The 56,849-nt window shown below is 70.8% G+C and carries 51 protein-coding genes (2 of these 51 cut by a window edge); 19 read left to right on the forward strand and 32 right to left on the reverse strand.

Annotation, left to right across the window (positions count from 1 at the left end; translation table 11 throughout):
• A protein-coding gene (locus IH68_RS0129440; protein ID WP_234341665.1) for a hypothetical protein crosses the window boundary here: on the forward strand, positions 1 to 193 show its 3' portion. It extends 80 nt beyond the left edge of the window; 193 of the gene's 273 nt are visible here — the last part of the coding sequence; the start codon falls outside the window, past its left edge; the stop codon is at positions 191 to 193.
• 69 nt (positions 194 to 262) lie between these two features.
• Here IH68_RS0129440 and IH68_RS0129445 read toward each other — a convergent pair whose 3' ends face one another.
• A complete protein-coding gene (locus IH68_RS0129445) occupies positions 263 to 421 on the reverse strand; it encodes a hypothetical protein (RefSeq protein ID WP_234341666.1) in 159 nt (52 codons plus the stop codon).
• A gap of 307 nt (positions 422 to 728) precedes the next feature.
• On the opposite strand from IH68_RS0129445, the gene IH68_RS0129450 reads away from it, so the two are divergent.
• Positions 729 to 1,394, forward strand: a complete 666-nt coding sequence (locus IH68_RS0129450; RefSeq protein ID WP_030940942.1) for a pyridoxine/pyridoxamine 5'-phosphate oxidase — start codon at positions 729 to 731, stop codon at positions 1,392 to 1,394.
• A 15-nt stretch (positions 1,395 to 1,409) separates the two neighbouring features.
• On the opposite strand, the gene IH68_RS0129455 is transcribed toward IH68_RS0129450, so the two are convergent.
• From IH68_RS0129455 to IH68_RS0129470, 4 genes are read right to left on the reverse strand one after another with little or no spacing between them, the layout of a single operon-like run.
• A complete protein-coding gene (locus IH68_RS0129455) occupies positions 1,410 to 2,270 on the reverse strand; it encodes a GNAT family N-acetyltransferase (protein WP_030940944.1) in 861 nt (286 codons plus the stop codon).
• A 40-nt stretch (positions 2,271 to 2,310) separates the two neighbouring features.
• Complete coding sequence (locus IH68_RS0129460) at positions 2,311 to 2,940, reverse strand: GNAT family N-acetyltransferase (protein WP_037885427.1); 630 nt, start codon at positions 2,938 to 2,940, stop codon at positions 2,311 to 2,313.
• Positions 2,941 to 2,963: 23 nt separating this feature from the next.
• Positions 2,964 to 3,404: a Zn-ribbon domain-containing OB-fold protein gene (locus tag IH68_RS0129465; protein WP_037885430.1), complete on the reverse strand. Its 441-nt coding sequence runs from the start codon at positions 3,402 to 3,404 to the stop codon at positions 2,964 to 2,966.
• Positions 3,404 to 3,853 (reverse strand): hypothetical protein, encoded by a 450-nt coding sequence (locus tag IH68_RS0129470; protein ID WP_030940950.1) that lies wholly within the window; start codon positions 3,851 to 3,853, stop codon positions 3,404 to 3,406. The genes IH68_RS0129465 and IH68_RS0129470 overlap by 1 nt, the downstream gene beginning before the upstream one ends.
• A gap of 220 nt (positions 3,854 to 4,073) precedes the next feature.
• Between IH68_RS0129470 and IH68_RS0129475 the strand changes: the two genes are divergently transcribed.
• The 6 genes from IH68_RS0129475 (at position 4,074) to IH68_RS0129500 (ending at position 12,503) form a co-directional block, all read left to right on the forward strand.
• Positions 4,074 to 5,681, forward strand: coding sequence for a subtype B tannase (locus IH68_RS0129475; RefSeq protein WP_030940952.1), 1,608 nt, complete (start codon positions 4,074 to 4,076; stop codon positions 5,679 to 5,681).
• Positions 5,682 to 5,847: 166 nt separating this feature from the next.
• Entirely contained in the window at positions 5,848 to 7,035 is a 1,188-nt protein-coding gene (locus IH68_RS0129480) for a flavin-containing monooxygenase (protein ID WP_030940954.1), read from the forward strand.
• Positions 7,036 to 7,200: 165 nt separating this feature from the next.
• Complete coding sequence (locus tag IH68_RS0129485; protein WP_030940957.1) at positions 7,201 to 8,706, forward strand: flavin monoamine oxidase family protein; 1,506 nt, start codon at positions 7,201 to 7,203, stop codon at positions 8,704 to 8,706.
• A 146-nt stretch (positions 8,707 to 8,852) separates the two neighbouring features.
• Positions 8,853 to 11,078, forward strand: a complete 2,226-nt coding sequence (locus IH68_RS0129490; RefSeq protein WP_030940959.1) for an acetate--CoA ligase family protein — start codon at positions 8,853 to 8,855, stop codon at positions 11,076 to 11,078.
• Positions 11,069 to 11,860, forward strand: coding sequence for an enoyl-CoA hydratase/isomerase family protein (locus tag IH68_RS0129495; RefSeq protein ID WP_030940960.1), 792 nt, complete (start codon positions 11,069 to 11,071; stop codon positions 11,858 to 11,860). The genes IH68_RS0129490 and IH68_RS0129495 overlap by 10 nt, the downstream gene beginning before the upstream one ends.
• Before the next feature lie 40 nt (positions 11,861 to 11,900).
• The gene (locus IH68_RS0129500) at positions 11,901 to 12,503 is read left to right on the forward strand and encodes a flavin reductase family protein (protein WP_030940962.1); all 603 of its coding nucleotides are present in this window, start codon (positions 11,901 to 11,903) and stop codon (positions 12,501 to 12,503) included.
• A 16-nt stretch (positions 12,504 to 12,519) separates the two neighbouring features.
• Here the strand turns inward: IH68_RS0129500 and IH68_RS0129505 are convergent, their stop codons facing one another.
• Positions 12,520 to 13,836: an MFS transporter gene (locus IH68_RS0129505; RefSeq protein WP_037885491.1), complete on the reverse strand. Its 1,317-nt coding sequence runs from the start codon at positions 13,834 to 13,836 to the stop codon at positions 12,520 to 12,522.
• 71 nt (positions 13,837 to 13,907) lie between these two features.
• Between IH68_RS0129505 and IH68_RS0129510 the strand changes: the two genes are divergently transcribed.
• Complete coding sequence (locus IH68_RS0129510) at positions 13,908 to 14,912, forward strand: GlxA family transcriptional regulator (protein WP_030940966.1); 1,005 nt, start codon at positions 13,908 to 13,910, stop codon at positions 14,910 to 14,912.
• Here IH68_RS0129510 and IH68_RS0129515 read toward each other — a convergent pair.
• The 3 genes from IH68_RS0129515 to IH68_RS0129525 all read right to left on the reverse strand — a co-directional run bounded on the left by IH68_RS0129515 (position 14,902) and on the right by IH68_RS0129525 (position 18,144).
• Entirely contained in the window at positions 14,902 to 15,951 is a 1,050-nt protein-coding gene (locus IH68_RS0129515) for a Zn-dependent alcohol dehydrogenase (protein ID WP_030940968.1), read from the reverse strand. The two genes, IH68_RS0129510 and IH68_RS0129515, sit on opposite strands and share 11 nt — an antisense overlap.
• Positions 15,951 to 17,099: an acyl-CoA dehydrogenase family protein gene (locus tag IH68_RS0129520; protein ID WP_030940971.1), complete on the reverse strand. Its 1,149-nt coding sequence runs from the start codon at positions 17,097 to 17,099 to the stop codon at positions 15,951 to 15,953. Before IH68_RS0129520 ends, IH68_RS0129515 begins: the two co-directional genes overlap by 1 nt.
• Positions 17,100 to 17,232: 133 nt before the next feature.
• Positions 17,233 to 18,144 (reverse strand): SDR family NAD(P)-dependent oxidoreductase, encoded by a 912-nt coding sequence (locus IH68_RS0129525; protein WP_030940972.1) that lies wholly within the window; start codon positions 18,142 to 18,144, stop codon positions 17,233 to 17,235.
• A gap of 84 nt (positions 18,145 to 18,228) precedes the next feature.
• Between IH68_RS0129525 and IH68_RS0129530 the strand changes: the two genes are divergently transcribed.
• Positions 18,229 to 19,155 carry a cyclase family protein gene (locus IH68_RS0129530; protein WP_030940975.1) on the forward strand — a complete coding sequence of 309 codons (927 nt, stop codon included), beginning with the start codon at positions 18,229 to 18,231 and terminating at the stop codon, positions 19,153 to 19,155.
• Positions 19,156 to 19,521: 366 nt separating this feature from the next.
• On the opposite strand, the gene IH68_RS0129535 is transcribed toward IH68_RS0129530, so the two are convergent.
• The 4 genes from IH68_RS0129535 to IH68_RS0129555 form a co-directional block, all read right to left on the reverse strand.
• The gene (locus IH68_RS0129535) at positions 19,522 to 19,983 is read right to left on the reverse strand and encodes an ATP-binding protein (RefSeq protein WP_030940978.1); all 462 of its coding nucleotides are present in this window, start codon (positions 19,981 to 19,983) and stop codon (positions 19,522 to 19,524) included.
• Between the two features lie 487 nt (positions 19,984 to 20,470).
• Entirely contained in the window at positions 20,471 to 21,421 is a 951-nt protein-coding gene (locus IH68_RS0129545) for an acyl-CoA dehydrogenase (RefSeq protein WP_078912655.1), read from the reverse strand.
• Positions 21,422 to 21,424: 3 nt separating this feature from the next.
• Positions 21,425 to 22,558 carry an acyl-CoA dehydrogenase family protein gene (locus IH68_RS0129550; protein WP_030940983.1) on the reverse strand — a complete coding sequence of 378 codons (1,134 nt, stop codon included), beginning with the start codon at positions 22,556 to 22,558 and terminating at the stop codon, positions 21,425 to 21,427.
• Positions 22,558 to 23,751, reverse strand: coding sequence for an amidohydrolase family protein (locus IH68_RS0129555; protein WP_030940986.1), 1,194 nt, complete (start codon positions 23,749 to 23,751; stop codon positions 22,558 to 22,560). Before IH68_RS0129555 ends, IH68_RS0129550 begins: the two co-directional genes overlap by 1 nt.
• 172 nt (positions 23,752 to 23,923) lie before the next feature.
• On the opposite strand from IH68_RS0129555, the gene IH68_RS0129560 reads away from it, so the two are divergent.
• Entirely contained in the window at positions 23,924 to 25,465 is a 1,542-nt protein-coding gene (locus IH68_RS0129560) for a class I adenylate-forming enzyme family protein (RefSeq protein ID WP_030940989.1), read from the forward strand.
• Here the strand turns inward: IH68_RS0129560 and IH68_RS0129565 are convergent.
• Together IH68_RS0129565 and IH68_RS0129570 are read right to left on the reverse strand one after the other, a co-directional pair.
• The gene (locus IH68_RS0129565) at positions 25,444 to 25,956 is read right to left on the reverse strand and encodes an EF-hand domain-containing protein (protein ID WP_030940992.1); all 513 of its coding nucleotides are present in this window, start codon (positions 25,954 to 25,956) and stop codon (positions 25,444 to 25,446) included. The two genes, IH68_RS0129560 and IH68_RS0129565, sit on opposite strands and share 22 nt — an antisense overlap.
• Before the next feature lie 215 nt (positions 25,957 to 26,171).
• The gene (locus IH68_RS0129570) at positions 26,172 to 26,552 is read right to left on the reverse strand and encodes an STAS domain-containing protein (protein ID WP_030940995.1); all 381 of its coding nucleotides are present in this window, start codon (positions 26,550 to 26,552) and stop codon (positions 26,172 to 26,174) included.
• Positions 26,553 to 26,857: 305 nt separating this feature from the next.
• Between IH68_RS0129570 and IH68_RS0129575 the strand changes: the two genes are divergently transcribed.
• Positions 26,858 to 27,439, forward strand: a complete 582-nt coding sequence (locus IH68_RS0129575) for a sigma-70 family RNA polymerase sigma factor (RefSeq protein ID WP_030940998.1) — start codon at positions 26,858 to 26,860, stop codon at positions 27,437 to 27,439.
• Positions 27,436 to 28,866 carry a maleylpyruvate isomerase N-terminal domain-containing protein gene (locus IH68_RS0129580; protein WP_030941000.1) on the forward strand — a complete coding sequence of 477 codons (1,431 nt, stop codon included), beginning with the start codon at positions 27,436 to 27,438 and terminating at the stop codon, positions 28,864 to 28,866. The genes IH68_RS0129575 and IH68_RS0129580 overlap by 4 nt, the downstream gene beginning before the upstream one ends.
• A 144-nt stretch (positions 28,867 to 29,010) precedes the next feature.
• Here IH68_RS0129580 and purU read toward each other — a convergent pair whose 3' ends face one another.
• On the reverse strand, positions 29,011 to 29,892 hold the full coding sequence (gene purU / locus IH68_RS0129585) for a formyltetrahydrofolate deformylase (protein ID WP_030941002.1): 882 nt from the start codon (positions 29,890 to 29,892) through the stop codon (positions 29,011 to 29,013).
• A 46-nt stretch (positions 29,893 to 29,938) separates the two neighbouring features.
• Positions 29,939 to 30,439: an SCO4402 family protein gene (locus IH68_RS0129590; protein WP_063763555.1), complete on the reverse strand. Its 501-nt coding sequence runs from the start codon at positions 30,437 to 30,439 to the stop codon at positions 29,939 to 29,941.
• Between the two features lie 117 nt (positions 30,440 to 30,556).
• On the opposite strand from IH68_RS0129590, the gene IH68_RS0129595 reads away from it, so the two are divergent.
• Positions 30,557 to 31,864 (forward strand): ABC transporter substrate-binding protein, encoded by a 1,308-nt coding sequence (locus IH68_RS0129595; RefSeq protein ID WP_030941008.1) that lies wholly within the window; start codon positions 30,557 to 30,559, stop codon positions 31,862 to 31,864.
• Positions 31,865 to 31,886: 22 nt separating this feature from the next.
• Here IH68_RS0129595 and IH68_RS0129600 read toward each other — a convergent pair whose 3' ends face one another.
• Both IH68_RS0129600 and IH68_RS0129605 read right to left on the reverse strand, forming a co-directional pair.
• Positions 31,887 to 33,758, reverse strand: coding sequence for a hypothetical protein (locus IH68_RS0129600; protein ID WP_030941010.1), 1,872 nt, complete (start codon positions 33,756 to 33,758; stop codon positions 31,887 to 31,889).
• Positions 33,759 to 33,947: 189 nt separating this feature from the next.
• A complete protein-coding gene (locus IH68_RS0129605; protein ID WP_030941012.1) occupies positions 33,948 to 35,333 on the reverse strand; it encodes a hypothetical protein in 1,386 nt (461 codons plus the stop codon).
• A 266-nt stretch (positions 35,334 to 35,599) separates the two neighbouring features.
• On the opposite strand from IH68_RS0129605, the gene IH68_RS0129610 reads away from it, so the two are divergent.
• The 3 genes from IH68_RS0129610 (at position 35,600) to IH68_RS0129620 (ending at position 38,745) form a co-directional block, all read left to right on the forward strand.
• Positions 35,600 to 36,253, forward strand: coding sequence for a bifunctional DNA primase/polymerase (locus tag IH68_RS0129610; RefSeq protein ID WP_030941015.1), 654 nt, complete (start codon positions 35,600 to 35,602; stop codon positions 36,251 to 36,253).
• 108 nt (positions 36,254 to 36,361) lie between these two features.
• Positions 36,362 to 37,153: an ABC transporter ATP-binding protein gene (locus IH68_RS0129615; protein ID WP_030941018.1), complete on the forward strand. Its 792-nt coding sequence runs from the start codon at positions 36,362 to 36,364 to the stop codon at positions 37,151 to 37,153.
• On the forward strand, positions 37,150 to 38,745 hold the full coding sequence (locus tag IH68_RS0129620) for a hypothetical protein (protein WP_030941020.1): 1,596 nt from the start codon (positions 37,150 to 37,152) through the stop codon (positions 38,743 to 38,745). Before IH68_RS0129615 ends, IH68_RS0129620 begins: the two co-directional genes overlap by 4 nt.
• A 156-nt stretch (positions 38,746 to 38,901) precedes the next feature.
• Here IH68_RS0129620 and IH68_RS0129625 read toward each other — a convergent pair whose 3' ends face one another.
• Both IH68_RS0129625 and IH68_RS0129630 read right to left on the reverse strand, forming a co-directional pair.
• Positions 38,902 to 39,774 (reverse strand): alpha/beta fold hydrolase, encoded by an 873-nt coding sequence (locus IH68_RS0129625; RefSeq protein WP_030941022.1) that lies wholly within the window; start codon positions 39,772 to 39,774, stop codon positions 38,902 to 38,904.
• 555 nt (positions 39,775 to 40,329) lie between these two features.
• Complete coding sequence (locus IH68_RS0129630; protein WP_030941023.1) at positions 40,330 to 41,022, reverse strand: metal-dependent transcriptional regulator; 693 nt, start codon at positions 41,020 to 41,022, stop codon at positions 40,330 to 40,332.
• A gap of 225 nt (positions 41,023 to 41,247) precedes the next feature.
• Here IH68_RS0129630 and IH68_RS0129635 point away from each other — a divergent pair, with 225 nt between their 5' ends.
• A complete protein-coding gene (locus IH68_RS0129635) occupies positions 41,248 to 42,003 on the forward strand; it encodes an SIS domain-containing protein (protein ID WP_030941025.1) in 756 nt (251 codons plus the stop codon).
• Positions 42,004 to 42,043: 40 nt separating this feature from the next.
• Here the strand turns inward: IH68_RS0129635 and IH68_RS0129640 are convergent, their stop codons facing one another.
• The 3 genes from IH68_RS0129640 to IH68_RS0129650 all read right to left on the reverse strand — a co-directional run bounded on the left by IH68_RS0129640 (position 42,044) and on the right by IH68_RS0129650 (position 45,824).
• A complete protein-coding gene (locus tag IH68_RS0129640; protein ID WP_030941027.1) occupies positions 42,044 to 43,447 on the reverse strand; it encodes a PAS domain-containing protein in 1,404 nt (467 codons plus the stop codon).
• A gap of 147 nt (positions 43,448 to 43,594) precedes the next feature.
• The gene (locus tag IH68_RS0129645; protein ID WP_030941030.1) at positions 43,595 to 44,410 is read right to left on the reverse strand and encodes a GNAT family N-acetyltransferase; all 816 of its coding nucleotides are present in this window, start codon (positions 44,408 to 44,410) and stop codon (positions 43,595 to 43,597) included.
• 313 nt (positions 44,411 to 44,723) lie between these two features.
• The gene (locus IH68_RS0129650; protein ID WP_030941032.1) at positions 44,724 to 45,824 is read right to left on the reverse strand and encodes a citrate synthase 2; all 1,101 of its coding nucleotides are present in this window, start codon (positions 45,822 to 45,824) and stop codon (positions 44,724 to 44,726) included.
• 294 nt (positions 45,825 to 46,118) lie between these two features.
• On the opposite strand from IH68_RS0129650, the gene pdxH reads away from it, so the two are divergent.
• Positions 46,119 to 46,787, forward strand: coding sequence for a pyridoxamine 5'-phosphate oxidase (gene pdxH, locus IH68_RS0129655; protein WP_030941034.1), 669 nt, complete (start codon positions 46,119 to 46,121; stop codon positions 46,785 to 46,787).
• Between the two features lie 38 nt (positions 46,788 to 46,825).
• Here pdxH and IH68_RS0129660 read toward each other — a convergent pair whose 3' ends face one another.
• The 8 genes from IH68_RS0129660 to IH68_RS0129695 all read right to left on the reverse strand — a co-directional run.
• Positions 46,826 to 47,449 carry a TetR/AcrR family transcriptional regulator gene (locus IH68_RS0129660; protein WP_030941037.1) on the reverse strand — a complete coding sequence of 208 codons (624 nt, stop codon included), beginning with the start codon at positions 47,447 to 47,449 and terminating at the stop codon, positions 46,826 to 46,828.
• Positions 47,437 to 48,171: an enoyl-CoA hydratase family protein gene (locus tag IH68_RS0129665; protein ID WP_030941038.1), complete on the reverse strand. Its 735-nt coding sequence runs from the start codon at positions 48,169 to 48,171 to the stop codon at positions 47,437 to 47,439. Before IH68_RS0129665 ends, IH68_RS0129660 begins: the two co-directional genes overlap by 13 nt.
• Positions 48,168 to 49,745, reverse strand: a complete 1,578-nt coding sequence (locus IH68_RS0129670; RefSeq protein WP_030941039.1) for a 4-coumarate--CoA ligase family protein — start codon at positions 49,743 to 49,745, stop codon at positions 48,168 to 48,170. Before IH68_RS0129670 ends, IH68_RS0129665 begins: the two co-directional genes overlap by 4 nt.
• A gap of 26 nt (positions 49,746 to 49,771) precedes the next feature.
• Positions 49,772 to 50,908 carry an acyl-CoA dehydrogenase family protein gene (locus IH68_RS0129675; protein ID WP_030941040.1) on the reverse strand — a complete coding sequence of 379 codons (1,137 nt, stop codon included), beginning with the start codon at positions 50,906 to 50,908 and terminating at the stop codon, positions 49,772 to 49,774.
• Positions 50,909 to 50,991: 83 nt separating this feature from the next.
• Positions 50,992 to 52,845 (reverse strand): acetyl/propionyl/methylcrotonyl-CoA carboxylase subunit alpha, encoded by a 1,854-nt coding sequence (locus IH68_RS0129680; protein ID WP_030941042.1) that lies wholly within the window; start codon positions 52,843 to 52,845, stop codon positions 50,992 to 50,994.
• 5 nt (positions 52,846 to 52,850) lie between these two features.
• The gene (locus IH68_RS0129685) at positions 52,851 to 54,449 is read right to left on the reverse strand and encodes an acyl-CoA carboxylase subunit beta (protein ID WP_030941044.1); all 1,599 of its coding nucleotides are present in this window, start codon (positions 54,447 to 54,449) and stop codon (positions 52,851 to 52,853) included.
• Positions 54,446 to 56,134 (reverse strand): acyclic terpene utilization AtuA family protein, encoded by a 1,689-nt coding sequence (locus IH68_RS0129690; protein WP_030941046.1) that lies wholly within the window; start codon positions 56,132 to 56,134, stop codon positions 54,446 to 54,448. The genes IH68_RS0129685 and IH68_RS0129690 overlap by 4 nt, the downstream gene beginning before the upstream one ends.
• Positions 56,131 to 56,849, reverse strand: partial view of a TIGR03084 family metal-binding protein gene (locus IH68_RS0129695; protein WP_030941047.1) — the 3' portion only. Its footprint extends 76 nt past the window's final position; only the last 719 of its 795 coding nucleotides appear in the window; the start codon falls outside the window, past its right edge — the gene reads right to left on this strand; its stop codon occupies positions 56,131 to 56,133. The genes IH68_RS0129690 and IH68_RS0129695 overlap by 4 nt, the downstream gene beginning before the upstream one ends.

The raw sequence follows: 56,849 nt of genomic DNA on the forward strand, positions 1-56,849 counted from the left end.
CTCCTTCTTCGCAGCGCTCGTCGTGCTCGCGGGGTGCGTGATCGTCCTCGCGGGAGTGCTCGCGGCCATCACCACGTGGCGCAGCGCCGAGGAGCCACGTCACCGAGGCCAGTGGCGTGTGCTCCTCGGCACGACGGGGTGCTTCACGATTGCGGGCCTTGCGATCACCGGCTTCGGCGTGTGGCTGTACTGAGGCGCACACGCCGCGCCTGGAACGGCTTCTTCTGGGCGCTTCTCGGGATTGTCCCTGCGAGCCGCCAGGTCAGTTACCGGCCTTCTTGTCGAACCATCCGAACGACCGGCCAAAGGACGCGCCGCCAAAGAGGATGCCGAGAGGAACGATCGTGAACCAGACGGCACCGGCTTTCATGGCCGCGAGCAGGGCGATGGCGCCGATGGCCAGCGCCAGGAGCACGAGCATGCCCAGAAGGACACGAATCTTGGAAACCAACGGATGACTCTCCAATGTTCAGCTTGGCTCTATTGACCAGACAGCGTTCGCTACCCGTCGGACCACTGGCGACGGTTGCCCGGTAGAGAGGCAGCAAGCTCCCCGGCCTGACACCACGGCCCCGTCAGGAAGCTCATGAGGCGAGTCTCCCAACGCTGCCTTCCGGAGGCGCCGGTGGAACTACGCAATCGAATACGTAGGTTCACCGGCCTGGGCGGGGCAAAGCAGCGGCCGGCCAGGGCGGGCGGTCCGGCGACCGGCGGCCGATACTCGACGCATGGGAACAGATCTTCACGAGCTGCTGAGGTCACTGCGGGTGTGGGATCCGGAGGTCACGGAACTACGCCCCTTCGACCCGACGGCCGCCCCAGCCGAACCGCTGCCCCTCTTCACGACGTGGTTTGCGGAGGCGGTGGCGGCGGGCCAGCGGGAACCGCACACGATGTCCCTGGCCACCTCGGATGCCGATGGGCACCCAGACGTACGGATCGTGATGCTGCACGGCGCGGACGCCGACGGCTGGGCCTTCGCGACGCACGCCACGAGCCGCAAGGGCGGGCAGCTGGCGGCACGGCCTTACGCGGCCCTCGCCTTCTACTGGCCGGTGCTGGGCCGCCAGGTCCGGGTACGCGGGCCGGTCACCGCCGCGCCGGCCCAGGAGTCGCAGGGCGACCTGCACGCCCGCTCGACCGGCGCCCTCGCCGCTGCCCTCACCGGACGTCAGAGTGAAATGCTGGGCTCTGTGGAGGAGTTGGCCCGGGAGTCCAAGGCCGCCTGGGAACGGGCCCAGAAGGAGCCCGACGCTCCGGTGCCGTCCTGGACCCTGTACCGCCTCCGACCGGACGAGGTGGAGTTCTTCCAGGGGGACGAGCGCAGACGGCATGTACGGCTGAACTACCGCCGGGAGGAGGGGGGTTGGGCCAAGGAGCTGCTGTGGCCATGAGGCTCGCGGCCACCCTCATGCCGTGAAGTCGTACACCCCGAAGTCCGCCACCGCCCGATACCCGATCCGCTGGTACAGGGCGTTGCTGGTCGGGTTGGCGAGGTCCGTGAACAGCAGCACCTCGGCCGCGCCCGCCGCGAGTGCCGCCCGGCTGACCTCGGCCGTGACCGCCCCGGCGTATCCGCGGCCGCGCAGGTGGGCCGGGGTGTAGACGGGGGCGACCCGGATCTGCCCGGCAACCATCGGTGTCACCCCCGCCATGGCCACGGGGGTCCCGTCGGCGTCCTCCCAGAACGTCGTCCCGCCGTAGGAGATACGCGAGTCGGCCCACCCCTCCGCACGCTCCGCGCCGCTCTCGCCGATGGCCTCCATGAACTCGCCGTACCACCGCACCAGTTGCTCCCGGTCCGCCTCTCCGGCGACCCTCGGCTGCCCCTGCGGCACCGGCTGCGGGACCGTCAGCGTGCCGAGCCGGTACAGCCGTTGCCGCTGGCTCAGCGTCGCCGTCGCGCCGGTGTGCTCCTCCCAGGAGCGGGCCACGGCATCGATGGTGGAGCGCTCGCCGATGACTCCGGGGACCGGGCGGCCCAGACCGGCCAGGTGGGCGGCGAGGGAGTCGGCCTCCTCGGGGGCGAGGGGCGTGACGTTCACGGGGTAGGGAGGGGTGCGGAGGTAGGCGGCGCGGATCGTTCCCGCCGACTCCAGCACGCCGAAGTAGGGCGCCTCGGAGCCGTAATAGCCCAATCCACGCGTCCGCAGCCCTTCGGTCACCGTCAGCGGGACGGTGTGCAGGGCGGGGCGGGAGCGGAGGAAATCCCCGGCGCGCGCGAGGAAGGCGTCCAGGTCGTCGATGAAGTGCCAGTCTTCGGGGCGCATGCTTCATGATTCCGCACGGCCCGAGCCCGGCGCGCGCGAATTACGGGAGCTGCGGCTCCGGGTCCGTGGCGATCCGCCCGTGCAGATGCACGTCCCGGAACGCGTCCTGCCTCCCCGCCTCCCACATCGCGCCCCGCAAGGTCCCCTCGTAACGGAACCCGCACCGCTCGGCGATACGGCACGAGGCCTCATGGCCGAGGGCATGACCGAGCTCCAGCCTGTGTATCCCCAGGTCGGTCAGCGCCCAGCGGGAGGCCAAGGCCAGGGCGCGGACGGCGACCCCTTGCCCGCGCGCCTCGGGCAGCACCCAGTACCCGACACGGGCGACGCTCAGGACGAGGTCGATCATGTTGACACCGATGTGCCCCAGCACCGCACCGCTCGCGGCGTCGGTCACGCAGTACGACGCCGCCGAACCGTCGGTCGAGGCCAGCGCCTTGGCCCGCAGCGACTCGCGGGCGTCGGCGAGGTCGTCGACCTGCTTGAGCGGTGTGTTCCAGCGCCGGAACTCCGGGTCCGTGAGCCCGCGCAACCAGGCCTCGACATCGGCGTCCGAGTCCGCGTCCCACAGGCGCAGGCGGATGCCGTGACCGTACAGATCAGGAAGGGAGAAGGATGAAGAAGGGGATGGTGAAGCCGGGTCGGTGTGCTGTGCGTCCACAGAGCTCATCAGCCCATTCAAACGCGTACGCCTCAGTCGCGCGGCCGGAATACCGGCGTCCCTTCCCGGAACGCCACCTCCAGCTCGGCACCCGCCCGCAGCTCACCCGCCCCGCACCCCACCACCTCCGTCATCATCCGCGGCCCTTCCGCCAGATCGACGACCGCGGCCACGTAGGGCGTCCGCTCGCCGAAGGGCGGCAGGTCGTTCCGGTGGACGACGGACCAGGTGTAGAGCACCGCCCGGCCGCTCGCCCGCTCCCACTGCACGTCCTCGCTCCAGCAGTGCGGGCAGAACTCGCGCGGGTAGTGGTGGGCCCGCCCGCACGCCCCGCAGCGGCGGATCAGCAGCCTGCCCTCGGCGGCCGCGTCCCAGTAGGTCCGAGTGAAGGCGTCGGCCTCCGGTACGTCGAACCGAGGACCGCTCACCTCACGGCCGGCCACTTCAGGACCGCTCGCACCACGGCCACCCATCAGAACAGCCCCAGCGCGCTGTCCAACGACCACGTCTGCCACGACATCCCGAACAGCGCGACCACCGACATCAGCGCCATCATCGAGTTCTGCCCCTGCTCGGCCACGTCGTGGATCATGAGCGTGAAGTAGAGGACATTCAGCAGCAGCCCTCCGACCAGCGCGACCGGGCTCAGGAACCCGACGACCAGCCCCAGCCCGACCGCCAACTCCGCGTACACCACGACGTACGCCATCGTCCGCGGGCGCGGCGCCACCATGACCTCGAAGCCCGACCGTACGGCGTTCCAGCGGTGCTTCGCCGCGATGCCCGCCGCCCACGCGATCCCGGTCCCGCGCTCGAACCAGGCCTTCCGGTCCTTGTGCCGCCAGCTTTCCAGCCACCACAGCCCGAGTCCTATGCGCAGCACGGCCAGCCATTCCGCGCCCGTGAGCCAGATCGCATCCATGAATCTGACGGTACGTCAGATAGCGCGTTCCCGGAAGTGCCGTACACCTCCCGCGAACCCCGTCAGAAGCTGTGCGGCCGCCATGAAACTGTGCGTCCCCCATGAATACCCACGGATTGTTGGCAATTTTGTCGGCATGCTCGCTACCTTCGCAGCCGCAGCCAAACACCGAGGGAGTCGAACCGTGAAGCACAGGGCAGTGAAGCGCAGGACCGTAGTGATGGGCATCGGCGCAACCGCCGGCGTCGCCGCGGCCGGGGGCATCGCCCTCAGCGCCCAGGCGTCAGGCAACTCGCCGTCGTCAGCGTCGTCCGCGTCCCCCTCGGACTCGCTGGTCTTCGACCCGGACGGCTACACGAAGCTCACGACGACCGTCACGGACACCGACGGCAACGACCACTCCGTGACGTATCACTTCTGGAAGGCGATCACGTACGTCGCCAAGCCGGTGGACGCGACCTACCAGTCGCTCATCGTCAGCGCGCCCGTCGAGATCGACGGCAAGACGGTCGACCCGACGAACGCGCCGATCCTGTTCGCGAACTCCGTCGGCGGCTACATGCCGTCCTCCGTGGCGGACGCCACCGGGGTCGGCGCCGGGGGCATGGACGGCGGCGGTGGCATGCCGAGCGGCGCGCCGACCGGGAGTGCCGCGCCCAGCGCCTCCGCCCCCAACGCGAACGGCAACACCAACGCCACCGGCGGCGCCACGGCCTCCAACCAGCTGCTGGCCCTCGCCGCCGGATACGTCGTGATCGAGCCCGGCGCCCGCGGCCGTACCCTCAAGAACTCCTCCGGCGAGTACTACGGCACCGCCCCGGCCGCCATCGTCGACCTCAAGGCGGCCGTGAGGTATGTGAAGTCCAACAAGGGGCGCATACCCGGCAACGTCGACCGGATCGTGTCGGCGGGCACCAGCGCAGGCGGCGCCCTGTCCTCCCTGCTCGGCGCGTCCGGCGACAGTCCGGTCTACGAGAAGTACCTCAGGGAACTCGGCGCCGCCGACGTCTCCGACGCGATCTTCGCGGTCGGCGCCTGGTGCCCGATCACCGACCTGGAGCACGCGGACGGCGCCTACGAGTGGAACTGGGGCACCAACGTCACCCAGTCCACCGGCAAGGTCGTCGACCAGACGGTGTCGAAGGAGCTGCGGGCCCAGTTCGCCGAGTACCAGGCGAAGTTGAGGCTGCACGGCCTGAAGGGTTCCGGCTTCGGTGCGCTCACTGCCCGCAACTACGACGAGTACCTGGTCAAGCAGTACCTTGAGCCGTCGGCGACCAAGTACCTGACCGCCCTGTCGGACTCGGACCGCGCGACCTACCTCGCCAAGAACACCTTCATCACCTGGTCGGGCGGCAAGGCCACCTTCACCTGGGACGACTTCCTCACCCACGTGGGCGCCCGCAAGAAGACCACCCCGGCCTTCGACGCCTTCGATCTGTCCGCCGGCGAGAACAACCTGTTCGGCGCGGGGACGACCGAGAACCGTCACTTCACCGCCTACAGCGCCAAGAACGACACCACCGGGCTCAGCAGCAAGCGCGTCGCCGCCGACATCCCCGAGAAGCTGCACCTGATGAACCCCATGTACCACCTGGTGGAGAAGGTCAACGGGCGGCGCTCGAAGCACTGGTGGATCCGCCTCGGCACCAACGACTCCGACACCTCGCACGTCATCTCCGCCAACCTTGCCGCCGCCGCGGCGGGTCTCGGCGACGAGGTCAACCACCTCTACTACTGGGACGAGGGCCACGGCGCCAACACCGACCCCGGCGACTTCATCACCTGGATCGCCAAGGTGACGGGCCACAAGGGCCCGAAGAAGTAGGCCCGCGGGCAGCAGGCCCGCGGCCGGTGGGGCTTCCCCGTACGGCCACAACCAGGTGTCCTACGCCACAAGCCCCACCCACTACTCATACACGCGTGATCAATCCGCAACCAATTCCCCTCTTGACCGAGACCCATCAACCCGGTGCGTGATTACGCTCGCGCACATGGCCGACTCCACACCGCCCGCGAGCCCCTCGGGGCGCCCCGTCTACGTGATCGGCGGCGGCCCGGCCGGGCTCTCCGCCGCATACGCGCTGCGGGCCCGGGGCATACGCGCGGTCGTCCTGGAGAAGTCCGACCAGGTGGGTGCGGCCTGGCGGCGGCACTACGACCGCCTGCACCTGCACACCACCCGCCGCCTGTCCGCTCTGCCCGGACTGCCGATACCGCGCCGCTTCGGACGCTGGGTCTCCCGGGACGACGTGGTGCGCTACCTGGAGAAGTACGCGGAGGTCCACGAACTGGAGATCGTCACCGGCGTCGAGGTCTCCCGCGTCGAACGCACCCCCGACGGCGACGGCTGGCTGCTGCACGCCACGGGCGGCCGCGAACTGACCGGCGCCGCGGTCGTGGTCGCCACCGGCTACAACCACACGCCGTACATCCCCGACTGGGCCGGACTCGAGAAGTACTCCGGCGACTTCGTCCATGCCGGCGAGTACCGCAGCCCCGCGCCCTACGCCGGCCGCGACGTCCTCGTCGTCGGCGTCGGCAACACCGGCGCCGAGATCGCCGTGGACCTGGTGGAGGGCGGCGCCTCGCGGGTGCGGCTGTCGGTGCGGACGGCTCCGCACATCGTGCGGCGCTCGACCGCCGGATGGGCCGCCCAGTACACGGGTGTGCTGGTACGGCGGCTGCCGACCGGGCTCGTCGACCGGCTCGCGCGGCCGATGGCGAAGCTGAGCGTCCCCGACCTCTCCGCGCAGGGGCTGCCCCGCCCCGACACCGGGCTGTACAGCAGGGTCAAGGAGGGCGCGATCCCGGTGCAGGACGTCGGTCTCATCGACGCGGTCCGCAAGGGGCGGGTCGAAGTCGTCGCCGCCGTCGACGGCTTCGAGGACGGCAAGGTCGTCCTCACCGACGGCACCCGTGTCTCACCGGAGGCCGTCGTCGCCGCCACCGGATACGTCCGCGCCCTGGAAGGCCTCGTCGGCCACCTCGACGTGCTCGACGACCGGGGCAGACCCGTGGCGCACGGCGCCCGCACTCCGCAGCAGGCCCCCGGCCTGTACTTCACCGGCTTCACCACCCCCATCAGCGGCACCCTCCGCGAGGTGGCGATGGACTCCGAGAAGATCGCGAAGACCATCGTGAAGAACGGCGGGGTCGCGCTCTCCCGTCTGCCCGGATGACGTAGAAGCGCTCAACCCCCTACAAACCCTCAACTCCCTTCCGCGGAACTCTTGTTACGCATGAGTCAGATGTGGCGGGAGCGTTGAAGCGTGCCGCCGTTCGGGGCCAGAATCTGAACACTGCTCACTTTCTGGCTCCACACTCTCTCCACACGGAGGACGCACGTGGCACGCGAAAGACAGCACCACCCGCAAGCCCTCTCCCGCCGCTCCCTGCTCGGCGGTGCCGCCGCCGCTGCCGGAGCCGTCACCCTCACCGGCACCGCCGCCGGTACGGCGTCCGCGGCCTCCACCCGGGATGTGGATGTCGCGATAATCGGCGGCGGCCTCGCCGGACTGACCGCCGCTCGCGACCTGGTGGCCGGCGGCAAGACGGTCGCCGTCCTGGAGGCCCGCGACCGCGTGGGCGGCCGGGTCGTCAACCTGTCCCTGGCGGGCGGCGGTTTCTCCGAGGGCGGCGGCGAGTTCATCGGCCCCACCCAGGACCGCATCAAGGCCCTCGCCGACTCCCTGGGTGTCGCCACCTTCACGACGTACAACACCGGCAAGAACCTCCTCTACAAGGACGGAACCCGGACCCCCTACGCCACCGACGGCATCCTCGGCTCGGTCCCGCCCGTCGACGCGGCCGGCCTCGCCAACGCAGCGATCGTGCAGGCGTCGTTGGACGACATGGCCAAGCAGGTCCCGGTCGACGCGCCCTGGACCGCCGCCAAGGCCGCCGAGTGGGACAAGCAGACCTTCGAGAGCTGGCTGAACGCCAACGCCGTGATCCCGTCGGCCAAGTTCCTCCTGGACGTGGCCTGCACCTCGATCTTCTCGGCGCAGCCCCGGGAGCTCTCCCTCCTCTTCGTGCTCTTCTACATCGCCGCCGCGGGCAACGAGTCCAACGCCGGCACCCTGGAGCGCCTCACCGACACCGCGAACGGCGCCCAGGAGTCCCGCTTCGTCGGTGGCTCCCAGCAGGTGCCGATCAAGCTGGCCGCCACGCTCGGCGACCGGGTGGTGCTGAGTGCGCCGGTGCGGTCGATCGCGCAGTCGGGCGGCAAGTACGTGGTGACCGCGGACGGGGTGACGGTGACGGCCAAGAAGGTCGTGGTCGCCGTACCGCCGCCACTGGCCGCGCGCATCACCTTCGATCCACTGCTGCCGGCCTCGCGGGACCAGCTGAGCCAGCGGCTGCCGATGGGCTCGATCGGCAAGGCGATCGCGGTCTACGACACCCCCTTCTGGCGGGCCGACGGCCTCAACGGCCAGGTCGTCAGCGACTCCGGCGTGGTCCGCTCGACGTTCGACAACTCACCGCCCGACGCCTCCTACGGCGCTCTGATGGGCTTCATCGAGGCCGACGAGATGCGGGCGTACGACGCGTCGAGCGTCGCCGAGGTCAAGGCCGCCGTGCTCAAGGACTACGTCAACTACTTCGGCGACAAGGCCAAGTCGCCCACCTCCTTCGTGCTGCAGCGCTGGGACAACGAGGGCTTCTCCCGCGGCGGCCCGGTCGCCTACGCCCCGCCCGGCGTCCTGACCGAGTACGGAGCCGCCCTGCGCAGGCCGGTCGGCGGCATCCACTGGGCGGGCACCGAGACCTCCACGTACTGGAACGGGTACATGGACGGGGCCGTGCGGTCGGGGGAGCGGGTGGCCAAGGAAGTGCTCGCGGAGCTGTGACAGGCCCTGCCGGAAGCGGCCGGCTTCCCGGTCGGGCTTGCCTGTCCGTTCAACTTTGCGTGCACAGCCGTTCCTGACATGGCGTCAGTTCAGTAATCTGACAGAGCGTCAGTTATTGGCTGTCTCTCAGAGGAGCGGGCGGACCGATGCTTGGATCAACCCACGGCACCCTCACCACCGACTCCCGCCGGGCCCGGGTCATCGCCTGTGGCGAGCAACCCGGGCCCGCCGTCCACGGCAGGCCCGCCGAGGCCGACGACCTCGACGTCAGCGGCCTGCCCCTGTACGCCGACGTACCCGATCTGGACCGGTTCTTCCGGCCCGGGTCCGTCGCCGTGGTCGGCGCCTCGGACACCGAGGGGCGGCCCAACACCGGCATCACCCGGCAGCTGGTGGCCTGGGCCGAACGGGTCGGGGCACGGCTGCACCCCGTCCACCCGAGCCGTCCGTCCGTCTTCGGCATACCCTGCTCCCCTTCCGTCGCCGACCTGCCCGAGCAGGTCGATCTCGCCGTACTGCTGATCGCCGATCCGCTTCCGGTGCTCGAGGAACTGGCCGAGGCCAAGGTGAAGTTCGCGGTCGTCTTCGCCTCCGGGTTCGCGGAGACCGGTGCGGAGGGTGCGGCCGCGCAGGAGCGCCTGACGGCGGCCGTGCGGCGTTCCGGGATGCGGCTGCTCGGACCCAACACCAACCTCAACGCCTTCGAGCGGTTCCGGGACGACCTCGACGGACCGGCCATCGCGCTCATCACCCAGTCCGGCCACCAGGGCCGGCCCGTCTTCTCCCTCCAGGAGCTCGGCATCCGGCTCTCCCACTGGGCGCCCACCGGCAACGAGGCCGACCTGGAGACCGCCGACTTCATCTCCTACTTCGCCGAGCAGCCCGAGGTCGGCGCCATCGCCTGCTACGTCGAGGGGCTGAAGGACGGCCGGTCCTTCCTGCTCGCCGCCGACCGGGCCGCCCGGCGCGGGGTGCCGGTCGTCGCGGTCAAGGTGGGCCGCACCGAGACGGGCGCCCGCACCGCCGCCTCGCACACCGGCAAGCTGACCGGCGCGGACACGGTGGTGGACGCGGCGATGCGGCAGTTCGGTGTGATCCGCGTGGACGGGCTCGACGAACTCCAGGACACCGCGGCCCTGTTGGCCCGCGCCCGGCCGCCGCGCGCGGACGGCGTAGTCGTCTATTCGATCTCTGGCGGCACGGGCGCGCACTTCGCCGACCTGGCGACCGAGGCGGGGCTGCGGCTGCCGGTCCTCTCTGAGGCCAAGCAGGCCGAGCTGCACGAGTGGATACCGGACTACCTGAGCGTGGCCAACCCGGTCGACAACGGCGGGCATCCGGTCGGCGACTGGCGCGGGCGGAAGATCATCGACGCGATCCTGGACGACCCTGAGGTGGGCGTCCTGATCTGCCCGATCACGGGGCCCTTCCCTCCCCTCAGCGACAAGCTCGTCCAGGACCTGGTGGACGCCGCCGAGCGGACGGACAAGCTGGTCTGCGTCGTGTGGGGCTCCCCGGTCGGCACCGAACCGGCCTACCGCGAGGTCCTCCTCGGCTCCTTGCGGGTGGCCACCTTCCGCACCGTCGCGAACTGCATCACCGCCGTCCGCGCCTACCTCGACCACCACCGCTTCACCACCGGCTACCGCTCCCCCTTCGACGAGGCCCCCCGCACCACCTCGCCCTCCTTCCGCAAGGCGCAGGCACTGATGCGCCCGGGCCGGCAGCTCAGCGAACACGCGGCGAAACAGCTCCTGCGGGCGTACGGGATCCGCGTGCCGCGCGAGCAGTTGGTGACCAGCGCGGCAGCGGCCGTACGCGCGGCGAGCCTGGTGGGCTACCCGGTGGTGATGAAGGCGTCCGGTGCGCAGATCGCCCACAAGACCGAGCTGGGGCTGGTGAAGATCGAGCTCACCTCCGCCAGCCAGGTCCGTGACGCCTACCGGGAGCTGACAGACATCGCGCGCTACGAGGGCGTCTCCCTGGACGGCGTCCTGGTGTGCCAGATGGTCGAGCGGGGCGTGGAGATGGTCGTCGGCGTCACGCACGACGAGCTGTTCGGCCCGACCGTGACCGTCGGGCTCGGCGGAGTGCTGGTCGAGGTGCTGCACGACGTGGCCGTACGCGTGCCGCCCTTCGGTGAGGAGCAGGCCCGGGACATGCTCTGCGACCTGCGCGGGCGGGCTCTGCTCGACGGGGTCCGGGGGCGCCCCCCGGCCGATCTCGACGCGCTCGTCGAAGTCGTCCTGCGGGTGCAGCGCATGGCACTGGAACTCGGGGACGGCCTCGCTGAGCTCGACATCAACCCGCTGATGGTGCTGCCCAGGGGGCAGGGCGCCGTGGCGCTGGACGCGCTGGCGGTGTGCCGGTGAGCGAGGTCCTGCAGACGACGGACGGCCAGGTCTCATACCTCACCCTCAACCGGCCGGAAGCCCTCAACGCCCTCGCTCCCGGTCAACGCGACCGGATCATCGACCTGTTGGCCGAGGCCTCGGCGGATCCGGACGTGCGGGCGGTGGTCCTCACGGGCACGGGCCGGGGCTTCTGCGCCGGGGCCGACCTCCGGGGAGCCTGCGTCGGCGGGGAGCGGACCCCCGGGGACGTGGCCCGCGTCCTGCGCCTGGGCGCCCAGCGCCTGATCGCCGCCGTCCTGGACTGCGAGAAGCCGGTGATCGCGGCGGTGAACGGCACGGCGGCCGGCCTCGGCGCCCATCTCGCGCTCGCCTGCGATCTCGTACTGGCCGCGGAATCGGCGAAGTTCATCGAGGTCTTCGTGCGCCGCGGGCTGGTACCGGACGGCGGGGGCGCCTTTCTCCTCCCCCGCCTGATCGGTCCGCACCGCGCCAAGGAGCTGATGTTCTTCGGCGACGCACTGTCCGCGACCGAGGCCGAACGACTGGGCCTGGTCAACCGGGTCGTCCCGGATGCCGAGTTGGACAAGACGGCCCGCGAGTGGGCGGCACGTCTCGCCACCGGCCCCACGCGCGCCCTGGCCCTCACCAAGCAGCTCGTCAACGCCTCCCTCGACAGCGACCGGGCCACGGCCTTCGCCGCCGAGGCGGCCGCACAGGAGATCAACATGACGACCGAGGACGCCCAGGAAGGCGTACGGAGCTTCGTGGAACGCAGAAGCCCCGAGTACAAGGGCCGCTGACCTTCCCATCTGACGCTCCGTCAGCTTCAATGGAGGGGTGATGGGACACGCAGGAGCGGCAGCCGCCGCCGTCCGCTACCTCAGGTCGGCCGGTACCCCGGCCCCCGTAGAAGCGCTGCCGCGCCCGGAGTTGCGGTGCGTCGGCGAGGACGAGCGCGCCCCCGTCGACCAGGCCGAGTTCCGGCAGGTGCTCGGCAGCTTCGCGACGGGTGTCACCGTCGTCACCGCGCCCGCCGCCGGCGGCGAGGACGGTCCCGCCGGCTTCGCCTGCCAGTCCTTCTCGTCCCTCTCCCTCGACCCGCCCCTGGTCGCCTTCATGGTCGGCCGTACGTCGACGACCTGGCCGCGTATCGCCCGCGCGGGCGTCTTCTGTGTCAACGTGCTCGGCGCCCACCAGGGCGATCTGTGCCGCGGCTTCGCGGTGAGCGGCGCGGACAAGTTCGCGGGGGTCGCCTACGACGCGGCACCGGTCTCCGGCTCACCGCGCCTCACCGGCGCCGTCGCCTGGATCGACTGCACGATCCATGCCGTCCACACCGGCGGCGACCACCTCATCGTGGTCGGCCGGGTGACCGCCCTGGGCACGGGCGACCAGGACGAAGCGCCCCTGCTGTTCCACAAGGGGCGCTTCCTCCAGGACTAGGACACCGGCAGTCCGTTCACTGGGCCACGGCGAGCGCGGCGGCAGCCGGCCTGCGCCGGATCACCAGCGCCATCAGCGCCGCCACCGCGCACAGCGCCCCGGACGCGTACCAGACCATGTCGTACGAGCCGAAGGTGTCCCGCGCGACACCCCCGAGGAAGGCGACCAGCGCGGCGCCGACCTGGTGGGAGGCGAGGACCCAGCCGAAGACGATCGCGCTGTCGTCGCCGTACTGCTCCCGGCACAGGGCGACGGTCGGCGGGACGGTGGCGACCCAGTCGAGGCCGTAGAAGACGATGAAGAACAGCATCGGCGGGTGGACGCTCGGGGCCAGGAGCATCGGCAGGAAGAGCAGCGAGATGCCGCGCAGGGCGTAGTAGACCGCCAGCAGCCGGCGCGCTTCGAAGCGGTCCGTGAACCAGCCGGAGGCGATCGTGCCGGCCACGTCGAACACACCGATGACCGCCAGCAGCGAGGCCGCCGCCGTGACAGGCATGCCGTGGTCGTGGGCGGCGGGCACGAAGTGCGTCTGGATCAGCCCGTTGGTGGAGGCGCCGCAGATCGCGAAGGTGCCGGCCAGCAGCCAGAAGGTGCCGGTGCGGGACGCCGAGAGCAGGACGTTCACGGCCCGGCGGGCAGCCCCGGCCGCGGGCTCCGGCTTCGGCACGAACTCCTTTGCGCCGTACGGCTTCAGGTCCACGTCCGCCGGATGGTCGCGCAGCAGCAGCCAGACGAAGGGGACGACCGCGAGGGCGGCGAGGGCCACCGTGACGGCCGCCGGGCGCCAGTCGTGCTTCTCGACGATCCAGGACAGCAGCGGCAGGAAGATCAGCTGGCCGGAGGCCGACGCGGCGGTGAGGATGCCGGTGACCAGGCCGCGCCGCTCGGTGAACCAGCGGTTGGTCACGGTCGCGGCGAAAGCCAGCGCCATCGACCCTGACCCCAGGCCGACCAGCAGGCCCCAGCACAGCAGCAGCTGCCAGGCGGCCGTCATCCACACCGTCAGGCCCGAGCCGACCGCGATCACGGTCAGGGCCACGGCCACGACCTTGCGGATGCCGAAGCGGTCCATCAGCGCCGCGGCGAACGGGGCGGTGAGTCCGTACAGCGCGAGGTTGACGGAGACCGCGGCCCCGATCGTGCCGCGCGACCAGCCGAACTCCTGGTGCAGCGGGTCGATGAGCAGGCCGGGAAGTGAGCGGAAGGCGGCCGCGCCGATGATCGTCACGAAGGTGACGGCGGCGACGAACCAGGCGCGGTGGATGCGCAGGCGTGGAGTTCGTCCGGACTCGGGAGCCGTGTCGACTGCTACGGGTTCGGTTGTCTGGGTCACGACATAGAGCATCCAGGCCGGAACCGTGCGCATCCATTGGCCCGAAGGACAGCGTTCGTTAGGATCGGGCCATGAGCAGTGAGCCGGCTGACCCGGAGTTCCGCCCGCACCGCGTGGTCGTCCTCGCCCTCGACGGCCTGCTCCCCTTCGAGCTGGGCATCCCGCACCGCATCTTCGGCCGCCCCACGGACGCCCGCGGACGGCACCTGTACGAGGTCGTCACCTGCTCGATCCGGCCACCAGGCCCGGTGCAGACGGATGCCGACTTCACGATCACGGTCGAGCACGGCCCGGAGGCCCTGGCCACGGCAGACACGGTCATCGTCCCGGCGCTGTACGAGTTCGGCCCGCTCTTCGAGGAGGGCGTCCTCACCGGCGAACTCGCCGCCGCCCTCGCGCACATCCGCCCTGGAACCCGGCTCACCTCCATCTGCACGGGCGTGTACGTCCTCGCCGCCGCCGGCTATCTGGACGGCCGCCCGGCGACCACGCACTGGGCCGACGCCGAGCACTTCCAGAAGCTCTTCCCGCAGATCGACGTCGACCCGAACGTCCTGTTCATCGACGACGGCGACGTCCTGACCTCGGCCGGCGTCGCGGCCGGCATCGACCTGTGCCTGCACATGGTGCGCCGCGACCACGGCAGCGCCGTCGCCAACGACATCGCCCGCCGCACCGTCGTACCGCCCCATCGCGACGGCGGCCAGGCGCAGTACATCCACCGCCCGGTCCCGGAGCCGCAGGTGGCGACCACGAGGAGCGCCCGCGCCTGGGCGCTTGGCCGCCTCCATGAGCCGATCCAGCTGCGCGACATGGCCGCCCAGGAGTCCATGTCCGTACGGACCTTCACGCGCCGTTTCCGCGAGGAGGTCGGGGTCAGCCCCGGCCAGTGGCTCACCCAGCAGCGGGTGGAGCGGGCACGGCACCTGCTGGAGTCGAGCGACCTGTCGGTGGACCAGGTGGCGCAGGACGCCGGGTTCGGCACGGCGCAGTCGATGCGGCAGCATCTGCAGGCGGCGCTGGGGGTGACGCCGACCGCCTATCGACGTACCTTCCGCACCGGCGTCAGAACGTGAGCACCCCGCGCGCCACCCGCCCCGCCTCCGCGTCGGCCTTCGCCTTCTCGAAGTCCTCGATCGGGTAAGTCTCGGTCACCAGCTCGTCCAGCAGCAACCGCCCCGCCCGGTACAGCTCGGCGTAGAGGGCAATGTCCCGCTGGGGACGCGAGGAACCGTACCGGCAGCCCAGGATGGACTTGTCGAGGTACATGGAGGAGACGAGGAAGGACGCCTCGGCGCTCGCCGGAGGCACCCCCAGCAGCACCGCCTGCCCATGCCGGTCCAGCAGGTCGATCGCCTGCCGGATCAGCTCCACGCGCCCGACGCACTCGAAGGCGTGGTCGGCCCCGGTCGGCAGGATCTCCCTCACCCCGGCCGTGGACGTCAGGAAGTGCGTCGCCCCGAACTGCCGGGCCACCGCCTCCTTCGCCGGGTTGGCGTCGACGGCGACGATCCGCAGTGCGCCCGCGATCCGCGCGCCCTGGATGACGTTGAGCCCGATGCCGCCGGTGCCGATGACCAGCACGCTGTCCCCGCGGTCCACCCTCGCCCGGTTGAGCACGGCGCCCACCCCGGTCAGCACCCCGCACCCGATCAGCGCGGCGGCCGGCAGGGGAATGTCCTTGGGAATCCGGACCGCCTGCACCGCCTTCACCACGGTCCGCTCCGCGAACGCCGAGTTCGAGGCGAACTGGTAGACGGCCCGCCCGCCCTGCACGAACGGCCGCCCGGGACGCCCGATCGCCTGCCGGCACATCGTCGGCCGCCCCCGGTCGCACTCCGCGCAGGTACCGCAGTTGGCCAGCGTGGAGAGCGCGACGTGATCACCCACCACCACATGCGTGACCCCGGCGCCGACGGCCTCCACCACCCCCGCCCCCTCATGCCCGAGCACCACAGGAACGGGGAAGGGTATGGTCCCGTCCACCACAGACAGATCGCTGTGGCACAACCCGGCTGCCGAGATGGCGACCTGCACCTCCCCCGGCCCCGGCTCCCGCACCTCCAGGTCGTCCACGACCTCGAGCCGCTTGCCGTCGAACACCACACCGCGCATCAGAAGACCCCCTTGGGCTCCCTGGGCAGGCCGAGCACACGCTCGGCGATGATTGTGCGCTGGACCTGGTCCGAACCGCCGTAGATCGTGTCGGCCCGGGAGAACAGGAACAGCTGCTGCAACGGGTCGAGTTCGTACGGCGCCGCCGGCGACCAGTCCACCGGCCCGACCCCCGCCGCGGCCCCGCGCACCTGCATCGCCAGCTCCCCGAGCCGCTGATGCCAGCCGCCCCACAACAGCTTGGCCACGCTGGATGCCCCCGCGTCCCCCGAACTCCCCAGCGTCTGCAGGGCGTTCCACCGCATGGCCCGCAGCTCGGCCCACTGCCGCACCAGCCGCTCCCGTACGACGGGATCGGCGACGGCGCCCGTCTCCACGGCGGCCCGCACCACGCGCCCCAACTCCTCGGCGAACCCGATCTGCTGGGCCAGTGTGGAAACCCCCCGCTCGAACCCGAGCAGGCTCATGGCGACCTTCCAGCCGCCCCCTTCACCCCCGACGACGTGCTCCACGCGCGCGCGTGCCCCGTCGAAGAAGACCTCGTTGAAGTCGCTGGTCCCGGTCAGCTGCCGAATGGGCCGCACCTCGATCCGCCCCGGCTGGTCCATGGGGACGAGGAGAAAGGTGAGTCCATGGTGCCGACGGGACCCGGGTTCGGTGCGGGCCAGCACGAAGCACCAGTCGGCCTCGTGCGCCAGCGAGGTCCAGATCTTCTGCCCGGTGATCCGATAGCCCGCCCCGTCACGTACGGCCGCGGTCCGAACCCCGGCCAGGTCGGATCCCGCACCGGGCTCGCTGTATCCCTGACACCAGAGCTCGTCACCGGCGGCGATCGGGGGGAGGAAGCGGCTCTTCTGGTCCGGTGTTCCGTGAGCAAGAAGGGTAGGGCCGAGCAGCTTCTCACCGATGTGCCCGGAGCGCGGGGGCGCCCCCGACCGCGCGTACTCCTCGGCCCAGACGACTTGCTGGGTGAGCGTGGCCTTCCGATTGCCGTACCCGGCTTCCCCCCACCCGAGCCCGATCCATCCGGCCTTCCCGAGAGTGCGCTCCCAGACACGCCGGTCCTGCCCTGCCTCGGCGTGCTCGGACAACCACACCCTCGCTTCCGTGCGGAACGCTTCATCCGCGCCACTGAACCCAAAGTCCACTGGGGGTCTCCTCTCACCGCCGGTCAGCATGAGCTCCCTGGGGGCGCGGGGCTGTATACATCAGCGGCTCCGCCGCGGGGCGCGACAAGCCACGAACAACCCGCACCCGCCAAACCACAAGGCCCCCGAGCTCTCAGGCGTTCGGCCTGTCGCCCCGCGCAGCGGCTTTCTCCATCGCCGCCAACCGTTCAAGCATCGGCATCGGATCCACCCCCACCGCCCCCGGCAAAATCTCCGCGATTGTTTCCGGCGTCCAACCGTCGGAGGCATACGCGGACCGCAGCTCACGAGGCTGAGCCCAAACCGCCAACTTCGGCCCGGCAATCGTGTACACCTGCCCGGTGATCCCCTGCTCCTTCGCCCGGTCGGACAGCAGATACACCACCAGGGCAGCCACATCCTCCGGCTCCCCGATCTCCGTCAGCTCCACAGGAACATTCGCCGACATCCGCGTACGAGCAACGGGCGCCACCGCATTGGCACTCACCCCGTACTTGTTCAGGCCCAGCGCAGCGCTCCGCACCAGCGAGATGATCCCGCCCTTCGCCGCGCTGTAGTTCGCCTGCGAGACCGACCCCTGATGATTGCCGCTGGTGAACCCGATCAAGGTTCCCGCCCGCTGCCCCCGCATCACCGCGGAGGCCGCCCGGAACACGGTGAACGTGCCCTTCAGATGGGTGGCCACGACCGGGTCCCACTCCTCCTCGGACATGTTGAACAGCATCCGCTCACGCAGGATCCCGGCGACGCACACCACGCCGTCCAGCCGCCCGTACGTCGAGACCGCGACGTCGACCACCCGCTGCCCGCCGGCCATCGTGGACACGTCGTCGGCCACCGCGACGGCTTCCCCGCCCGCCGCCTCGATCTCCTTGACGACGCCCTCGGCGACCTCGCTGGTGGGCGAGGCCCCGTCAATGCCGACCCCGTAGTCGTTGACGACGACCTTCGCCCCCTCGGCCGCCGCGGCCAGTGCCACCGCACGGCCGATGCCCCGTCCGGCGCCCGTCACGGCGACGACCTTGCCTGCCAAGAAGTTCCCCACGTCCGGCCCCTTCCCGCGGTTTCTGACGGACCGTTAGATTTTATGACCCGTCAGATACCTGGAGACAAGCCCCGGGGAGAGCCGATGTCGATGCCCGCCGAGTTCGACGAGATCGCGGGGCGCGTGAACAACTGGGGCCGTTGGGGCGCGGACGACGAGATCGGCACCCTCAACCTGATCACCGACGAGGTCGTCCGCGAGGCCGCCGCGACCGTCCGCACGGGCCGCCGCATCCCCCTCGCCCTGCCCCTGCAGCAGGACGGTGTGCAGACCGGGATGATTCCGGGGCGGGTCAATCCGCTGCACGCGATGGTGCAGATCAACCAGGAGCTGTTCGGCCCGGGGTCGGTGGCGTGCAGCGACGACACCGTGACCATGGGGCTGCAGGCCGCCACCCACTGGGACGCGCTGCCCCATGTCTCGCACTCGGGCCGGCTCTACAACGGCCGCCCCGCCGGCACCATCACCCCGCACGGCGGCGCCGAGTTCAGCGGCATCGACAAGGCACGGCACGTCGTCTCGCGCGGGGTGCTGCTGGACGTGGCACGCGCGCGTGGCGTCGACCGGCTGGAGGGCGGACACGCGGTCACCCCCGAAGACCTGGAGGCCGCCGAGGAAATGGCCGGTACGCGCGTGCGTGCCGGTGACGTCGTGCTCGTACGGACCGGGCAGATCCAGGTCTGTCTCGCCGGGGACAAGCACGCGTACGGCTATCCCTCCCCGGGCCTGTCGATCCGCACCCCGGAGTGGTTCCACGCGCGCGACGTCGCCGCCGTCGCGAACGACACCCTCACGTTCGAGATCTTCCCGCCGGAGATCGAGGACCTGTGGCTGCCCGTGCACGCGCTCGACCTGGTGGAGATGGGGATGCTGCAGGGACAGAACTGGAATCTCGAAAAGTTGTCCACAGCCTGTGGAGAAACTGGTCGGTACGCGTTCCTGCTGTCCGCGATGCCCGAGCCCTTCGTCGGCGCGACGGGGACTCCGGTGGCCCCCGTCGCCATCCTGTGAGGTTCGTCGACCGGCGGCGCGGTGCTCCCGCCCCGAGCACGGCACCACGCGCCGCCGACCGACTCCGGCGCACCCGCCCCGGCTCCTCTGGCCCTGAGGGAGCCGACGCCGAATCACGATCCGCACTCGTCGAGGGCTCCCGTCACCGAAGCCCTCGTCGTCCCCTCACGGCGAATCGCTGACCACAAGCGTGATCAAATGGACACGAAGCGTCAACACCCGTACGGGGATTTATTACTTAAGCCCAATTTGTCGCGGGCGCGCACAGAAGCACATCCCGGCGCATCGCCTCAGCCGGCCAGGACATGAGAGCGGTTTCTGCGACCGTGCACCGGAGCTGACGGATCTTCCGCAGCCGTGCGCCGGTCACACCGCCTCGAAGGCCAGCCCCTCGTACGCCGTTGCGCCGCCCACGCAGGTCTCTGCGGTCTGCCGGGTCTGTGCGCAGCGGTCGAGTTCGCACCAGATGCGCTTGCCAGCACCCTCGGGGCTCCAGCCCCAGCGGTCGGCGAGGCCGTCGACGAGGGCGAGGCCGCGGCCGCCGGTCGCGTCACCGTCGGCGCACCGGGGCACGGGGGCGCGGTCGCTGCTGTCGGCCACCTCGAGGCGGACGGTGGCCGATTCGGCGGCCACGCCGGGCAGGGAGAGCCGCAGCACGGCCGGACACCCGGTGTGCACGACGGCATTGGTGACCAGTTCGGAGACGAGCAGGATCAGCGTCTCGGCGAGCGGCTCGTCGGCCTCTATCCCGGACCCGGCAAGGCGGGAACGCGCCCACCGCCGGGCTCGCCCCACCTCAGCGGGGTCGGGCCGGACTTCCAGCTGCACCTGAAGCACCTGCACCGCTCACACCATCCGAACCGGCGGACACATGACCTCGCGCCACGCGCCCGCCGCAACGAGGGCCACGATCGTAGCCATTTTCTGCATGACCAGAACAACAGCCAGTGCAGAGCCCAGAGCAAGGGTCACGGACTGTGAATCCCTTAAGAGACAGCATGGTTGACGTACAGTCACCCCAACAAGCGCTTCGGGCATATTCCAGCGCGAAGGAGTACCCGTGCGGCATACTGTGCGACGCTCATTGCGGGGACTCGAACAGGCCAGTTCCGGCATCACCCCGGGGGCAACACCGGTACGGCTCATGCTCGGAACCACTCGCATCCCACAGAAGGTACCGGAGCGGGACGCCGACTCCAGGACGTGACGGGTCACGCATAGGACACAACCCGATATCAACGCTCCGTAATTCCGGTATGCCACAATCCGCGACAACTGCGGGGGCGGCTTCCACGACACCCCAGGCCGGAGCCGTTCAGGCCACCAGATCGTCCGCAAGCAGCTCCTCACTCTCCGTGATCGCGCCGCCACGTTGCGCCCGCACCCACGCCCGCTTCAGATGCAGATGCACCTCGGACTCCCAGGTGAAGCCCATGCCGCCGTGCACCTGGAGGCAGTCGCGGGCGCCGCGCACGGCGGCCTCGTCGGCGAGCAGCCGGGCCGCGGCGATGTCGCTCCGGTCGGCGGTGACGGCGGCCGCGTAGACCGCGGCGCGGGCCACCTCGGCACGCACCAGCATCTGCGCGCACAGGTGCTTGACCGCCTGGAAGGCCCCGATCGGCTGCCCGAACTGCTCCCGAGTCCGGGCGTGTTGCACGGCCAGCTCGCACACACGCGTGGCGGTGCCGAGCTGTTCTGCGGCAGTGAGGAGGACGGCGACGGGGTCGGTAGGGGCCGGCGCCGGCACCCGGTGCAGAGGCGTCAGCGGATCCACCGACTTCAGCGGTACGGCCCCCTCGGCGCCCGGCCGCACGACGTCCGCCTCGTCCAGCCACTCCACGAGCCTGCCGTCGGCGGCGGCCACGACCGTCTCCCCGGTGTCCGCACCGGGCACCTCCCCGGCCGCAAGATGCGTGGCCACCAGCGGCCCGGGCACCAGCGCCCACCCGGCTTCCTCGAACACCAACACGGCCTCCGGAAGCCCGAGTCCGGCTCCTCCGTCTGCTTCGGGCAACCGCAGCGAGAAGAACCCGAGCTCTCCAAGGGCCCGCCACAGCACCCGGTCGAGACTGGGCCCGGAATCAACAGTCGCCGGCCGGGAAGCGCCGCGCTGGGCAGCGCCCCTTGGGGGCGCGGGGCTGTATGAATCAGCGGCTCCGCCGCGGGGCGCGACCAGCCACAACGAACCCGCAGACGCTCGACGACCAATCACGCCCCGAACGGCCGCGCGCAACTCCCGCTGCTCCTCGGTCAGTTGAAACCGCACAGCTCACCGCCCCTTCGGCAACCCCAGAATCCGCTCGGCCACGATGTTCTGCTGGATCTGCGAGGTACCGGCCGCGATGGTGTACGACAACGACGACAGCCGATCAAGCATCCAGGGCCGCCCCAGGTCCAGGGAATCCACGCCCAGAACCTCCGCGGCAGCGTCGTAGAGCTCCTGCCGCGCATGCGAATACCGCAGCTTGAAAACCGAACCCCCGACACCCGGCACCCCGCCGGAGGCCTCCGCCTCGCTCACGTTCCACTGCGTCAACCGCCACAGCCCCCGGAAGTCGGCGTTCAGTCGCCCCAGCCGTCGCCGGAGCAGGGCGTCGTCCCAGCGCCCGTTCCGGCGTGCCTCCGCGGCGAGTTCCCCCAGCACCCGCCGACAGGCGACCACCTCCCCCACGAACGCCGTACCGCGTTCGAAAGACAGCGTCACCATGGTCACGCGCCAGCCGTCGTTCTCCTCCCCGACCCGGTTCGCCACCGGCACCCGCACCTCGTCGAGGAACACCTCCGCGAACTCCGCCGACCCGGCAAGGGTCGGCAGCGGCCGTACGGTGATGCCCGGCAAGGACATCGGCATGGCCAGCCAGGTGATCCCGCGATGCTTCGGCGCCGCCGGATCCGTACGGACCAACAGCTCGCACCAGTCGGCCACTTCGGCATGGGAGGTCCAGATCTTGGACCCGCTCACCACGTACTCGTCGCCGTCCCTACGCGCGCGCGTGCGCAGTGCCGCGAGGTCGGAGCCTGCGTCCGGTTCGCTGAAGCCCTGGCACCAGACCTCCTCGCCGCGCAGGATCGGCGGCAGCCAGCGCGCCCGCTGCTCGTCGGTCCCCTCGGCGGCGATCGTCGGCCCGGCGTGGAGCAGCCCGACGAAGTTCGCGCCCACGTAGGGGGCACCCGCCAGCTCCGTCTCCTCCAGGAAGATCAGCCGGACCGTCGGGGACGCGTCCCAGTGGACGTCCGCGTACCCGGCGTCGTACAGCATCCGCTGCCAGCCGACGTCGTACGCCCGGCGCCCCGGCCAGTCCTCCGGGGAGGGCTTCGGCGGCAGTGTCGGCAGCACCTTGCCGAGCCACTCCCGCAGCCGCGCCCGGAACTCCTCCTCCTCGGGCGTGTACGACAGGTCCATCAGCGGTCGAGGTCCAGGTCCAGCATGCGGATCGCGTTGCCCCGCATCAGCTTGTAGACCGTCTCTTCGTCGAGGCCCTTCACATGGTCGAGGGCGACCTCCTTGGTGTGCGGGAAGGTCGAGTCGACGTGCGGGTAGTCGGTCTCGAAGGTGGCGTTGTCGCGGCCCACCACGTCCAGCGAGGCGACCCCGTGCTTGTCGCGGAAGAAGCAGCAGAACATCTGCCGGTAGTAGTACGTCGACGGGGGCTCCGGGATCAGGTCCCGCACCCCGCCCCAGGCGCGGTGTTCCTCCCAGACGTCGTCGGCGCGTTCCAGGGCGTACGGGATCCAGCCCATCTGGCCCTCGGAGTAGGCGAGTTTGAGGGTCGGGAACTTCACCAGCACCCCGCTGAACAGGTAGTCCATCATCGAGGCCATGGCGTTGTTGAAGCTCAGTGACGCCTGTACGGCGGGGGGCGCGTCAGGGGAGGCGGCCGGCATCTGGGAGCTGCTGCCGATGTGCATGTTGACGACCGTCCCGGTCTCCTGGCACACCGCGAAGAAGGGGTCCCAGTAGCCGGAGTGGATGGAGGGCAGGCCGAGGTAGGTGGGGATCTCGGAGAAGGTCACCGCCTTCACTCCGCGCGCGGCGTTGCGCCGGATCTCCGCGACCGCCAGCTCCACGTCCCACAGCGGGATCAGGCAGAGCGGGATGAGCCGGCCGCCGCTGTCGCCGCACCACTCCTCGACCATCCAGTCGTTGTAGGCGCGTACACAGGCGAGCGCGACCTCCTTGTCGTGCGCCTCGGCGAAGGTCTGCCCGCAGAAGCGCGGGAAGGACGGGAAGCAGAGGCTGGCCTCGACGTGGTTGAGGTCCATGTCCTCCAGCCGGGCCTTCGGGTCCCAGCAGCCGCGCCGCATCTCGTCCCTGGTGATCCCGTCCAGGGTCATCTCGTCGCGGTCGAAGCCGACGGCGGCGATATTGCGCTTGTACGGGAACTTCAGGTCCTCGTAGATCCACCAGTCGGTCGGCTGGCCCTCAGGGTCCATCGTGATCCGGTACTTCCCGCCGACGTAGGCGAGCTCGCCGATCCCGGCGGTCAGGGCCTGCGGGCCCCGGTCGCGGTACTTCTCCGGCAGCCAGGTCTCGAAGAGGTGTGCGGGTTCGATCACGTGGTCGTCGACGCTGATGATGCGGGGCAGTTCGGTCATGGGTTCCCCACTCGGTAATCCGCCGTTATCTGATGGACCGTCAGATCTGCTTCATCGAGCAGGCTAGTCCCGCACCCCTGGACCGACAAGGCGCCGAGCCCTACGCTCTGCGCACTATCTGACTGTCCGTCAGCTCTGCACCAGTCCGTGTCAGCTCCACGAGGGGGCCGCCGTGAACGACACCGCCCATGCACTGAGCGCATCCCGCACCCTCTGGGACCTGGTCGCCCGCCGCGCCGACCTCACCCCCGACCGGCCGGTCCTCCTCCAGGACGACCGCTCCCTGAGCTTCGGCGAGCTGCGCGCGCGTGCCGAGCGCGTCGCGGCCGGTCTGTACGACATGGGTGTACGTCCCGGCACGGTGGTCGCCTGGCAGCTGCCCACCCGGATCGAAACGGCGCTGCTGTCCTTCGCGCTGGCCCGCCTGGGTGCCGTACAGACTCCGGTCATCCCCTTCTACCGGGACCGCGAGGTCGGCTTCGCGCTGCAGGAGTCCAAGGCCGAGTTCTTCGCCGTACCCGGTGAGTGGCGGGGCTTCGACCACACCGGGATGGCGCGGCGGCTCGGTGCGAAGGGAGTCTTCGAGGCGTACGACGTGCTGCCGGGCGGCGATCCGCGGGTGCTGCCTCCGCCGCCCTCCGAGGGCACCTCCGTGCGCTGGATCTACTGGACCTCGGGTACGACCTCCGACCCCAAGGGCGTGCTGCACACGGACCGTTCGCTGATCGCGGGCGGGTCGTGTCTCGCGCACGCGCTGCGGCTGTCGGCGGACGACGTGGGCTCGATGGCCTTCCCGTATGCGCATGTCGCCGGGCCCGACTACACGGTGATGCTCCTCCTGTACGGCTTCCCGGCGGTGATGTTCGAGCAGTTCGCGCTGCCGGGTGCGCTGGAGGGATACCGCAGGCACGGCGTGACGGTGGCGGGCGGGTCGACGGCGTTCTACTCGATGTTCCTGGCCGAGCAGCGCAAGCAGCCCGGCCGGAAGGTGATTCCCTCGCTACGGCTGCTCGCGGGCGGCGGGGCGCCGAAGCCGCCGGAGGTGTACCACTCCGTCGTACGGGAGATGGGGGTGCAGCTCACTCACGGGTACGGCATGACCGAGGTGCCGATGATCACCATGGGGGCGCCGGACGACACCGTGGAGAACCTGGCGACGACGGAGGGGCGGCCGCCGGAGGGGATGGAGATACGGATCGTGGACGGGGAGGTGCGGCTGCGCGGGGAGGCCGTCTGCCAGGGGTATCTGGATCCGGCGCAGACCGCGGAGGCCTTCGACGGGGAGGGGTTTCTGCGCACCGGTGACCTGGGGTTCGTGACGGACAGCGGGCATCTCGTCCTCACCGGGCGGCTCAAGGACGTGATCATCCGCAAGGGCGAGAACATCTCGGCGAAGGAGATCGAGGATCTGCTGGCCGCCCACCCGGCCGTCGGCGACGCCGCGGTGATCGGGCTGCCGGACGCCGAGCGCGGGGAGCGGGTGTGCGCGGTGGTGGAACAGCCGGAAGGCGCCGAGGAGTTAACCCTGGATGCCGTGACGTCGTACCTGCGCGCGGAAGGGTTGTCGGTGCACAAGCTGCCGGAGCAGCTGGAGGTGGTGGACGCCCTTCCGCGGGGCGAGACGCTGCGGAAGGTGCTCAAGTACAAGCTGCGGGAGCGGTACGCGCAGGGGGCCATCCAGGGGCAGGGGCCCTACTCGGGCACCGTGAAGTAGCGGGCGAACGCCGGGACGATCTCCGCCTCGCCGACCTTGCCGTCGCCGTCGGTGTCGAGCGCGGCGGCGACGCTCTGGACGATGCCCTCGTCGACCCCCAGGCTCCTCAGCACACGCGCGGTCTCCTCGACGGTGGCCGCCCCGTCGCCGTCGGTGTCGGCGATGTCGAGGGCGGCGTGCAGGAAGGGGCGGGCGATTTCGGCGAACCGCTCGGGGTTGTCGCGCAGGCGCTTGACCGCGCCGTACACGAACTCCTCGCGGTCGATGCGCTGGTCGTCGTCCCGGTCCGCTATGCCGGCCATGCCCTGCCAGAACGCCTCGGCTCCGACGTACAGCGCCTGGCCCTTGTCGGAGCGGGCCGCGACGGCGAACTCGGCGAGCAGCGCCTTGGCCGCCCCGCTGAAGTCCTCGCGGTCGATGTAGCCGTTGCCGTCCTGGTCGAAGGTGGCGAACCGGGCGGCGATCCTGCGCTCGTACTCGCTGCTGACCATGTCTTTCGGGCCGCCTTACGTCATCTCGGGTGCTTCTCGTCGGAGCGTACGACGCGGGAAGCCGTCCGGGCGCGGGAAAGCGGCGCTTGTGCCAAGACCGGGGGAATTTCGGGACAACTGTGTGGCACACAAAGGTGAGCCGTACGGCATTGTTCCGGGGGCTGTGACATCAGCGGCTCCGCCGCGGGCCCCCGGACCCCCGGCAGAAAAGCAGGTCAGGCGGACAGCGGATCGGCCTCTTCCGCGACTGCCGATGCCACGTCGGCGTACACGTCGAACAATCGGCGCACACCCAGGGCGCCCAGGACGCGGTTGACGTGGGAGCCCTCGACCGCGCCCTGTGCCGGAAGTATCAGGCGCAGGGTGCCCTGGCAGGAGCGGATGAGGCGACGGGCGGCGATGAGCACGCCGACGCCGCTGGAATCGCAGAAGAAGACCTCGGAGAGGTCGAGGACGAGACCGTGGCGGCCGTCGGCCACCACGTCGTGCACCCGCTGACGCAGCACCGGCGACGTCACCAGGTCCAGCTCGCCCGACACACGGAGCACGGTCCAGTCGCCCTGCTCGCCGCCGGTCACATAGAACGCCACCACCATGCCCTTCGCTCGCCGGATTCCCCGCCAAACGGAAGCCGTTCCTACACTTCCTTGCAGCGCGGCTGCCCAGCGGCCGTTCCCTGAAACACGACGCGAAAAACGGAAACCGATCGGAAGAGGCTTGTTTTAATCGACTTCGATCCTGTTCGATCAGGTCTGATCGAAGGTCGAGCGGGTAGGCAGGCACAGAACGCAGGCTGCACACATTGCGACAAAGCGACGTGCACTGTCGTAGGTGCCGACTACATTCGAGGAGACGATGGACGCAGGCCGGGCCGACGAACGGGCAGGGGTGAGGGGGCCGTATGACGAAGAAGGACGCACCGCCCCGCTGGGACCGCAAGATGCAGCAGCGACTTGCACGCGGTGAGGCGGCCGCCCTCGGCGAGCTCTACGACCGGTTCGCCTCCCTCGTGCACGGCCTGGCCCACCGCGTCCTCGGGGACGAGCGCGCGGCCGACGGCATCACCCGCGACGTCTTCGCCCACGTCTGGGAACACCCCGAGGCGTACGACCCCAAGCAGGGCCCGCTGCGCTCCTGGGTCGCCACGCTGACCCACCGCCTCGCCGTGCAGCGACTGCGCGCCACCGAGACCGCCGCCCTGGCCCAGGGCTCCGGCGGCTCCGCCGAGGACCTGGAGCGCAAGGTGCGCCGCGCCTCGGTCGCCGCCCGCGCCGACTACATCGTCACGTCCATGCCCGCCCCGCTGCGCGCCGCCCTGGACCTCGCCTACTTCCAGCGCCGCGACTACCGCCAGACCGCCGCCGACCTCGGCGTCACCGAGGACGAGGCCCGCCGCCGGCTGCGCCTGGGCCTGCAGCTCCTGTCCACCGCCCACGACGCCGGCGCACCCGGGGCACCGCCCGGTTACGGGGGTGCCGTGTGAACGACGCAGGCAGCGCGGACCGCTTCGACCACGGGGGATTCGACGGCGAGGACGACCCCGACGGCAAGAACGGCCCGGCGGGCACTGGCGGTTTCGACGACAAGAACGACAAACGCGACGAGCAGCACAAGTCCGAGCAGCAGGAGGGGTACGGCATCCCGGGCGGACCCGCGAACGACAAGGGCAACGACACCGGCCAGGGCCCCGACCAGCCGCCCCGCATACCGATGCCCCGCGCCTCCGTCGAGGACGGCGGAGGGCCGCTGCCCACGCTGGAGGACCTGGCAGAGGCGGCGGCGCAGCCCGCCCCGCTGGTCCTGGAGCACCGCGTTCTGAAGTCGCTGCTCGGCGCATGGGCGCTGGCCGCCTGCTCGCCGGACGAGACGGCGGCCGTCGAGGAGCACCTGGGCGACTGCGGCTCCTGCGCCGACGAGGCGCTCCGGCTGCGCGAGGCGGTCGGTCTGCTGCACCAGCCGGAGAGCCTCGACCTGGACCCGGGCCTGCGCACCCGCGTCCTGGACGGCTGCCTCGACCGGCGCCCGCCCCGCATCCCGGTGCCCGGCTGGGCGGCTCCGTACGACGCCGAGGCCGCCCGGCTCGACGCCCTGCTGCAGGACATCGGGGACGCCGAGTGGCACAGGCCCGTGCGGCTGCGCTGGTTCGAGGACGAGGGCCCGATGACCCGTCGTACGACGGTCGCCGGGGTCATCGCCCACCTGCTGTCGGTCGACGGGCTGGTCGCGGTCGCCCTCGGCCTGGGCGACCCGCTCGGCGACCTGGCCGCGGCGGGCCCCACACCCCGGGCCCGCACCGAGGCGTACTGGCGCACCTCGCACTTCCCGCCCAACCGTTCCGTACGGTCCCCCTGGCGCGAACAGACCCACGACCTCGTCCGCACGGTGTCCTTCACCAGCGACTCGGGACCGGCCCGGCCGGCCGTCTCCTACGGCGACTTCGAACTGCCGCTGCGGGACGCGATGCTGGACCGGGCCTTCGAGTGCTGGGTGCACGCCGAGGACATCGCCGAGGCCGTCGACTACCCGTACGAGCCGCCCGCCCCACGCCATATGCACCGGATGATCGACCTCGCGGCCCGCGTCCTTCCCGCCACGCTGGCTCAGCGGCGCCGGACAGGTCTCGCGACACCCGCCCACGGCCGCCACCTGGGCGTCGCCGGCGAGCCCGGCCGAAGCCTGCGCCTGGAGATCGAGGGGCTGGGCGGCGGCGAGTGGCTGATCCCTCTGGACTCCCCCGCAGCCGTGGGCTCCGCCGAGCACGAGGTGGCCCACATCGCCCTGGACGACGTGGAGTTCTGCCGCCTGACCGCGGGGCATGTGCCTCCGGCGGAGGCGGCGGCCGGCCAGGTCGGTGACCGGGAGGCCATCAAGGATGTGCTGTTCGCTGCTGCGTCTTTGAGCCGGATGTAGGGGCGGGTTACGGATTCGTCGGCGACTGCGGGCGAGTGGGGGCCGTTCGCGCAGTTCCCCGCGCCCCTGAAGGGGCGCGGGGGGGAACTGCGCGAGCAACCACAAACAACCCGCGCCCGCCCGACGGCAGAAGCTCCCGAGCTACTAGGCGAACACAACCGTCCGGCGCCCGTTGAGCAAGATGCGCCGCTCGGCATGCCACTTCACGGCCCGCGCCAGCGCCTGGCACTCCACATCCCGCCCGATCGCCACCAGCTGATCCGGCGTGACGTCATGCCCCACCCGCTCGACCTCCTGCTCGATGATCGGCCCCTCGTCCAGATCGGCCGTCACATAGTGAGCAGTCGCACCGATCAGCTTGACGCCCCTGGTGTGAGCCTGGTGGTACGGCTTCGCACCCTTGAAGCTCGGCAGGAAGGAATGGTGGATGTTGATGATCCGCCCGCTGAGCTGCTTGCACAGATCGTCGGAGAGGACCTGCATATAGCGGGCGAGCACGACCAGCTCGACATCCTCCTCGCGGACGATCTCCAGCAGCCGGGCCTCGGCCTCCGCCTTGGTGTCCTTCGTCACCGGAATGTGGTGGAAAGGAATGTTGTACGAGCCGACCAGCTCGGCAAAGTCCGTGTGGTTGGACACCACCGCCGCGATCTCCACCGGCAGCGCACCGATCCGCGCCCGGAACAGCAGGTCGTTCAGGCAGTGCCCGAACTTGCTGACCATGAGGACGATGCGCATCTTCTCGTCGGCCCGGTTGATCTGCCAGTCCATGTGGAAGGAGTCACCGATCGCCGCGAAGCTCGCCCGCAGCTTGTCCACCGTGACCGGCGCCTCGGCGGAGAAGTGGACGCGCATGAAGAACAGACCCGTGTCGTGGTCGCCGAACTGCTGGCTGTCCTCGATGTTGCAGCCGGTCATGAAGAGATAGCTCGACACGGCGTGCACGATGCCCTGCTTGTCGGGGCAGGAGAGCGTGAGGACGTACTGGTCATCGGGCGCCGCGGCTCGGGTGGACTGCTCGTTCATGCAGGACAGGGTCCCATAAGTGAGCCCCGGTACGGACCGGAGTCCGCTACGCGGACCTCGTCATGATCCGCAGCACCTCGAGCGTGCGCGGCGGCGCGTCCGGGTCCTCCCCGTCGGCTGTCGCCATCCGGACGTGGGCGTCCCGGGCCGCCCGGACCGCCTCCGGCCAGGCCTGGTTCTCGACGTACGCGGAGACCGGGGCGTCGGGCCCGACCTGGTGCATGATCCGCAGCACCCGGAGCACGGCGGTGTCGACGAGGGCCGCCTCCTGGGAGTCCCGGAATATCGTGCCGACGTACTTCTCGGCGGACCAGTTGTCCAGCCAGGTGTCCTCGACCAGGCGGTACACGGCGTCGGTCACGTCCCCGTATCCGTCGACACCGGCCAGCCAGACGTTCTGCTGGAACGCCGGGTCGGAGAGCATGTGCAGCGCGGAGCGCACATTGCTGCGCCAGCGCCACCACGGCATGTCGTTCAGTGGCATGTCGCCCATGGTGGAGGAGCGACGGCCGCGACGGGAAGAGTTCTCCGAACCTTGCACGGTCATCGATCGTACGTTCTTTCGTTCGGGCGTCTCACCGACCCCTGCAATTCACCTCGATGTCACTGATCAATAACCGAGGGTCATCCCCGGGTTGGCGATGTGGCGGAAACGTGTGTGCCCATGACCGGCAGGCGACGCAAGCGCAGCACCTTCCTCCCCACCCGCACCCGGCCCTTCAGAGCCACCGCTCTCCCGGCGGGGGCGCTGGTCGTGTGCGCGTCGCTCGCCGCCGGATGCGGGGTCATCCCCGGTACCACGGGGGGTTCCGGGGATGACCCGATCACCGTCATGACCTGGGCCCCCTCGGACACCAGTGCGACCAACAAGCCCGGCATGCCCGCCTTCGCGCAGGCCTACGCCCGCTGGATCAACGCCCACGGCGGCATCAACGGCCGCAAGCTGAACGTCCTGACCTGCAACGAGCACAACGACAGCGTGGCCGCCGCGAAGTGCGCCCGCCTCGCCGTCAAGGAGAACGTCGTCGCGGTCGTCGGCTCCTACAGCCAGTACGGCGACTCCTACCTCCCCGAGCTGGAGGGCTCCGGCATCCCCTACATCGGCGGCTACGGCGTCACGACCGCCGAGTTCACCAGCCCCATGTCCTACCCCGTCAACGGCGGCCAGCCCGCCCTGCTGGCCGGCCTGGGCAGGGAACTCGCCGGCAGCTGCGGCCCGGTGGCGCTCATACGGCCCGACAGCATCGCGGGCGACGAACTGCCCGCCATGCTCGACTCCGGCCTGAAGACGGGCGGGCACCGCCCCGCGATCGACCAGCGGGCGGCGGACGACACCACCGAGTACTCGGGGCCCTCGCAGCAGGCGCTGACGGCCACGACCGGCAGCCAGGCGAAGAAGGGGTGCGTGATCCCCGCGCTCGGGGACCGCACCGACACCTTCATGGACTCCTTCCGGCGCGACCGCGAGGACTTCCCGGCGGTGAAGACCGCCGCCACGCTCGACAGCGTCGACCAGACGGTGATCAACGAGTCCGGCGGGCAGTCGGGGCCGTACGAGGGGTCGTACGTCACCGGCTGGTACCCGGTGTCGAGCGACCCGCGCTGGGGCGCCATGAAGAAGGTGATCCAGGAGCAGGCCTTCGGCGACAACCGTATCGACGCCTCGGACACCGGGGTGCAGACGACGTGGATCGCGTACACGGTGTTCAGGTCCGTCGTCACGTCGCTGGGCAGCGGCGACGTGTCCGCCGACACGGTGCGCAAGGCCCTCGACGACGGGCTGAAGGTCGACACGGGCGGACTGACGCCGACGCTGCAGTGGTCCGCCGAGAGCCCGCTGGCCGCCATCGGCTTCTCCCGCCTGGTCAACGCCGACGTGACGCTCCAGGTCGTGCGTCAGGGCCAACTCGTGGCGGCGAACAAGGGGTTCGTGGACGTGACGAAGACGCTTCAGAGCGCGGACGTGAACTGAGGCTCACGTCCGCGCGTGCACGTCACAGCTGGACCGGCTGGCGCTGGGTCAGGCCGTAGGTCTTCGCGATGGCGTTCCACAGCTGGGCCGCCTTGACCTTCTGCTGGCTGGCGGTGCCGCTCTCGCGGTTGCCGGCCGCGGTCTGGCCGGTGGGGCGGGCCTGGCCCTTCTTGCAGCCCTTCTTGCCGCCGACCTGGTCGGCCCAGGCCGCGTAGTGGTTGTCGGCCGCCGCGGACGCCTGCCAGGCCCTGGTGAGTGCGGCGGTGAGCGCGGCGTGGTTCGGGAGCTTGTCGACGGACAGGCCGGACAGCCGGGTGACCAGCTCGGTGCGCTGCTTGGCCGCGTCGCGCAGGTCGGAGGCGGCCTGGCCGAGGTCCTTGCACCCCTTCACACCGGCCACCGCCCGGATCACCGAGGCCCGGCTGTCACCGCTGTCGGCGAGCAGCTTGTCCAGGGCGACGGCCTGCTGTTTCGCCGGATCGCCGGCCGACGAGGCGGAGCCGTCGGTCGCCGGGGCCGTGGCGGAGACGGGCTGGTTCTTGTCCTTGCTGTCGCCGCCCCCACTGTTGAGCAGCGCGCCGGCGCCGATGCCGAGCACCACGATGCCGACACCGATCGCGGCGATGAGCGGCACCCGCGAACGGCTCCGGCCGCCGCTGCCGCTCCGGCTGTCGTCGCCCGGCGGGGAGTACGCGGCCTGTGGGGAGTACGCGGCCTGCGGGGGCGGCTGCTGGAAACGCGGCATCTGCTGCGTGGCCTGAGCGGGGCTCTCGCCGCCCGGCCCGCTGCGGAACAGGCTGTCGAACTCGGCGGGCGGCTGCCGGTCCCCGCCCTGCGGCATGCCGTACGGCGCCTGCCCGGCCACGGGCGGTATGTACTGGGTGGCCTCGGAGTCGGGCCCGGCCGCCTGCGGCGCACGCCCCAGGAACTGCGTCGCCTCCGAGACCGATCCGCCCCCACTCACCTCGGGCGGCAGCGCCCCCGGCGCAACGGGCGGAATGTACTGCGTCGCCCCTTCCGTATTGGAAACAGCAGCGACGGGCGGTATGTACTGGGTCGCTCCCTCGTCGACAGCGGGTGGAAGAGGAGCGGCACCGAGGCCGCCGGGGACGGCGGAAGAGCCGTAGCCGCCCGCGGCGGCGGGAGGCAGCGGCGCGGCCGGGCCACCCTGCGACGCAGCCCCCGAAGCCGAGGCACCGTATGCGTCCGCACCCTGCGCGGCAGCAGAGCCGTAGCCGCCGGGGGCGGCGGGTGGGAGCGGCGCGGCCGATCCTCCCTGCCCGGCGGGCGGCAGGGCCGCGCCAGGGGTGGAAGCGCCGTACGTGTCGGCGGGCGGCAGGGGCGCGTTCGCCGGGGGCTGCGACGTGGCGGGCTGCCCGCCGTACGACGGGGCCGGGGGGCCCTCAGGGGGCAGTGCTCCGGACGTGGGCGCACCCCACTGGTCGGGGGGCGGCGACTGCTGCTGGTCGGGTGCTCCCCATCCCTGGGCCGGCGGCGTCGGCCAGCCCTGGCCCGGCGGCGGGGCCGGGCTGTGCTGCTGCTCGGGGCCCCACGGTGTGCCCCAGGCCTGACCGCCGGGCGGGGCCGCGCCCGGGGCCGCCTGCTGGCCGCCGTACGGGCCGCTCTGCTGGCCGCCGTAGGGGCCCGGCTGCTGACCGCCGTACGAGCCCGTCTGGCCGTTGTACTGGCCGGGCTGCGGGCCGTTGTACGGAGCGGACTGCTGCCCGGCGGAGTTACCGGGAGGCGGTCCGGCGTAGGGGCCGGACTGCGGGCCGTTCTGGCTCTGTGCGCCCAGCATGCCCGGCAGCAGGGGCTCGCCGCCGTCGGAGGGCAGCACGATGCCTTCGCGCGCTTCGCGCGGCGAGGGCTCCTCGCCCTGTCCACTCTGCGTCACCGGGACTCCTACGAATGGGGGACCTTCGGAATCGTCGGCTCACGCTACCGGGTCCCCCGAGCCGGGTGCCACGCAGCTCAGGGCGCAACCTCCTTCCCTGTGACAGCAGTAACAAAACCGCTCTACAGACCGCTGTATCTGTCACCCAATTCGACCGCCCCGCCCGGCCACCGGCCGTTTCCCGCAGGTTCACGCAGCCGCCTGCAAGTCGAGCCGCGCCCCGAACTCACGCACCACCGGCTCGTCCCGGTACGGGTCCAGCCGCTGCTGGAAGTCCTCCAGGTACTCGGCGCCCCGGTTGGAGCGCAGGGACTCCAGGAGCTCCACGGCCTTCAGCCCCGTGTTGCAGGCCTGCTCGATCTCACGCTGCTGCACCTGCGCGGTGGCCAGCAGCACGTAGCCGATGGCCCGCCTGCGCGCCTTGGTCTCGGGGAGCCCGGACAGGGACTCCTGCGCGCGCCGCGCCGCCGCCTCGGCCTGCCCGAGGTCGCGGTGGCAGTGCGCCAACTCGTCGGCCAGATACGCCTCGTCGAAGTGCGTGATCCACGCCGGGTCGTCCCCGGAGGCGGAATCGGCGGACTCCAGCGCCGAGACCGCCCGCCCGGAAGCCACCTGGGCCGCCCGCACATCGCCCATCAACGCGTGCCCGCGCGCCTCCGCCGCGTAGAACATCGCCTCCGCGCGCGGTGTCACGCGCCCACGCGCCCCCTCCTGCGCCGCCCGCGCCAACTGCGCGATCTCACGCGGGTTTCCGAGCTGCGCGGCGAGATGGCTCATGGAGGCGGCGAGGACGTACCCGCCGTAGCCGCGGTCCCCGGCGGCCTGCGCGAGCCGTAGCGCCTGGATGTAGTACCGCTGGGCCAGGCCCGGTTGGCCGGTGTCGACGGCCATGTAGCCCGCGAGCTCGGTCAGTCGGGCCACCGCGGCGAACAGGTCACGGCCGACGGCCTCCCGGTACGACCCCGCCAGCAGCCCCGAGACGACGCTGTTGAGGTAGTGCACGACGACCGGCCGCACATGCCCGCTGCCGTACTGATGGTCCAGATCCACCAGCGCCTGCGTCATGGCGCGCACGGCCGCCACGTCGGACTGCCCCACCCGCGGTCCCGCCGAGCGCGACACCTGCGAGTCGGGCGAGGAGATCAGCCAGTCCCGGCTCGGCTCGACCAGCGCGGACGCGGCGACGGACGAGCCGGACAGGAAGTCCCGGCGCCCCACGTCACTGCGCCACAGCTCGCAGACCTGCTCGATGGCCCCCAGTACCGTCGGCGAGAACTGGAGACCGACACCCGAGGCGAGGTTCTTGCCGTTGGCCATGCCGATCTCGTCGATCGTGACCGTGCGGCCGAGCTTGCGGCCCAGCGCCTCCGCGATGATCGCCGGGGCGCGCCCGCGCGGCTGCTGCCCGCGCAGCCAACGGGCCACGGACGTCTTGTCGTAGCGCAGGTCGAGGCCGTGCTCGGCGCCGCACATGTTGACCCGACGGGCGAGCCCGGCGTTCGAGCACCCCGCCTCCTGGATGAGCGCCTGCAACCGTTCGTTCGGCTGTCGCGCGACGAGAGGCCTTGCGGCCATGACGTACCCCCTGGGAACAATTCCCTGAAGCGAAAAGATCCGGCCGTGAAGATCAATGCCCCGCCGACAGACCTAAAATGCGAGGCTTGCGCGGATTGCCGGGGTAAAGGCGGAAGCCGACCCCACGGGTGGCTACCCAGCTCACGCCGAGGTTCCTCCCGCGCGCCCCCACACGTGCATCCATGCGCCCCAGATACGGAATCAATGCTCCTCCCCCGCGCGCGCTACCCCCGTAACTCCAGGTAGGTACGGGAGTTGAGTTCACCGTGGAAGAGACGATCGCCGGCCCCGAAGCCGCTCAGATTCCGAAGCAGCGTGGGGAATCGCTGCAGGAGACCGCCGTACGCTACGCCGAGGAGCGCCACTGGGACGTCTTCCCCGGCACCTGGCTGGAAGCCGTCGACGGGGTGTGGCACTGCTCCTGCGGCGACCCCGCGTGCGCCGCGCGCGGCGCACATCCGGCGGGCGACGACTGGGAGGCGCTGGCGACGGGCAGTGCGACCGTCGCCCGCCGAATGTGGCAGAAGCATCCGACGGCGTCGATCCTGCTGCCGACGGGGCGTACGTTCGACGCGATCGAGGTCGCCGAGACCGCGGGGTTCCTCGCGCTGGCGCGCATGGAGCGCATGGAGTTGACGCTCGGTCCTGTGACGTTGACGCCGGATCGTCGGATGCACTTCTTCGTGCTGCCCGGTGCGGCGGTGAAGATGCCCGAGCTGGTGCGGAAGTTGGGCTGGTCGCCCTCTTCGCTGGATCTCGTCGCGCTCGGGGAGGGCGCGTATGTGGCTGCGCCGCCTACGCGGTACGGGGCCCGTGGTGCCGTTCAGTGGGCCTGTCGGCCCACGCCCGCCAATCGGTGGCTGCCGGATGCGGAGGAACTGATTTCGCCGCTCGCCTATGCGTGTGGGCGGGATCGGTAATTTCGCGACTGCGGGTTCGTTGTGGTTGCTCGCGCCCACGCGGCGGAGCCGCATATCAGCAGCAGTCCCGCGCCCCTACGGGGCGCCACCCCACCGTAGGGTTCTTGCATGACGTCGGAAGCAGTGGTGGGCACAGCCGCCGTACGTGTGCAGGGACTGTGGAAACGATTCGGGCAGCAGGTTGCCGTTGCCGGGATTGATCTGGAGTTGCCCGCGGGGAAGTTCATCGGGCTCGTCGGGCCGAACGGGGCCGGGAAGACCACCACTCTGTCCATGGTGACCGGGCTGCTGCGGCCCGATCAGGGGAGTGTCGAGGTCGTCGGGCACGACGTGTGGCGGGACCCGGTGGCGGTGAAGGCCCGGATCGGGGTGCTGCCGGAGGGGCTGCGGCTCTTCGAGCGGCTGTCGGGGCGTGAACTGCTCGCGTACATCGGGCGGTTGCGCGGACTGCCCGGAGCCGAGGTCGACAAGCGGGCCACGCAGCTTCTCGATGTACTCGACCTGGCCGGCGCCCAGCACAAGCTCGTCGTCGACTATTCGACCGGCATGCGCAAGAAGATCGGCCTCGCGGCCGCGCTGCTCCACAACCCCGAAGTGCTCTTCCTCGACGAGCCGTTCGAAGGCGTCGACCCGGTGTCCGCCCAGACCATCCGCGGGGTCCTGGAGCGGTACACGGCGTCGGGCGCCACCGTCGTCTTCTCCTCCCATGTCATGGAGCTCGTCGAGTCCCTGTGCGACTGGGTGGCCGTGATGGCCGCCGGTCGTATCCGCGCCCACGGCACGCTCGCCGAGGTGCGCGGGGAGGCGGCCTCCCTGCAGCAGGCGTTCCTCGAACTCGTCGGCGCGGGCGGCCGCGACACCGGGTCGCACCTGGACTGGCTGGGCGGCGGCGCACGATGACGGGCGAAGCCAACCTCACTCCCGTCTTCGTACGGCTGAAGCTGTCCCTGCTGCGCAACGGGCTCAGGCAGTCCGCCGGGCGGCGGGCCGCCTATGTCGTCTCGGCCGTCGTCGTGGTGCTGTTCGGGGCGCTGCAGCTGCTCGGCCTGATCGCGCTGCACGGGAACACGCACGCCCTGCCCGTGGGCGCGCTGCTGGTGGCCGTACTGGCGCTGGGCTGGGCGGTGATGCCGCTGTTCTTTCCGAGCGGTGACGAGACGCTCGACCCGACGCGGCTGGTGATGCTGCCGCTGCGGCCCCGGCCGCTGGTGCGGGCGCTGCTCGCGGCCTCGCTGGTGGGCATCGGGCCGCTGTTCACGCTGCTTCTGCTGACCGGGGCGGTGATCGCGGTCGCGCACGGCGGGGCGGCCTACGCCGTCGGCGTCTTCGCCGTCGCCCTCGGGCTGCTGGTGTGCGTGGCCCTGGCGCGGGCCGTCGCCGCCGCCAACCTCCGCCTGCTGACCAGCCGCAAGGGCCGCGACCTGGCGGTGCTGAGCGGCCTGGTCATCGCGATCGGCGCGCAGCTGGTCAACTTCGGGGCGCAGCACCTGGGTTCCTCCGGGCTCTCGCAACTCGACCCGGTGGCGGACGTCCTGAAGTGGGTGCCGCCCGCGTCGGCCATCGGCGCGGTGGACTCGGCAAGCGACGGCTCGTACGGCGTCGCCGCCCTCCAACTCGCCCTGACAGTAGGCGCGTTGATGCTGCTGCTCGCCGTGTGGTCCCGCCATCTGACCCGGCTGATGACCTCGCCCGACGGCTCCACCCTCCAGGCCGCCGAACCCGCCGCCCGCGAACGGACCACCGGCGGCCTCGCCCGCCTGCTGCCCGCCGGACGCACCGGCACCGTCATGGAACGCAGCCTGCGCTACATCTGGCGCGACCCCAAGACCAAGGCGGCCTGGGTGACCTCGCTCGCCATCGGCCTGATCGTGCCCGTGTTCAACGCCCTTCAGGGCACCGGCTCGATCTACTTCGCGTGCTTCGCCGCGGGGATGCTCGGCATCCAGATGTACAACCAGTTCGGGCAGGACACCTCCGCGTTCTGGATGGTCGCCACGACCATCTCCTCCACGCACGACGCCTACGTCGAGCTGCGCGGGCGGGCCCTCACCCTGCTGGTGATCACCCTCCCGTACGCCACCCTCGTGACCGTCCTGACCACCGCGATGCTCGGCGACTGGCCCCGCCTGCCCGAGGTACTCGGCCTGTCCTTCGCGCTGCTCGGCGCGATGCTGGCGACCGGCGCATGGACGTCCGCCCGTTTCCCGTACTCCATCCCCCAGGAGGGCTACAAGAACGTGGCCCCCGGCCAGGCCGGCCTCGCCTGGATCTCCATCTTCGGCGGCATGGTCTCGGCGGCCCTGCTCTCCGCGCCCGTCATCGTGGCCACGATCTGGGTGAACGTGGCCAAGGACGGCGACGACTGGGGCTGGCTCCTGCTCCCGGTGGGCGCGGCATACGCCGCCACGATCACCTGGTCAGGCCTACGCCTGGCGGCCCCACGCACGGCGGCCCGCCTGCCGGAGATCCTTACGGCGGTGAGCAAGGGCTGACGGCACCTTCCTCGCCCGGGGGGCACTGCAACGCGCCCCAAAGGGGCGCGGGGCTGTGTCGATTTGCGGCTCCGCCGCGTGGGCGCGACAAGCCACAGACAACCTGCACACGCCAACGAACAAGGACCCCCGAGCTATTAGGCCCCCCGCCCAGCCTCACGCAGTGAGTACGGCATCCAGGAACGGCTCGATCGCCGCCCGCCAAGCCGCCGGCTGGTCGTAATGCACCAGATGACCGGCGTCAGCCACCTCCGCATACTCGCCGAGAGGCAACACCCGCACCATCTCCTGCGCCTCGGCCCGCCCCAGCTCCCCGTCGAGCCCGCGCACGACCAGCGCCGGGCACTGCACAGCGGCAAGTTCCTCCCAGTGCGCGTCGTACACCCAGGTCTCACGGGAGCGGAGCATCTGCTCGTAGTCGAAGACGGGGCGCCAGCCGTCGGGCGACTCGTGCATCACCTCGGCGTAGAACTCCCCCCGCGCCGGGTTCGGCCGCTCCACCCACGGATCGTCCTCACCGAACCACTTGCGAACATCGGCAAGCGTGGCAAAGGGAACCGGCCAGGCCTTGAACCAGTCCGCCCACTCACGCTGCGAGGCGGCACCCAGCGCGGAGGCCCGCATATCGCAGATGATCAGCCCCCGCACCAGATCGGGGCGCTTCGCGGCGAGCTGCCAGGCCGTCAGCGCGCCCATGGCGTGGCCGATGAGAACGGCCGGGGCGAGGCCGAGCTGCTCGAGCGCGGCCTCGGCGTCCTCGACGTAGGCCTCGCGGGTGAAGGAGGCCTGCGGGGGCTTGCCGCTCTGGCCGTGGCCGCGCTGGTCGAGCGCGACGGCGCGGTGCCGCCCGGAGAGCCAGCGGGCGGTGGACGCCCAGTGCGAGGCCCGGCCCATCAGGCCGTGCAGTAACAGCACACCGGGGGTGTCCTCGGGTGCGGGCTGCGCCGGGTCGGTCTTGGGAGGGTCGCCGAACTCCCAGGCCGCGAGGCGTACGCCGCCCGCCCCGGTCACGTCGATGCGTCGCGCCATGGTCCTGGCACCCCCCTAGCTCCGCTCGGACCGCTCGCTCCCGCTCGAGCCGGCCGGTCCTGTGAACCGTGTCCTGCCGTGCCGTGCAGCTGCCTGTTCGTGTGAGCTCAGTTCTCGTGCGCTCACTCCTGAAGCGCACATTCCGCGTGACCTGTCACCGAAGACTATCGAATGGGTATTCGAAAACGCTGAGTCTGCGGGCAACACCCCTCGTACGAGTGACCCCGCCCGAGGAATGATCGCCTCCGCCGAGGGGAGATCTTCAGCGGGAGGCGGACCGCTCGGGGAAAACGGTCCGAAGGGGATGACCCTGAGAGCTCGGGGCTCCGGGTCAGCACAGGGGAGGACAGGCCCCGGCGCCACACGGCGCCGGGGCCCTCCACACGTCTGCGGCACATCCTCCCGACCCCCCTCAGGTCATATGCCTCACGCGACAGCCTCGCACGCGAACCGTCCGAGCGCTGCGATTTCGACGCACCGAATCCCGGCGCCGAAGAGATCGACGACCAGCCCGCAGCACGCCTCAAACCCCCCTGGAACAACGGAAGTTGACGGTCAGCGCTTGGCGACGAACACATGGGAGGCGACATCCGCCTCCAGCTCGGCCGCCTCACCGCCGCTGCCCACCAGCACACCGCCCGCCGACTCCGTGACACTCACCACCGAACCGGGCTGCACACCCGCCCGCCGCAGCGTGTACATCAGCTGCGCATCCGTCTGGATCGGCTCACCGATACGGCGCACCACGACCGTCTTGCCATCGGCACCCGGGTCGAGGTCCGCCAGCGACACCATGCCCTCGTCCAGGAACGGGTCCGCGCCGTCCTTCTCGCCCAGCTCCTCCAGACCCGGGATCGGGTTGCCGTACGGCGACTCCGTCGGGTGCCGCAGCAGCTCCAGCACGCGCCGCTCCACCGCCTCGCTCATCACGTGCTCCCAGCGGCACGCCTCCGCATGCACCTGCTCCCACTCCAGGCCGATCACATCGACCAGCAGACACTCGGCGAGCCGGTGCTTGCGCATCACGCGCGTCGCCAGCCGACGGCCCTCGTCCGTGAGCTCCAGATGGCGGTCCGTCGCCACGGACACGAGACCGTCCCGCTCCATCCGCGCCACGGTCTGGCTGACGGTCGGCCCGCTCTGGTCCAGCCGCTCGGCGATCCGGGCGCGCATGGGGACCACACCTTCCTCCTCCAGCTCGAGGATGGTGCGGAGATACATCTCCGTGGTGTCGATCAGTCCGGACATACGTGCCCCTCGATGAGTACTGCCGGAAGCACGACAGCTTCCCGGCGCGTGCGCTGGCCCTGGATTCAATTCTGACGCATACCACCGACAACCGTGCCGCGCCGTGGAAACCACGGCGTTACGCCGGGCCGCTCACCCCCCGTATTGACACGGCACTGGTCCAGACCGCACGGTGATCCGCGACACATCCGCGCCCGGACCCCACACCGCCCCGGAAGGACCCGCATGAGCGACGGCAAACTGGCCGACCAGTTCTTCGACGCCGCGATCGACCTCCTGCAACGGGTCCGGGACGAGGAGGCACAGTCCATCACCGCGGCCGGCACCCTGCTCGCCGACACCGTCGCGAACGGCGGACGACTCTTCGCCTTCGGCGCCGGCCACTCCTCCCTCGCCGCCCAGGACGTCGTCTACCGCGCGGGCGGCCTCGCCCTGATGAACCTGCTCGCCGTACCGGGCGTCGTCGGCGTCGACGTGATGCCGGCCACGCTGGGCTCCGCCCTGGAGCGCGTCGACGGCCTCGCAACCGCCGTCCTCGACTCCTCGCCGCTCCGCTCCGGGGACACCCTGGTGATCATCTCCCTCTCCGGCCGCAACGCCCTCCCCGTCGAAATGGCCCTGCACGCCCGCACGCTCGGCGTGAAGGTCATCGGCGTGACCTCAGTGGCGTACGCGACCGAGACCCGGTCCCGGCACACCTCCGGCAGCTACCTGCGCGACCACTGCGACATCGTCCTCGACTCCAAGATCCCCATCGGCGACGCCACCCTCACCCTCGACACCATCCCGGCCCCCTTCGCCCCGGCATCGACCGTCGTCACCAGCGCAATCCTGCAGGCAGTCATGGCCACAGCAGCGGGCACACTCGCCGAGCGCGGCATCGAACCACCCCTACTGCGCTCCGGGAACGTGGACGGCGGCCACGAGTGGAACGCCCGGGTGATGGAGGAGTACGGGGACCGGATCTTCTACCAGCAGTAGGAACCGGCGCAGCCTGCGGGCTTCGTGCCGCCGGGCTGCGCTACCGCCCCACCACCTTCGCCAAATCCAACGCCGCAGCAATCCGAACAGCGACATCCTCCGCGTACACCGCATCCACCCGCTCGAACTGACTCCGCCCACTGCCCCGCAGAAACGTCACGACCCCGAGCGTCCGCCCCCGACTCCGCAGCACCGCACACAACGCGTGCACCGCATCCTCCGGCCACTGCCGAGCCAGCGCCCACTCCCGCGCCTTCTCCGCCGCCACCGCACCCACGCTCGCCCGCACGGACCCCGTCCGCTCCACGCACTGCAACGCCGGATGCCCCTGCCCGTACCGCACCGGCAACCCCGCCTGCCCGGTCAGCAGACTCGGCCCCGGCGCCCCGGACGGCGTCGCAGCGACCCGCACCAGCCGTACGGGCCCCTCCGCCGCCCCGTCCGCCACCGCACCGCCCGCCACCCGGTCGATCAGCGCATGGTCGGCGAACCCGGCGAGCGCGAAGTCAAGATGGACGGTCGCCGCCTCACCCGGGTCCTCGCACTCCGCGGCCGCCCGGGCCGCCCGGTGCAGCTGATTGGTCCGGAACCGCAGCAGCGCCGCCTCCTGCTCGCCCTGCTTGCCCTCCGTCACGTCCTGGAAGAGCCACGCGACACCCAACGGCACCGGCTCCTCCGCGAGCGGCGACGCCAGCCGTACGAAGCCGCAGCGCCAGCACCGCCGCTGATCGCCCTCCGGCGTCCGCACACTCACCCAGATCTCGGCCGGCGCCGGCGGCGCACCCTCCGCCAGCACATGCGTGAGCGCGCTCTCCAGCTCCTCCACACCCTGGGCGAGCAACTCCCCCAGCGGCCGCCCCAACGCCGACGTACGCCCGATGCCCAGCGCACGCGCCGCATGCGCATTCACCACGGCGGGCCGCAGATCGGCATCGACCAGCACGACACCCCAGCTCGCGTCCTCGAACAACGCCTCGCTCAGCGCGATCGACCGCTCCAGATCGATCTGCGCATGCACCTCACTGAAGGCGCAGTACACACCCGCGGGCTTCCCGTCGGGCCCCCGCACCGCCGCGGACTGCGTCCGCACCAGCACCCGCCCGCCGTCCTTCGTCAGCAGCGCGAACTCGTGCACCTGCCGCCCAGGAGCCTCCATGGCGGACATCAGCCGCCCTTCGACCTCCTCGGCATCCGCAGGACGCACGGCCCACCCCGCGAACCCGTGCCGCCCCACCGCCTCGGCCGCGGTCCACCCGAGAATCCGCTCGGCCTCACGATTCCAATGGGTTACGACCCCGCCCGCGTCGAAGGCACACAGCGCCGCATCCATGCCGTCGAGCAGCGCGGCCAGCAGATCGGAGCCGTCAGGGCCCACCGCACCGGCCCGCTCGGGCTCATCAGGCCCCAGCTCGTCGGTGGTCCCACTACGCCGGGAAGCACTCACCTGGACCCCCTGCCAAGCTGCGTCCGCACGTACGGCGCGTCGGTTCGCTCACTCGCAATCATCTAACTGGAACGTGACGCAGCACACACCGAGTTCCCCAAGATTGAAGGAATCGTTGTAAGCCACCTCCACCCCCCACGATCACCCCTACCCCAGCCGAAGATCAACCCAAAGATCGCTTTCCCCGTCGAGCACATACCGCTCGGCCTCGACGAACCCGCATTTCTCGGCAAACCGCAGCCCGTCGCCATTGGCCGCCAACACGCACGTCTCGACACCCTTGGCACCCAGCACGCGCGCGTACGCGAGCCCCCGCTCATACAGCGCGGCCCCGAACCCCCGCCGCCGGTATTCGGGCAGCACGCGCGCGATGACCGTCGCCACCGCCTCCTCCCCCTGCGGTGGCCGCACGGTGGAGCAGCCGACCAGCCGGTCCCCCAGGTACGCGTTCTCCAGCCGATAACGCCCCAGCCGCTCCCGCGCCTCGTCGAGGGACATGGCAGCGGGCGGCACGATCGCGTTGTGGACGTACTGCCACTCCCGCAGCATGTTCTCCCCGTGCACGGCCTCGATCCGCAGGCTCCTGTGCCGCGCGTACACCTCGATCTCGATCTTCATACGAGGATCGGACAACCCGCACACCATCATCGTCGCCGCAGGCCGCACCTCCCCGAACACCTTCCGCAGCACCGGCCAGCACGGCTCGAAGTCCTCCCGCTCAGGCAGCAGATACCGCACCCGGACGACATCGGAGAACCCGCACCCGGCCTCCGCGAGCGCCGCCCCTATGTTCCGCAGACACTGCTCCGCCTGCTCGACCACGTCGTCGGAGATCGTCATGGTGGCGTAGTCGAACCCGGTGGTCCCCGAGACGTGCACCCAGTCCCCGTCGACCACGGCCCGTGCGTAACCGATCTGCTCCTCGAAGGTCGATCCACTGAGAATCGCGCGTCGCTCCGTCATGGTCGAAAAGCTAGGTCACCGGCCCGCATCAAAAAAAGTGGTTGATCGTGCGCCGACCGGTTCTTAGGGTGTGGCTTACACGAGAAGGGAGGTGGTTCGGCAGATGTATGAATACCGGACGCGTGAGGTGACTGCGGGCTAGCGGCTCGCCACCACACCGAGTGCGGTGCCGGACCGGCACGGGAGAGAACCGTGCAGCCGGCCCAATCCCAAGCAGTCACCCGACCCGCGAGCTCGCCGGTACGTCCGGCCGGCTCCTCCGCCGAGGCGGAGGAACCAGAGCTCGCGGGTCGTCTGCGTTCTGCGCCGGGCCTCAGTGGGCGATGCCGTCGTACCCCTCGATCTCCGAAGGACGCCGCACACCCGGCCCCACATACCGCGCGGACGGCCGCACCAGCCGGCCCGTCCGCTTCTGCTCCAGAATGTGCGCCGACCAGCCCGCCGTGCGGGCGCAGGTGAACATCGACGTGAACATATGGGCCGGCACCTCGGCGAAGTCGAGCATGATCGCCGCCCAGAACTCGACGTTCGTGGCCAGGACACGATCCGGACGCCGAGCGTGCAGCTCCTCCAGCGCCGCCTTCTCCAGCGCCTCGGCCACCTCGAACCGCGGAGCGCCCAGCTCACGGGCCGTACGGCGCAGCACGCGCGCGCGTGGGTCCTCGGCGCGGTACACGCGGTGCCCGAAGCCCATGAGCCGCTCGCCCTTGTCGAGGGTCCGCTTGACGTACGCCTCCGCGTCCCCGGTCCGCTCGATCTCCTCGATCATGCCGAGGACACGGGAGGGCGCGCCGCCGTGCAGGGGACCGGACATCGCTCCTACGGCGCCGGAGAGCGCCGCGGCGACATCCGCCCCGGTGGAGGCGATGACGCGGGCCGTGAAGGTGGACGCGTTCATGCCGTGCTCGGCGGCGGAGGTCCAGTAGGCGTCGACGGCGGCGACATGCTTGGGGTCGGGCTCGCCCCGCCAGCGGATCATGAAGCGTTCGGTGATCGAGTGGGCCTTGTCGATCTCACGCTGCGGAACCATCGGCCGGCCCTGGCCGCGGGCCGACTGGGCGACGTAGGAGAGGGCCATGACGGCGGCTCGGGCGAGGTCCGCGCGGGCCTGCTCGGCGTCGATGTCGAGGAGAGGCCTGAGACCCCAGACGGGTGCCAGCATGGCCAGCGCCGACTGGACGTCCACCCGGATGTCGCCGGAGTGCACGGGGATCGGGAACGGCTCGGCGGGCGGCAGACCGGGGTTGAAGGCGCCGTCGACGAGCAGCCCCCAGACGTTCCCGAAGGAGACGTGACCGACCAGGTCCTCGATGTCGACGCCCCGATAACGGAGGGCGCCGCCCTCCTTGTCCGGTTCGGCGATCTCCGTCTCGAACGCGACGACTCCCTCGAGTCCGGGTACGAAGTCGGACATCAGGCGGCTCCTCATGATGTGTACGACAGATGTGTACGGCAGAAAAACGGCGGCTCGGCCGTTGGATCCCCGGTCGCTTTGTGCGACTCGTGGTCCTGGGTGGCCACCCTGGTGATGCCCCGTTCGGCTGGTCGCTCAACCAGAACGCACCTGCACGATATCCCCGAGTGCCACTCTTGGGGAGGCTTCGTGGCACTCAGTGCCGCAGGCACTCGGCTCCGCGACGAGTGCCCATGCCGAAATCATGACGGACGTCATGCCGAACGGCACCTGCACATACGGCAGGATGACGGGGTGACCGACCGAGACGCCGTCCCCCTCGATCCCGCCTCGATGCGCAAGCAGTACCGGGCCGAGGGCCTCGCCGAGTCCGATCTGGCCGCCACTCCGGTGGCGCAGTTCGCGCGCTGGTTCCAGCAGGCCGCGATGGAGGCCCACCTCTTCGAGCCGAACGCCGTGGTCGTCTCCACGGCGAACGCCGAAGGCCACCCCAGCTCACGCACCGTACTGCTGAAGCACTTCGACGAGCAGGGCTTCGTCTTCTACACCAACTACGACTCCCGCAAGGCCCGCGACCTCGCCGAGAACCCGTACGTCTCGCTCCTGTTCCCCTGGCATCCGATGGCCCGCCAGGTCATCGTCACGGGCATCGCCCGCCGCACCGGCCGTGACGAGACCGCCGCCTACTTCCGCACCCGCCCGCACGGTTCGCAGCTCGGTGCCTGGGCCAGCGCCCAGTCGAGCGTGATTTCCACCCGCGCCGACCTGGACGCCTCGTACGCCGAACTGGCCGCCCGCTACCCGGAGGGTGAGCAGGTCCCGGTCCCGCCGAACTGGGGCGGTTTCCGGATCGCCCCGCAGGCGGTGGAGTTCTGGCAGGGCCGTGAGAACCGGCTGCACGACCGGTTGCGGTATGTGGCTGAGGCGGACGGGGGATGGCGGGTGGAGCGGCTCAGCCCTTGATGATCAGCCCCTGAGCATCAGCGCCTGATGCCCCCGGCTCAGTCCGTGAGCACTTGGTCGAGGATCTCCGCCCACTGCGCCACAACCCCTTCCCGCCGCCCCCCGTCATCCGTCAGCAGGTTGGCGAGGCCCAGGCCTCGGGCCATGTCCAGGAGGCCCTGGACCGTTTCCCGGACGCCCGGGCGGGATTCGTCGGCGGCGAGGAGGTCCACGGCGATGCGGTGGGTTTCGCGGCCGACGCGGGCCTCCAGTTCTGTGACGCGGGGGCGGAGCTGTTCCTCGTTGGAGGCGGCGACCCACAGATGCAGGGCCGCCCGGAAAAGCGGACCGGTGTAGAGGTCGACGAGGGCCGACACGACCGCCCTTCGGTCGCCTGCCGCGCCCTGCGGGAACAGGGCGCGGAGGGCCGTCGAGCGTTCTTCTGCGACGTATTCGACTGCTGCCGTGAAGAGGTCCTCGCGGGTGGGGAAGTGGTGCTGGGCTGCGCCTCGGGAGACGCCGGCGCGTTCGGCGACGACGGAGACCGTGGAGCCCGCCCAGCCGTGTTCGGCGAGGCAGGCCACGGCGGCTTCCAGGAGGCGCTGCCGGGTGGCTCGGCTGCGGTCCTGTTTGGGCACGCGGTCGGCGCGGTCGACGCTGTTGTCGGTGGTCACAGCACCCATGTGGGATCCCGTCGTTCCAGGAAGGCCGTCATCCCCTCGCGGGCCTGCGGGGAGGCGAACAGCCGGGCCGAGAGTGCGGTGAGGTCGGCCGCGTCCCGGTCGAATGTTTCGAGCACCTTAGCTGTGAGCAGCGCTTTCGTCTCGGCCAGGCCCTGCGGTGCGGCTCGGCGCAGTCCGTCCAGGATCGGTTCCAGTACGGCGTCCACGTCGTCGCCGGTGGCGGTCAGGAGGCCGATGCGGGCCGCCTCGGTCGCGTCGAGGCGTTCGCCGGTGAGGTAGTAGCGGGCGAGGGCTCGGGGGTCCGTGCGCGGGAGCAGGGGCAGGGAGATGACCGCCGGGGCCACGCCGATCCGTACCTCGGTGAAGGCGAAGGTCGCCTCCGCGGATGCTGCTGCGATGTCGCAGGCCGCCAGGAGGCCGAGGCCGCCTGCGCGTACGTGGCCGGTGACGCGGGCCACGACCGGTTTGGGCAGCTCGACGATCTGTCTCAGCAGCCCGACGAATGCGTCCGGGGCCGGCGGGTCGCGGAGGTCGGCGCCCGCGCAAAAGGTGTTGCCGGTGTGGGTGAGGACGATCGCGCGTACGTCGGTGTCCTTGGTGCAGTCCGTCAGTGCGGCGGCCAGTTCTCCCACGAGTGCCGCGGAGAGCGCGTTGCGGTTGGCCGGGGAGTCGAGGCTGAGGGTTTTGATGCCACGCGCTTGTGTACGTCCGATCAATGTCATGTGCGCTCCTGCAGTTCCCGCAGTTCACGGCGGAGGATCTTGCCGGAGGCGGCCCGCGGGATGCTGTCGATGAAGGTGACCCGGCGGACGCGTTTGTAGGGGGCGACGCGTTCGGCGACGTACATCATGACCTCTCCTTCGGAGAGGTCGGTGGCGGTGGGCCGGCGGACGACGTAGGCGTGCGGGACTTCGTTGTTGTCGTCGTTGTAGACGCCGATGACGGCCGCGTCGGTGATGCCGGGGTGGGTGAGGAGGAGGGCTTCGAGTTCGGCGGGGGCCACCTGGAAGCCCTTGTACTTGATGAGTTCCTTGACGCGGTCGACGACGAACAGCCAGCCGTCGGCGTCGACGTGGCCCACGTCTCCGGTGTGCAGCCAGCCCTCCGGGTCGATCATCGCGGCGGTGTCGTCGGGGCGGCCGAGGTAGCCCTTCATGATCTGGAGGCCGCGGATGAGGATCTCGCCGGACTCGCCGATGCCGAGGTCCTTGTCGGGGTCGTCGAGGGAGACGATGCGCATCTCGGTGCCTGCGATGAGTTTGCCGACGGTTCCGGGGGGCGCCTCGTCCATGGCGTCGAGGGGGACGACGTGGGTGCCGGGTGACAGTTCCGTCATGCCGTAGGCCTGGCCGACGGGTGGCAGGCCGAGTCGCTGGGAGCAGGCGGCGGCGAGTGCGGCGTCCAGGGGGGCGGCGGCGCTGATGATGTGTTTCAGGGACGACAGGTCGTATTGGGCGACCAGGGGGTGTTTGGCGAGGGCCAGGACGATGGGCGGGGCCACGAACAGGCTGGTGATGCGGTGGTTCTGGATGGCTGCGAGGAAGGTTTCGAGTTCGAAGCGCGGGAGGACGACGACCGTGGCGCCCTGCCTGAGGGGTGCGTTCATGAGGGCCGTCAGGCCGTAGATGTGGAAGAAGGGCAGGACGGCGAGGATGCGTTCGCCGGGGCCGGCCGGCATGACGGGTTCGAGCTGGGCGAGGTTGGTGGCGATCTGGCGGTGCGTGAGCATGACGCCCTTGGGGATGCCGGTGGTGCCCGAGGAGTACGGCAGTGCGGCGACGTCCGCTGCGGGGTCGATGTCAACCTCCGGCTCGGGGGCGGCGGAGGCCAGCATGTCGATCAGGGAGCGGTGTCCGGGCGCGCTGTCGCAGACGAAGATCTCTTCGACGCCGCCGGCGAGTTCGGCGGCCCTGCGTGCCGTTTCCAGCAGGGGTGACACGGTGACGATCCAGCGGGTCGCCGAGTCCCCCAGTTGCTTGGCGAACTCCTCGGCGGTGGCCAGGGGGTGCACGGTGGTGACGGAGGCTCCCGCGCGGGTGGCCGCGTAGAAGGCGGTCGGGAAGGCGACGGTGTTGGGGCTGTGCAGGGCGAGCACGTCGCCCTTGCGTACGCCGGCCTCGGAGAGCGCGGCCGCGATGCGCCGGTGGAAGCGGTCCAGTTGTTCGTACGTGAGGGTGGTGCCGTCGGTTCCGTCGATGAGGGCGGGCGCGTCCCCGTACTCGGCGGCCCGGCCGAGCACCGCTTCGTGGATGGGGAGTTCTACGGGCGGGACGTCTGCGTACTCGCTGCGGAACACGGTTCCTCCAAGGCGGCCACGACGGTCTAGTACGACTTGGGAAGGCCCAGAGTCTGGTGGGAGACGTAGTTGAGAATCATCTCCCGGCTCACCGGAGCAATACGAGCCACGCGTGCGGCTGTTATCAACGAGGCGAGTCCGAATTCGCGGGTGAGGCCGTTTCCGCCGAGGGTGTGCACGGCCTGGTCGACGGCTCTCACGCAGGCCTCCCCGGCCGCGTACTTGGCCATGTTGGCGGCCTCACCTGCGCCGACGTCGTCTCCGGCGTCGTACAGGTATGCCGCTTTCTGCATCATGAGGCGGGCGAGTTCGAGGTCGATGTGCGCCTGGGCGAGGGGGTGGGCGATGGCCTGGTGGGCGCCGATGGGGGTTTTCCAGACGGTGCGGTCGCGGGCGTATGTGATCGCCTGCGCGAGGGCGTAGCGGCCCATGCCGATGGCGAAGGCGGCGGTCATGATGCGTTCGGGGTTGAGGCCGGCGAAGAGCTGGAGGAGGCCTGCGTCCTCGTCGCCCACGAGGGCGTCGGCGGGGAGGCGTACGTCGTCCAGGGTCAGCTCGAACTGCTTCTCCGCGGCTTGGAGTTCCATGTCGATCTGGCGGCGGGTGAAGCCGGGCGCGTCCCGCGGGACGATGAAGAGGCAGGGTTTCAGGGTGCCGGTGCGGGCGTCTTCTGTGCGGCCGACTATGAGGGTCGCGTCGGCGATGTCGACGCCGGAGATGAAGACCTTGCGGCCGGTCAGCAGCCAGTCGCCGGTGTCGGGGTCGCGGCGGGCCGTGGTGGTGATGCGGTGGCTGTTGGAGCCGGCGTCCGGTTCCGTGATGCCGAAGGCCATGGTTCGGGTGCCGTCCGCCAGGGCGGGGAGCCACTCCTGTTTCTGGGCGTCGGTGCCGAAGCGGGCGATCACTGTGCCGCAGATCGCCGGGGAGACGACCATCATGAGCAGGGGGCAGCCTGCGGCCCCCAATTCCTCCAGGACGATGGAGAGTTCTGCGATGCCGCTGCCTCCGCCGCCGTATGCCTCCGGCAGGTTGACGCCGAGGTAGCCGAGCTTGGCTGCTTCTGCCCAGAGGGCTTCTCGGTCGAAGGTGCGGCCGTGGCGCTTGCCGAGAGCGGCTACTGCTTCTCGTAGGGCCTTGTGTTCTTCGGATTCGATGAGGGCCATCACGGCTCCTTCGGGGTGCGGGTTGGATGTGGCTGGTCGCGCTCACGCGGCGGTAGCCGCATATCGATACGGCCCCGCGCCCCTTAGGTCTCCTCCACTACCGCCAGCAATTCGCCGACCGTTACCTGTTGGCCAGGTACTACTTCCAAGGCGGTCAGCGTGCCTGTCACCGGTGCTGTGATCTTGTGCTGCATCTTCATCGCCTCCAGCCAGAGCAGGGGCTCTCCGGCCTGGACAGCCGCTCCTACGGTCAGGCCCTCGGCCACCCGGACGACGGTGCCCGGCATGGGTGCCAGCAGGGAGCCGGGGGCATGCTGGGCGGTGGGGTCGGGGAAGCGGGGCAGGGCGGTCAGGCGGGTGGTGTTCACGTACACCTCGTCGCCGTACCGTGCCACTTCGAACTTCCGCTGTATGCCGTCCACTTCGAGTACGACGAGACTCGCGTCCGCGTGTACGACCCGCACCCCGTCGGCCGTCAGGCCCTCCCGCGTGTGGCGGTAGCGGACCTCGTGTTCCTCGCCTGCCGTCGCGTAGCGCTTGGTCTGCGGTTGGGAGGGGAGGTTGCGGAAGCCGCCGAAGCGGGAGGGGCGGGATCGGGCGTCGGCCAGGGCGGCGGCCAGGGGGGCGTAGGGGTCGCCCGTCCCACTGCTGGTCAGTTCGGGGAGGTGGTGGTCGTAGAAGGCCGTGTCCATGTCGGCCGACGTGAACTGCTTGTGGCGCAGGGAGCGGACGAGCAGGTCGCGGTTGGTGGTCGGGCCGTGGATCGTGGTGCGCTCCAGGGCTCCGGCCAGTCTGCGGACGGCCTCCGCGCGCGTGGGGGCGTGCGCGACGGCCTTCGCGAGCATCGGGTCGTAGTGGACGCCGATGTCGTCTCCGTCGCCGTAACCCGTGTCCAGGCGGATGCCTTCGGGGGCGGTCAGGCGGTGCAGCGTGCCGGTCTGCGGGGTCCAGTCGTGCGCCGGGTCCTCGGCGTAGAGGCGGGCCTCGATCGCATGGCCACGCGCGCGTGGAGGGTCGTTTTCCAGGCGGTGGCCTTCGGCCACCCGGATCTGCAGGGCCACGAGGTCGATGCCGAACACCGCCTCCGTGACGGGGTGTTCGACCTGGAGGCGGGTGTTCATCTCCAGGAAGTGTGCGCGGCCGTCGGCGACCAGGAACTCGACGGTGCCGGCGCCCTCGTAGGCGACGGCGCACACGGCCTGTGTCGAGAGCGCGTACAGGTCCTCGGTGAGGCTCTCCGGCAGGCCGGGCGCCGGTGCCTCCTCGATGACCTTCTGGTGGCGGCGCTGGAGGGAGCAGTCGCGGGTGCCCAGGGTCCAGATCGTGCCGTGGGTGTCCGCGAGGACCTGGACCTCGACGTGGCGGCCGTGCTCCAGGTACGGCTCGACGAAGACCTCGCCGTCGCCGAAGGCACTCGCGGCCTCGGCCCGTGCGCCCTCCAGGGCGGCGTCGAGATCCTCCAGGCGGCGCACGATGCGCATCCCGCGTCCTCCGCCGCCCGCGGCCGCCTTCACCAGGACGGGCAGATCGGCCTCGGTGATCCGCCCTCGTTCCAGGGACGCGATCCCCATGAGCTCCTTGGCACGTGTCTTGGACGCCATCGCCTCGATGGCCTCGGGGGGCGGTCCGATCCAGGTCAGGCCGGCGTCGATGACGGCGCGTGCGAAGTCGGCGTTCTCGGAGAGGAAGCCGTACCCGGGGTGTACGGCGTCCGCGCCGGAGGCGACGGCCGCCTTCACGATCAGGTCGCCACGCAGATACGTCTCCGCGGGCGCCGCGCCGGGCAGCCGTACCGCCGTGTCGGCCACGCGCGCGTGGAGCGCGTTTTCGTCGGCGTCGGAGTGCACCGCGACCGTCCGGATTCCCAACTCACGGCAGGTGCGGAAGACACGGCAGGCGATCTCGCCGCGGTTCGCCACCAGGACAGAAGTAATCATGAGCCTCACATCCGGAAGACGCCGAAGCCGCCGCGCGCACCCTCGTACGGCGCGGTGCGGATGGCCGACAGGCACAGGCCCAGGACCGTGCGGGTGTCGCGCGGGTCGATGACGCCGTCGTCGTAGAGCCGCCCGGACAGGAACATCGGCAGCGACTCGGACTCGATCTGCTGCTCCACCATGGCGCGCAGGGCGGCGTCCCCGTCCTCGTCGTACGGCTGCCCCTTGGCGGCCGCCGACTGCCGGGCGACGATGGAGAGGACGCCGGCGAGCTGCTGCGGGCCCATGACGGCCGACTTGGCGCTGGGCCAGGCGAAGAGGAAGCGGGGGTCGTAGGCGCGGCCGCACATGCCGTAGTGACCGGCGCCGTACGAGGCGCCCATCAGCACTGACAGATGGGGCACCTTCGAATTGGAGACCGCGTTGATCATCATTGCGCCGTGCTTGATGATGCCGCCCTGCTCGTACTCCTTGCCGACCATGTAGCCGGTGGTGTTGTGCAGGAAGAGGAGCGGGATGTCGCGCTGGTTGGCGAGCTGGATGAACTGGGTCGCCTTCTGCGACTCCTCGCTGAAGAGGACGCCCTGGGCGTTCGCGAGGATGCCGAGCGGATAGCCGTGCAGGGTGGCCCAGCCGGTCGCCAGGCTGGTCCCGTACAGCGGCTTGAACTCGTCGAAGTCGGAGGCGTCGACGATCCGGGCGATGACCTCGCGCGGGTCGAAGGGCGTCTTCAGGTCCTCCGGGACGATGCCGAGCAGCTCGTCGGCGGAGTACTTGGGGGGTTCGGCCGGTCCCGGATCGCCGTACGCCTTGCGGTGGTTGAGGCGGGCGACCACCCGCCGGGCCTGGCGCAGGGCGTCCGGCTCGTCGACGGCGAAGTAGTCGGCGAGACCTGACACGCGCGCGTGCATCTCGGCACCGCCCAGCGACTCGTCGTCGCTCTCCTCGCCGGTCGCCATCTTGACCAGGGGCGGGCCGCCGAGGAACACCTTCGCGCGTTCCTTGACCATGATCACGTGGTCGGACATGCCGGGGATGTACGCGCCCCCGGCGGTCGAGTTCCCGAACACGACGGCGACGGTGGGGATGCCGGCCGCCGACAGCCTCGTCAGGTCCCGGAAGATGGCGCCCCCGGGGATGAAGATCTCCTTCTGGGAGGGCAGATCGGCGCCGCCCGACTCCACCAGGCTGATGCAGGGGAGGCGGTTGGCGAGCGCGATGTCGTTCGCCCGCAGGGCCTTCTTCAGCGACCAGGGGTTGCTGGCGCCGCCGCGTACGGTCGGGTCATTGGCGGTGATCAGGCACTCCACGCCCGCCACCACACCGATGCCGGTGACGAGCGAGGCGCCCACCGCGTACTCGCTTCCCCAGGCTGCGAGCGGTGACAGTTCCAGGAAGGGCGTGTCCGGGTCGAGGAGCAGTTCGATGCGCTCGCGGGCGAGCAGCTTGCCGCGCTTCCGGTGCCGTTCGACGTACTTCTCACCGCCGCCCGCGAGGGCCTTGGCGTGCTCTGCGTCGAGGTCGGCGAGCTTGGCGAGCATGGCTTCTCGGCCCGCCCGGTACTCCGGCCCGGTGGTGTCCAGGGTGGTCGGCAGAACGGTCAAAGGAGGGCCTCCGGGATGTCCAGGTGGCGGGAGCGCAGCCATTCGCCGAGGGCCTTGGCCTGCGGGTCGAAACGGTGCTGGGCGGCGACGCCCGCGCCGAGGATGCCCCCGACGACGAAGTTGAGGGCGCGGAGGTTCGGCAGGACGTGGCGGGTGACGGGCAGGTCGCGGCTCTCCGGGAGCAGCTCGCGGAAACGGTCCGCCGTCAGCTCGTGGGCGAGCCACCGCCAGGCCTCGTCCGTACGGACCCACACGCCGACGTTGGCGTCTCCGCCCTTGTCCCCGCTGCGGGCGCCGGCGACCAGACCGAGCGGGGCGCGCCGGCTGGGTCCGCCCGGGAGCGGTTCGGGCAGCTCAGGGCTCGGCAGGTTTTCGAGTACGAGGGTGTCGTGTGCCGGGGGCACAGGAACCCGGCGCCCGTCGTGGAGCACCGCCACATGGTCGACGGCACCATGGTGGACGTACCCATCCTCGAAGACCCCATAAGGCGCGCCCTTTCCGGGTGGCGCCAGCACATGGAAGCCGGGGTAGCCGGCCAGTGCCAGTTCTACGGCGGCTCCGCTCAGCGCCCGCCCGACGAGCCGCTCGTCCGAGTCCCGTACGACGAGCCGGAGCAGCGCGCTCGCCGTCTCCTCCGTCGGCGCGTCGGGACGGTCGGTGCGGACGAGATCCCAACGGACCTCGCCCGGCCGGGACTTGGACTCCTCGAAAGCGGCCTCCATCTGTTCCCGTACGAGGGCGGCCTTGGCTTCGATGTCGAGGCCGGTGAGGACGAAGGCGACCTCGTTGCGGAAGCCGCCGAGGCGGTTGAGGCCGACCTTGAGGGTGGGCGGCGGGGCCTCGCCGCGCACGCCCTCGATGCGGACGCGGTCGGGGCCGTCCTGGGTGAGGCGGATCGTGTCCAGGCGGGCCGTCACGTCCGGTCCCGCGTACCGGGCACCGGCCGTCTCGTACAACAGCTGCGCGGTGACCGTGCCGATGTCGACGAAGCCGCCGGTGCCGGGGTGTTTGGTGATGACGCAGGTGCCGTCCTCGTGGATCTCGGCGAGGGGGAAGCCGGGGTGCAGGAGGTCACCCGCGCGTTCGTTGAAGAAGGCGTAGTTGCCCCCGGTGGCCTGTGTCCCGCACTCCAGCACATGCCCGGCGACGACGGCTCCCGCGAGCCGGTCGTACTCCCTGGTCCCCCACCCGAAGTGCGCGGCGGCGGGCCCGGTGACCAGCGCCGCGTCCGTTACACGCCCGGTGACGACCACGTCCGCGCCCTCCCGGAGGCAGGCCGCGATGCCGAAGCCGCCGAGGTAGGCGTGGGCGGCCAGGCTGTCCGGGTGGCAGGCCTTGAGATCGTCGCCCTCGACGTGGGCGACGCGGACGGGATTGCCGAGCCGGTCGGCCAACTGCCGTACGGCGTCGGCGAGTCCGGCGGGGTTGAGACCGCCGGCGTTGGCGACGATCCGGACGCCGCGTTCGTGCGCGAGGCCGAGGCACTCCTCCAGCTGGCGGAGGAAGGTGCGGGCGTATCCGGCCGCGGGGTCCTTCAGGCGGTCGCGCCCCAGGATGAGCATGGTCAACTCAGCCAGATAGTCCCCGGTGAGCACGTCCAGCTCACCGCCGGTGAGCATCTCGCGCATGGCGGCGAAACGGTCGCCGTAGAAGCCGGAGGCGTTGCCGATACGGAGGGTCGTCATGCGGTGCCGCCCTTCGGCGGGCGCCCGTCACCCGGGGGGCCCGCGAAGGCCTGCGCGATGTCCAGCCAGCGATCGGCCTCGGAGCCCTCCGCGTGCAGGGCGAGGTCGGTGCGGTGGGCGCGCTGGGTGACCAGGCGGCAGAAGTCGAGGGCAGGGCCGGTGACGCGGTCCGTGGCGTCCTCGGGGCCGTAGACCCAAAACTCGCCTGAAGGAGCGGTGAGTTCGATGCGGAACTCCTCGAACGGCGGGGTCAGTCCGTGCACACCGAAGGCGAAGTCGCGGGTGCGGACGCCGAGGCGGACGATGTGCCGGAGCCGGTCGGTGGGGATGCGTGCCACGCCCAGTGCGTCCGCCACGTCTCCGCCGTGCGCCCAGGTCTCCATGAGGCGGGCGGTGGCCATGGAAGCGACGGACATCGGGGGGCCGTACCAGGGGAAACGCACCCCCGTCGGCGCCGCCCGCAGGGCGTCCGCCAGGGCCTTGCGCCCGGCCCTCCAGTCCGCGAGCAACTGCTCGGGAGGCTTCCCCGCCCCCTCCTCCGCACCGTTGTCCACGAAGTCCCCGGGCGCGGCCAGCGCCTTCTCGACCTCGCGGGCGAAGGCGTCCTGGTCGGTCACGGCCAGCACGGAGGAGTGGTCGGTCCAGGCGAGATGCGCGATCTGGTGGGCGACGGTCCAGCCGGGCGCCGGGGTCGCGAGCGCCCACTGCTCCGGGC

The sequence above is a fragment of the Streptomyces sp. NRRL S-646 genome (assembly GCF_000720765.1).
Taxonomy (GTDB): domain Bacteria; phylum Actinomycetota; class Actinomycetes; order Streptomycetales; family Streptomycetaceae; genus Streptomyces.

Coding starts and splice junctions, on each gene's coding strand:
- IH68_RS0129445 (WP_234341666.1), bottom strand. CDS start 421: ATGCTCGTGCTCCTGGCGCTGGCCATCGGCGCCATCGCCCTGCTCGCG.
- IH68_RS0129450 (WP_030940942.1), top strand. CDS start 729: ATGGGAACAGATCTTCACGAGCTGCTGAGGTCACTGCGGGTGTGGGAT.
- IH68_RS0129455 (WP_030940944.1), bottom strand. CDS start 2,270: ATGCGCCCCGAAGACTGGCACTTCATCGACGACCTGGACGCCTTCCTC.
- IH68_RS0129460 (WP_037885427.1), bottom strand. CDS start 2,940: ATGAGCTCTGTGGACGCACAGCACACCGACCCGGCTTCACCATCCCCT.
- IH68_RS0129465 (WP_037885430.1), bottom strand. CDS start 3,404: ATGGGTGGCCGTGGTGCGAGCGGTCCTGAAGTGGCCGGCCGTGAGGTG.
- IH68_RS0129470 (WP_030940950.1), bottom strand. CDS start 3,853: ATGGATGCGATCTGGCTCACGGGCGCGGAATGGCTGGCCGTGCTGCGC.
- IH68_RS0129475 (WP_030940952.1), top strand. CDS start 4,074: ATGGGCATCGGCGCAACCGCCGGCGTCGCCGCGGCCGGGGGCATCGCC.
- IH68_RS0129480 (WP_030940954.1), top strand. CDS start 5,848: ATGGCCGACTCCACACCGCCCGCGAGCCCCTCGGGGCGCCCCGTCTAC.
- IH68_RS0129490 (WP_030940959.1), top strand. CDS start 8,853: ATGCTTGGATCAACCCACGGCACCCTCACCACCGACTCCCGCCGGGCC.
- IH68_RS0129500 (WP_030940962.1), top strand. CDS start 11,901: ATGGGACACGCAGGAGCGGCAGCCGCCGCCGTCCGCTACCTCAGGTCG.
- IH68_RS0129510 (WP_030940966.1), top strand. CDS start 13,908: ATGAGCAGTGAGCCGGCTGACCCGGAGTTCCGCCCGCACCGCGTGGTC.
- IH68_RS0129515 (WP_030940968.1), bottom strand. CDS start 15,951: ATGCGCGGTGTGGTGTTCGACGGCAAGCGGCTCGAGGTCGTGGACGAC.
- IH68_RS0129530 (WP_030940975.1), top strand. CDS start 18,229: ATGTCGATGCCCGCCGAGTTCGACGAGATCGCGGGGCGCGTGAACAAC.
- IH68_RS0129550 (WP_030940983.1), bottom strand. CDS start 22,558: ATGGACCTGTCGTACACGCCCGAGGAGGAGGAGTTCCGGGCGCGGCTG.
- IH68_RS0129555 (WP_030940986.1), bottom strand. CDS start 23,751: ATGACCGAACTGCCCCGCATCATCAGCGTCGACGACCACGTGATCGAA.
- IH68_RS0129565 (WP_030940992.1), bottom strand. CDS start 25,956: ATGGTCAGCAGCGAGTACGAGCGCAGGATCGCCGCCCGGTTCGCCACC.
- IH68_RS0129570 (WP_030940995.1), bottom strand. CDS start 26,552: ATGGTGGTGGCGTTCTATGTGACCGGCGGCGAGCAGGGCGACTGGACC.
- IH68_RS0129575 (WP_030940998.1), top strand. CDS start 26,858: ATGACGAAGAAGGACGCACCGCCCCGCTGGGACCGCAAGATGCAGCAG.
- purU (WP_030941002.1), bottom strand. CDS start 29,892: ATGAACGAGCAGTCCACCCGAGCCGCGGCGCCCGATGACCAGTACGTC.
- IH68_RS0129590 (WP_063763555.1), bottom strand. CDS start 30,439: ATGACCGTGCAAGGTTCGGAGAACTCTTCCCGTCGCGGCCGTCGCTCC.
- IH68_RS0129595 (WP_030941008.1), top strand. CDS start 30,557: ATGACCGGCAGGCGACGCAAGCGCAGCACCTTCCTCCCCACCCGCACC.
- IH68_RS0129605 (WP_030941012.1), bottom strand. CDS start 35,333: ATGGCCGCAAGGCCTCTCGTCGCGCGACAGCCGAACGAACGGTTGCAG.
- IH68_RS0129615 (WP_030941018.1), top strand. CDS start 36,362: ATGACGTCGGAAGCAGTGGTGGGCACAGCCGCCGTACGTGTGCAGGGA.
- IH68_RS0129620 (WP_030941020.1), top strand. CDS start 37,150: ATGACGGGCGAAGCCAACCTCACTCCCGTCTTCGTACGGCTGAAGCTG.
- IH68_RS0129625 (WP_030941022.1), bottom strand. CDS start 39,774: ATGGCGCGACGCATCGACGTGACCGGGGCGGGCGGCGTACGCCTCGCG.
- IH68_RS0129630 (WP_030941023.1), bottom strand. CDS start 41,022: ATGTCCGGACTGATCGACACCACGGAGATGTATCTCCGCACCATCCTC.
- IH68_RS0129635 (WP_030941025.1), top strand. CDS start 41,248: ATGAGCGACGGCAAACTGGCCGACCAGTTCTTCGACGCCGCGATCGAC.
- IH68_RS0129645 (WP_030941030.1), bottom strand. CDS start 44,410: ATGACGGAGCGACGCGCGATTCTCAGTGGATCGACCTTCGAGGAGCAG.
- IH68_RS0129650 (WP_030941032.1), bottom strand. CDS start 45,824: ATGTCCGACTTCGTACCCGGACTCGAGGGAGTCGTCGCGTTCGAGACG.
- IH68_RS0129660 (WP_030941037.1), bottom strand. CDS start 47,449: ATGGGTGCTGTGACCACCGACAACAGCGTCGACCGCGCCGACCGCGTG.
- IH68_RS0129665 (WP_030941038.1), bottom strand. CDS start 48,171: ATGACATTGATCGGACGTACACAAGCGCGTGGCATCAAAACCCTCAGC.
- IH68_RS0129675 (WP_030941040.1), bottom strand. CDS start 50,908: ATGGCCCTCATCGAATCCGAAGAACACAAGGCCCTACGAGAAGCAGTA.
- IH68_RS0129680 (WP_030941042.1), bottom strand. CDS start 52,845: ATGATTACTTCTGTCCTGGTGGCGAACCGCGGCGAGATCGCCTGCCGT.
- IH68_RS0129690 (WP_030941046.1), bottom strand. CDS start 56,134: ATGACGACCCTCCGTATCGGCAACGCCTCCGGCTTCTACGGCGACCGT.